Consider the following 56,258-nt stretch of genomic DNA (forward strand, 5'->3'; position numbering starts at 1 on the left):
ACATTGAGGGACTCGGAGTCCCTCAATGTGGCATTCACGGACCTGCGGGGGTGCGGGGGCCCGGCAGGCATCGTCTCGGCAGATGAGACGAGTCATCCAGGCAGTGGACGTGCCGCGAAGCGTGTGGCATGATGCCCACATGGCCACCATCGCCACGATTATTGCCGAGCGCGCCGGATAGGTGCTCCACGAGAGCATCCGGCGCGCAGCCTTCCGCATTCCTGCGGGAGGCTTTTTTGTTGCCCAAAAGGCACAGCGTTGTCCAAGAACAGTTTTCCCTGGCCTAGGAGCTGACCGTGAACCGCAAGGAGCCCGCCGATACTCCGCTCGGCGACGCGTTCCACCTCTACGACACGACCCTGCGCGACGGTGCCCAGCGCGAGGGGATCTCCTACTCCGTCACGGACAAACTGGCGGTGGCCCGGCTGCTCGACGAGCTCGGCGTCGGGTTCATCGAGGGTGGCTGGCCGGGCGCGCTGCCCAAGGACACCGAGTTCTTCGCCCGCGCCGCCGCCGGGGAGTTGCAGCTCAAGCACGCCGCGCTGGTGGCGTTCGGGTCGACCCGCAAGGCGGGGGCTACCGCCGACGCCGATCCGCAGGTCCGCGCGCTGCTCGACGCGCAGGCGCCGGTCGTGACGCTGGTGGCCAAATCGGATCTCCGCCACATCGAGCGCGCGCTGCGGGTCGACGTGGACGAAGCGTGCGCGATGGTGCGTGACACGGTTGCTTTCCTTGTCGGCGAAGGACGTCGAGTGTTCCTCGACGCCGAGCACTTCTTCGACGGCTACGCGTATTCTCCCGAAACTTCGCTGCGCGTGCTCGACGCGGCCGCGAGCGCGGGAGCCGACGTCCTCGTGCTGTGTGACACCAACGGTGGCCGGCTTCCGCTCGACCTCGCCGAAACTGTCCGTGAGGTCAAGGAAAAGACCGGGTTCCGGCTCGGAATCCATTGTCAGGACGACACTTCCTGCGCGGTGGCGAACTCCGTCGCCGCCGTGCAGGCCGGCGTGACGCACGTCCAGTGCACCGCCAACGGTTACGGGGAGCGGGCGGGTAACGCCGATCTGTTCGCCGTGACGGGAAACCTGGTGACCAAGCTCGGAATGGAGGTCCTCCCGACCGGAGGCGCCGCCGAGCTCACCCGCGTCTCCCATGCCCTTGCCGAAATCGCGAACATCGCCCCCGACACCCACCAGGCCTACGTCGGGGCGTCGGCCTTCGCCCACAAGGCGGGACTGCACGCGAGCGCGATCAAGGTGGATCCGTTGCTGTACAACCACATCGATCCAGCTTCTGTCGGCAATGACATGCGGGTACTGGTCACCGAGATGGCCGGCAGGGCCAGTCTCGAGCTCAAGGGACGTGAGCTCGGGGTCGACCTTGCCGGCCGGCCCGAAGCGCTCACCAGCGTGGTGCGGAAGGTCAAGCGGCTCGAATCGGAGGGCTGGTCCTTCGAAGCCGCCGACGCTTCGCTGGAACTGTTGCTGCGCAGGGAAGTCGACGGCCCCGAGCACGAGGTGCTCGACGAGCCGCCGTTCGAGCTGGAGTCCTACCGGGTGGTGCTCGACCACCGGCCCGACGGCGAGGTCGTCTCCGAGGCCACGGTGAAGGTGCACGTTCACGACCAGCGGGTGATCGCCACCGCGGAGGGCAACGGGCCGGTCCATGCGCTGGATGCCGCGCTGCGCAAGGCTTTGACGCCGCATCTGTCCTGGTTGGACAGTGTGGAACTGGCCGACTACAAGGTGCGCATTCTGCCGGGGCACCCCGGTACCGACGCTGTGACGCGAGTACTCGTCGAGACCACCGACGGCGAACGGGAATGGACCACGGTCGGCGTGCACGGCAACATCGTCGAGGCGAGCTGGCTCGCACTGTGCGACGCGCTGGTGCACAAGAGCCTGCGGTCATGAGGTACCCGAAAGAGTACGAGCAGCCGCCGGCCGACGATGACGATTGAGCGACTGGTCGCCCAACTGGATTCGGTGGGAGCGATGCCGGCGGCATGGCGCGAGGCTTTCCTGGCCGTGCCTCGGCATCGTTTCCTGCCACCACGATTCTGGGTGGACGACGACCAAGGCGAGCCGCGGCCGATCAGCCGCGACGACGATCCGGATCTCTGGCTGGAGTCGGCCTACCTCAACGTGCCGGTGCTCACCCAGTTCGATGACGGCCGGACCGTATGGCCTGCCGTCGACGGTGCGGTGTGCACGAGTTCGGCAAGCCAGCCCGACCTGGTACTGAGCATGCTGGCCGCCCTTGACGTGCACGATGGTCAGCGGGTGCTGGAGATCGGCACCGGTACCGGGTACAACGCCGCCATCATGGCGGCGCGGCTCGGTGCCGGGAATGTGGTCACCGTCGAGATCGACGCGGAACTCGCCGATCGAGCGCGGAATGCGTTGGCCGACAACGGCTTTCCGGTGACCGTGGTCACGGGTGATGGCGCGGAGGGCTACCGCGCGGGAGCGCCCTACGACCGGGTGCTCGCCACCGCGGCCGTGCGGGTCGGTGAGCTGCCTGCGGCCTGGCTGGAGCAAACCAAACCCGGCGGTGTCATCGTCGCGCCGATGCGCACCGATTTCAGCGGCAGCCTGCCTCTGGTGCGCTTCGCCGTCGATGAACACGGCATCGCCACCGGAAGCCCGGTCGGCAGGGTGGGATTCATGGCAGTGCGCGCTCAGCGGACCCCGGACTGGACCGTCGACGATCTTGATCCGGATGATCCCGCCGCCGAGGCTTCCACCACCACCTTGAAGCCGTGGCGGGTCGCCGAGAGCCACGACGTCCGGTGGGCCGTCGGAGTGCGAGTCCCGAACTGCGTCTGGGAACACCGTCCACCAGTGGGAGAAGGCGGCGATCATCTCCTGTGGTTACGAGATCCGACCGGCGAATCCTGGGCCGTTGCCCGCTACAGCGATGCTCCCGGACCCCGCCTCATCCGTCAGTACGGTCCCCGGCGCCTGTGGGACGAGGTGGAGGCGGCGTTCCGCGCGTGGGCCGCGGAAGGAAAGCCGCCGGTGGATGCGTGGCGGGTCGTCGTCACTCCGGAGACCGCTGAGCGATGACGCGCAGGAACGAGCCGAACGCGGCGGCGGAGAACGCCAGCGCGCCGCCCTCGGGATCCTTCGAGTCCCGGGCCGCCACCCCGCCCGGCACGAACGCCACCTCGACGCACGTGCCGTTGTTGTTGCTGTAGCTGCTCTTGACCCACCGCGTGGCAGGCGGCAGGAAGGCGATCTCAACGCAAGCGCCGTTGTTGGAGCTGTAGCTGCTCTTGACCCACTGGACGGTGGCGAGGTCTGGGGCGGACACGGCTGGCCTCCGGGCTAACTCCCGTCGATCATGGACCTGATCAACGTGACGGATTTGGTCGGTGCGGACGCGACCGACCGCAGGTTCTCGACCGCCATTTTATACGTCCGCAGGTGATCCTGGTCCTGCACGTAGACAGCACCTTCCAAGTGCTCGCTGTAGGCGATTGACTGTGCCTGGGCGAAGTCGAACACGACGAACTGCCCAGTGGTCGCGACATGCTGGCCATCCTCGGGCGAGAGCACCTGAATCGTGACATTCGGCAGTTTTGCGAGCTTGAGCAGGTGCCGGTACTGGGCTTGGCGGATCTCCTTGGTGCCGATGTTGAACCGTAGGGCCGCCTCGCCGATCACCGCGTGCAGTTCGAGCGGGTCGTCCTCGGTGAGCCGTTTGGCGCGGGCCAGTCGGAAGGACACGAACCGCTCGCTATGGTCTCGACGGACGAAGCCAGCCGACTCGGTGAGGGCTTGAGCGTAGTCCTCGGTCTGCAGGAGGCCGGGCAACACCATGGGCTCGAACACGAACTCGGCGTCGGCCAGGCCTTCCAACCCGACGAAGGTTTTCACCCAGTCCGGCACGACATTTGACCAGGGCGCCCACCAGGACTTGCCCTCGGTGCTGCCCGCGAGCGAGGTCAGCCGGTCGATGTCGCGCTGCGCGACGCCGTAGGAGCCCAGCAGCCTCGCCACGTCATCGGGGTACTGCTGGTACCGGCCGGTCTCCATGTGCCCGACCTTGGCCCGCGTGATGCCGGACGCGTCCGACGCCTCGGCGATGGTCATGCTGGTCTGCCTGCGGAAGTGCGCCAGCTCCACGCCGACCAGCCAGCGCAGTGCCGAAGGATCGTTCCTGGTTGCCATGGCGCCCATCCTCTCTCGCTTCGCGAGGTTCGGGTGTCGCCCAATGGTGTGATTGTCATCGCTAGACATCTCGCATAGATTTCAGCTAGCCGAACTCGGGAGGGCGAAGTGGACGTCAATGAACTGATGCTGACCGTTTTGGACGACGAGGCCAGGGAGTCCGCGCCTCGCCTGTTCGCTCTCTACGGCGTGTACCGGGAGCGGCTGGGCGAGGATGACGACGGCGCGTTCCTCGCCTTCGGCATGGAGTTCGCCGAGCCGCGCAAAGCGATCATGTGGGAGCCGGGGATGACCTGGCATTCGGATTCGGCGGCCAGCATCCTCAAGCGGTACCGCAAGACCGCCGAGGCCCGGCTGGTCTGGCTCAACGAACCGGAATGTCGCGCGATGAACGACTACGAGCTGGCGGGCGGCTGAACCGGATCGCGGACCTCGGCGGGCCGGGTGGTTACGTATACGTAGACTGGCCTCGTGCGTCTAGCTCGTATTGCCCACCCCGCCGGAGTCGCGTTCGCCTCGATCGAGGGGGACGGTGACGACGCCCAGGTCCTCGAGATCGCCGAGCACCCGTTCGGCCAGCCGAACTTCACCGGCAAGCGCTGGCCGCTGGCCGACGTGCGGCTGCTCGCGCCGATCCTGCCCTCGAAGGTGATCGCGGTCGGCCGCAACTACGCCAAGCACGCGGCCGAGTTGGGCAACGAGTTGCCCGCCGCGCCGATGCTGTTCATCAAGCCGTCGACCACCGTGATCGGCCCGCACGCGCCGATCCGCCGGCCCGCCGACGTCGGCAGGGTCGACTTCGAGGGCGAGCTGGCCGTGGTCATCGGCCAGCCGGTGAAGAACGTCAAGGCAGCGCAGGCCAAGAGCGTGATCCTCGGCTACACGATCGCCAACGACGTCAGCGCGCGTGACCTGCAGAAGTCCGACGGCCAGTGGGGCCGTGCCAAGGGCTTCGACACGTTCTGCCCGCTGGGCCCGTGGATCGAGACCGCGCTCGACCCCGAGGACCTCTCGCTGAAGGCCGAAGTGGACGGTGAGCTCAAGCAGGACGGGCGCACCTCCGACCTGGTGCACAAGATCCCCGACCTGATCGAGTTCGTCTCCGGTGTCATGACACTGCTGCCCGGCGACATCATCCTGACCGGCACTCCCGAGGGGGTCGGCCCGATCGTCGACGGACAGCAGGTCTCGATCACCATCGAGGGCATCGGCACGCTGACCAACCCCGTGGCCGGCGCCTAGTCCTTCGCCACGGGCTCCATGGCCCGGCGGGCGAACGCCGGTGCGTGCTCGGGCCGGAAGCCGAGTCCGAGCAGGAGCGCCGGGACGACGGTGAGCTTCGGGAACCGGCTGAACAGCTTGATCATCGCCGCGGGCGGGCCGTTGCGCTCGCCCGCCATCACCGGGCGCATGACGGCCCGGTGCAGAAGCCGCTGCAACCCCTGTACCAGCGCGGTCGGCAGCAGCCTGCGAGCACGGACCTTCGCCAGGTCGGCGCCGGCGGGCCTGCCGCGGCGCAGCGGCTCGGCGAGCAGGGCCGCCGTCGCGACCGCGTCCTGCACGGCGAGGTTGATCCCGACGCCGCCGACCGGCGACATCGCGTGCGCCGCGTCGCCGATGCAGAGCAACCCGTCGACGTGCCATTTGCGCAGCCGGTTCAGCCGGACGTCGAGGAACTTGATGTCGTCGGTCGTCTTCAGCTCGTGCACGCGGTCGGCGAACTCGGGGACGACCTGGACGACGTTCTCCCGGAACCACTCGATCCCGTGATCGCGCAGGTCCTCGCCCTTCGGGCCCAGATAGGCGACCTGGAAGTAGCCGGGGCGGGGCAGTGGGACGGCGAACCGGCGGTTGTGCATCCTCGGCATCAGCATTCCGGCGGCTTCGTCGTCGTGCCGGGAGACCCGGAACCACCAGGCGTCGAACGGGTTGTCGTACTCCACCGGCACCAGCCCCGCCTCGCGCCGGGCGAGTGACCAGCGGCCGTCCGCGGCGACCACCAGGTCGGCGCGCAGTTCGCCCGTCTCCCCGGCACTGGTCCGGTAGGCGATCCCGGCGACCCGGCCGCCTTCGCGGACCAGACCGGTCATCTCGGTGCTCATCCGCAGGGTGAACGTCGGTTCCTTGGTCGCGGCGTCGGCGAGCAGGTCGAGGAAGTCCCACTGCGGGACCATCGCGATGTAGGGGTGGGGCACCTTGAGACGGCTCAGGTCGGCGAGTTTCATGATCCCGCCGTCAGCCGTCGGAAAACCGGCCGAGTCGAGTTCGCTGTGCGGGATCGCGTGGAACTTCTCGCCGAGGCCCAGTTCGTCGAGCAGGGTCAGTGTCGAGGGGTGCACGGTGTCGCCCCGGAAGTCCCGCAGGAAATCGGCGTGCTTCTCCAGCACGGTCACCTCGACCCCCGCCCTGGCCAGCAGCAACCCCAGCACCATGCCCGCGGGACCGCCCCCGACGACGACGCACCCGGTGCGCTCGGTCATCTCGATCATCCCCTTATTCATCACTTGTTGAATAAGCTCAGAATGCACCCGGCACGCGGATGCGTCAAGCGTGCCGACGACGGATACGCTGATCGGGCTATGACTGAGACGACTTCTGTGGTTCGCGCGCGTTTCTGCCCTTCGCCGACCGGCACCCCGCACGTCGGGCTGATCCGGACTGCACTGTTCAACTGGGCCTTCGCCCGGCACAACGGCGGCAAACTGGTCTTCCGGATCGAGGACACCGACGCCGCGCGTGATTCGCAGGAGTCCTACGAGCAACTGCTCGACGCGCTGCGCTGGCTCGGCCTCGACTGGGACGAGGGGCCGGAAGCCGGCGGCGATTACGGGCCGTACCGGCAGAGCGAGCGGCGCGAGATCTACGCCGACATCGCCGCGCGCCTGCTCGCCGCGGGCGAGCTGTACGAGGCGTTCTCGACCAACGAGGAGGTCGAGGCGCGGCACAAGGCCGCCGGCCGGGACCCGAAGCTCGGTTACGACAACTTCGACCGCGACCTCACCGAGGAGCAGCGGGCCGCCTACCGCGCCGAGGGCCGCGTGCCGGTGCTGCGGCTGCGCATGCCCGACGCCGACCTCGGCTGGACCGACCTCGTCCGCGGTGACATCAGCTTCCCGGCGGGCTCGGTGCCCGACCCGGTTCTGGTGCGTGCCAACGGCGACCCGCTGTACACGCTGACGAATCCGGTCGACGACGCGCTCATGCGGATCACGCACGTCCTGCGTGGCGAGGACCTCCTGCCCTCGACCCCGCGTCAGCTCGCGCTGTACGCCGCGCTGCGCCGCATCGGCGTCGCCGAGTTCACCCCCGAGTTCGGGCATCTGCCTTCCGTGCTGGGGGACGGCAACAAGAAACTGTCCAAACGGGACCCCCAGTCGAACCTCTTCCTCTACCGGGAGCGGGGTTTCCTCCGCGAGGGCCTGCTCAACTACCTCGCGCTGCTCGGCTGGTCCATCGCGGACGACCGCGACATCTTCAGCGTCGACGAGCTGGTGGCGGCCTTCGAGATCGGCAAGGTCAGCTCCAACCCCGCGCGCTTCGACCTCAAGAAGGCCGAAGCCATCAACGCCACCCACGTGCGTGCCTTGCCTTCCGGCGAGTTCGTGACCCGCGTGATTCCGTACCTCATCGCCGACGGTGTCCTGCCGGGTGAGCCGGGTGAGGAACAGCTCGCGCGGCTCACCACGATCGCGCCGCTTGTCCAGGAACGGGTCACGGTTCTTTCGGACGCTTCCTCTATGGTGCGGTTCCTGTTCGTCGACGACGCGGAGTTCGTGCCCGAAGAGGACGCGGCGGCCAAGAACCTCGGTGAGGCAGCGAAACCGGTACTGAGTGCCGCGATCGCCGCGCTCGAAGCCTTGCCGTCGTGGGAGACCGGCGGTATCGAGCAGGCACTCAAAGACGCCCTTGTGGACGGTCTGGGTCTCAAGCCCCGCAAGGCTTTCGCGCCGGTGCGCGTCGCGATCACCGGACGCACGGTGTCCCCGCCGCTGTACGAATCGATGGAACTGCTCGGCCGCGACGTCTCGCTCGGCAGGCTGCGCCGCGCGCTGGACGGGTAACCGATCGGGGACGATCCACCCACCGGGAGTAGAACGACGGGGCCGGATCAGTGGAGGCGCAATCACCTCTTTGGCCGCGTCGCGCGCGCGGTAAAAGCCCTAGCCTCACGGGGTGGATTTCGCCTTGGCACCCCGGACCCCGTTGCCAACCGCTCCGCCCGCCACCGGGCAGGAACCGTGGGTACCGCCCGAACTACGGCTGGTGTGCCTCGACATCGACGACACCTTGATCGACTGCACCGCGGCGATCCGGCGCACCCTCGGCCTGCTCACCGGTCGTGGCGACCTGTGGCCGCTGTGGGACCTCATCACCGAGGAACACGTCGCGCTCGTCGTGGCCGGCCAGATCGACTACCCGACCATGCACCACCGGCGCACCGAGTGCTTCCTCGCCGAACTCGGCATCATCGCCGACGCCGATCAGGTGAACTCGTTCGAACGTCGCCGTCGCGAACTGCTGGCCGATTCCTGGGCGCTCTTCGACGACGTCATGCCGTGCCTGGAATGGCTGCGCGCCGCCGGGCTGCGGCTGGCGGCCGTGACGAACGCCTCGGGCGCGCACCAGCGAAGAAAGATCTCCGACCTCGGCCTCGCCCCGTTTTTCGATCACGTCGCCATCGCCGGCGAACTCGGCGTCGCCAAACCCCATCCTGTGATGTTCCACTCGGTTTGCCTCGAACTGGACTGCGATCCCGCCCGTGCCGTCCATGTGGGAGACAAACTGGACACCGACGCCATCGGCGCGTACAACGCGGGCCTCGGCGCGGTCTGGCTCGACCGCGACGGCGTCGGCGAGCGCGCGCCCGAGGGTGTACACACCGTCACGACCCTCGGCCAACTCCCTGAGCTGCTGGTTTCCGAGTACGCCACCGTCGGCGTGCCCGCGCAGCGCAGCGGTGGGACCCCCGCGTTCACACTCCGGGACCGCGTGCTCTAGTATTTCTCCTCGTGCGGTGCTGAGCCACGCAAGACCGGATCAGTACCTCACTGGGGTATGGTGTAATTGGCAGCACGACTGGTTCTGGTCCAGTTAGTCTAGGTTCGAGTCCTGGTACCCCAGCTGCAAGAGAGACCCCCTCTCAAGCCGGGAAATCGGCTCTGATAGATTCTCTCTCGCAAGAAAAACAGAAAACTCCCCGGTCATACGGGGAAAAGTTCCTAAGCCCCCGTCGTCTAGCGGCCTAGGACGCCGGCCTCTCACGCCGGTAGCGTGGGTTCGAATCCCATCGGGGGTACGCGAGCGAAGCGAGCCCGTGTCTGCTGAAAAGCACAGACGCGGGCTCGCTCGCGTTGTGTCTACCCGGGGGCCCAGCCCCCGGACCCCCAGGGTGCGGTAGGTGGCAGACCCAGCGTGGTCCTGTCCGGTTGCCGTGCTGGTTCTCGAGTTGAGTGGCTTCGAAACAGTTCCCCGCAGCAGCGGCGGGGGAGCGGAGGCCGGGTTGGCGGTCAGGTAGGGGAGCGCGTCGAGCAGTTCGAGGTCGGCGGGTTTCGGCCTGTCCGGCTCGGTGGCGTCTTGGGCGGCGAGCTGGGCGAGAGCGCTCTGGGTCTTGTTCTTCTGGCCTTCGAGGTCGTTGTAGGTCTGCCGGAGCGCTTTCGCGAACGGGTCGTCCGGATCGCCTGCCTGGGCTTGCCGCATCACGGCGTCCTGGCGCTTTGCCACGTCGGCCAGTTGTCGCTGGAAGCGTTCTCGTTCGGTTTGGCGCTCGCGGGCGGCGTGGTCGTCGAAGCCGGCGAGGTCGTTGGCGAGGATCGTGTGGCGGTGGGCTCCGAACACTCGGTCGGCGTAGAAGCGGGCGACGGCGTCGAGCAGGTCGTCTTCGCGGATGCGGATCGCGGTGGGGAGGCCGGCGTGCGGGTCGGGGCCGCCGCGGTTGTTCTTGCGGGGCCAGCAGAGGTAGTAGAAGAGCCGGTTGTGCTTGGTGTCGCCGATCATCCGGCGTCCACAGCTGTGGATTACTCGTCCTCGGAACAGGAACGTCCTTCGGGTTTGGGGGTGTTTGTGCAGCTGGTTGCCATCGCGCGTGGCGCGCTGTGCGTTGATGGCGTCGAACATCCACTTGGGGATGAGCGGTTCGTGGATGGGTTGCGGGGACCAGACCCACTTGATCGGCTCGTTCACCTTGCCGCGCTTGGAGGTCGTGGCGCGCCGGTTGAAGACCTGGTAGCCGGTGTATTTGGGGTTGCTGAGGATGTGGTAGACGGCGCTTCTGCTCCAGGTGCCGCGGGTGCGTGCCTTGCTGGGGGCTTCGGGTGGTGGGTAGCGCTGGAGGTCGGCGTTGAGACGGTCGGCGATGACGCCGCAGCCGAGCCCCTCGTAGTAGCGCCACAACGCCATCTGGGTGACGGTCTCGCCGCGGATCCCGTCGGGCTCCAGCCGAGACTTGGTTCTGCCCTTCTCGGCCTTCATCGGGTTCGGATGGTGACGTGGGCCGCGGCGGCGATGTCGGCGACGCTGATGTCGGTGTCGGCGTGGTCGTCGACGAACGAGATCGCCTGGCGCAGAGTGGCCGGGTGGGAGTCGCGGCGGTCCTCGATGGTCGGCTCGGTCAGCGCGGTGTTGGGGAAGGTGTGGAGCAGCATGGCGGCCAGCGGCCGGGCGGCGTTGCTGGCCACGAGTGGTTGCCGCCTGGCTTCGGGCCGGTCGCGCAGGCTGGTGGCGAGGTAGTCGGCGGTGGCGCCCAGGTGCTGTGCGGCGGCCGGGGTCACGGGAAGCCGGTCAGTGAACCGGATCGGCTCCAGGCGGAGTGTCTCGGCGGAAGCGGCCCCTGGGCCGGGACAGTGAACGGCAGAGCGACGCTTTGGACCGCGCCACGGCCCACTCGCACCCGGTAGGAGGCGTCGTTCTCGTGCCGGGAGAAGAGGCACAGCTCGCCGGGCCCGAACCGGGGGTGAGTGCCTGCGGACCAGTAATCCACGATCACGGTGCGGGAACGGACGAAGGACAGTATCGGCACCGATTCCAGGGTGTAGTCGATTTCGGTGCCGCTGTGCGTGGCGTTCTCCAGAGAGAACGTGTCGGTGGCCATCCGGAGGTTGCGGAACGAAAAAGGGCCCGCATAGCCGGTGATACACACAGTGCCGTAGGAAGCGGTCAAATACTCGCTCGCCTGGTCCCGATCGCTGGTCTCGAACACCCGTTGCGGCGGCGATGCGGGAGCGGTCATCGTCAGAACTCCTTGACGCGACAAAGAGAAACCGGCGACGTGTGATCCGGGCGTCGCACCAGTACGGCGAGCAGTCTCCACCCGCCCACGCGATACCGATACGTCCAGCGAACACATCCACGCGGCCGGAGTAACGAACCGGCTCACACTGCTTCGACGGAGCCAGCAGGTACCAACACAACCCCAGCGCGACAGAAGAGCACATCCGACGACGAAGCCGCGATCGAGGACCGCTACGCGGGGTAGCAGGCAGGTCTCCCCGAACCGAACCAGGACGCGGCCTCAACCCGCGCTGGTGACCAGCCAAGATCGACAACCAAGATCAGCGCCGGGTCGGCCAGCAGGCCACAAGCACGCCGACACCAGAAGAAAATGAAAAGTCAGTGAGACAGGTGACACGAAAAGTCTCTGAGACGCACATCGAATCCGCAGGTTGGCGCAAGATCAAACGAAAACCTCGAGGCGAACCTACAGCTGTCCGTACAGCATCCACACGAACCTGCGGTTCATCGGCAACGCCGTCGGTTTGCCGACCACGGTTTTCTTCCTGGCGCCGCTGATCCGGACGTGGCTTATCGGCCCGATCGGCACCGTCCTGGCCGTTCCGCCCACCCTGCTCGCCACGCCTTGATCAGCGCATCGACCATCCAGACCGCATCCCCGTCTCGCCGGGAATGTTCAGGTCACCCAAGACCGTGAATAGTTACACGAATTTGTGTACGGCGAGTGCGCGTATGTCGGTGAGCAGTCAGGATGGTGGCAGATCTCCCGCCTGGTGAAAGGACCGACAACGATGGAACGTGTATCAGATTCCTTGGCCGACCTGGCGAAACGCGCCAAAGCCGCCGAGGATGCGGCTGATGCGGCAGCTACGGAAACCCGGGAAAAGCTGGCCGCACGCGTGGAAAAGGCGCGCGCCGAGGCCGACGGAGACGCCGAGAAGCTGCGTGCGAACGCCAACGCCGCCGAGCAGGACCTCGCGGACTATTGGCAGCAGATCCAGACCGGATGGAAAGACCACGTCCGCAAAACCCGGGCCACATTGCAGGAAAAGCACCTCAAACACGACGCGGCCAGGGCGGCACGGCAGGCCGACCGTGCGGAGGCCAACGCGGCCGACGCCATCGCTTTCGCCATCGGGGCCATCCAGGAGGCCGAGTACGCCGTCCTGGACGCCGCGTTGGCCCGCGCCGACGCCGAAGACGCGAAGGCCGCGACATGACCACGGCAACGGGCGGCCTGGGCCCGGGCTCCCGCGGTGGGGCGGACATGAGCGCGCACAGTGAACCGGCATGGGAAGGCCCGATCCAGCGCTTGGCCCGCGGAGCCTGGCAGGCGGTGCTGGGCGCCGGCGCGGCGGCCCTCGTCCTCGGCGCCCTGGTACTCCTATGGCCCGGAGTGACCATCGGGGTCGCCGCCGTGGTGTTCGGCATCTACCTGGTGCTCAGTGGGATCGCCCAGATCGCGGCCGCGTTCGGGGCCTTCGCCTCCGGCCCGATGCGAGTCATGTCGTTCATCAGCGGCGCGCTCTCCCTGATGCTCGGTGTGCTCTGCTTCCGGGACTCGCTGATGAACTCGGTGCTGCTGCTCACCCTGTGGATCGGGATCGGCTGGCTGTTCCGCGGCATCACCCAAACCGTGGCGGCGGCCTCGGATCCGGCGATGCAGGCGAGGGGCTGGCAGGTGTTCCTCGGGATTATCACCGGGTTGGCTGGCGTGGTTTTCCTGGTGTCACCCTTCTCCTCGATCGTGGTGCTGACCGTGGCCGGCGGCTGCTGGCTGCTGGCCCTCGGCGTCGTGGAGATTGTCGCCGCGTTCCGGTTGCGACGCCAGGCCAAGCGGTTACCCGGCCAAGCACAAACCCACTCGGGGTGAGCCTCAGTCCGTTTTCCGCCGGCGGTGCAGCCGGCGGACGGTATCGCGCCGGTTGGTGACCACCGCGCTGGCCAGGTTGGCGGCGAAGGTGACGAACAGCCCGATCGACAGCAACGCATAGGCGATGGTGAAAACCTTGGCCAGCGCGGTGGTCGGCGCGAGATCCCCATAGCCGATGGTGAGCCCGGTACAGATGGCGAAGTAGAAACTGTCCAGCGGGGACCAGCCTTCGGCAACCGTGTAGAAGACGGTCGCACTGATGAGCAGAGTCACCAGACTGACGATTACTCCTCGGGACGCGTGGTCCCGCCAGCTCGCGCGAAGCGCCGCCACAAGCCGGGTAACCATGATCGCGATCCCGAACACGGCGTAAGGCTATGAGCTGCCTTACCGCTTTGGCGCCGCGAGAGTGCCGAATTCACCCAACCCAGGGAGCAGGACAACCCACGGCACAGCGTGGTCAGAGCCAGCCGAGCTGGTCGGCGATACGTACCGCGTCCGTGGCATTGCGCGCGGAGAGTTTGCCGATCACCCGGGTGATGTGATTGCGCACGGTTCCCTCGGCGAGGAACAGTTGTTTCGCGATTTCCGGCGGTGGCGTGCCCACCGCGGCGAGTTGGAGAATACTGCGTTCGCGCGGAGTCAGGGGATTCTCGCCGATACCGAGTGCGGCGGAGACCAGGTCCGGGGACACCACGCGTTTCCCGGCGTGCACCTGCCGGATCCCGGCGACCAGTTCGCCGCCGGACACCCCCTTCGGCAGAAAACCGTCCACGCCCGCGGACAGGGCTTCGCGCACGGTACCCGGCTTGTCCAGCGAGGTGAGCAGCAGGATCCGGACGTCGGAAGGCTGGCGTCGTAGTTCGGTGGCCACGGCGATCCCGTTGATGTCCGGCAGGCCGATGTCGAGGATCACCACGTCCGGTTTCCTGGTGGTGACCAGCGGGACGACGTTCCCGCCGCAGTCGGTCGCACCGATGACCTCGATGTCCTGTTCCAGTTCGAGCAGCGACACCAGCGCATCACGGAGGACACGTTGGTCCTCGGCCAGCAGCACCCGGATCGTCACGCGTTCTCCCCCTGTCGGGCGGGCCGGAGGTCGTTGGCGATATCGCTCGGTCGCACCGGCTGGGCGGGTATCTCGACCTGTAGCGTGAACCTTCCCCGTGACCGATTGACCGTCACGGAGCCGCCGGCTTCCTCGACTCGATCGGTGATGCAGCGTGGCGTGGAGCCGATCCGCTCCTGGCCGCGCTGTGCCACGCCGTCGTTCGCCATGGTGAGGGTGTACACCTCGTCGGCTTCGTTCAGCGTGATGACGCATTCGGTGGCCGTGCTGTGTTTCAGCACGTTGGTGGTGGCCTCGCGGAGCACCCAGCCCAATACCTCCGCCGTGTCGCCGTCGGGCTCGTCCCCGATGCGGAGCAGGCAATGGATCCCGGATGCTTCGAGGAGCTCGGTGGCGCCGTACAGTTCGCGGTCGAAGCTGGTTTCCAGCACGCCGTGGGCGATCCGCCGGACGTCGTCGAGGGATTCCCGGGCGGTGTCGTTGACCGCCCGCATCTCGGTCCGGGCCTTGGCATCGTCCACTCCGGACACCCGTTCGGCCAGCTCGCTGCGCAACATAATGGCGACAAGGCTATGGCCGAGACGGTCATGGAGCTGCTGGGACATTCTGGAACGTTCGCGAGCTACACTCAATCGGGTGATCTCCGCGCGTGCCCGCAGCAGGTCCACGGAGAGCAATGCCATGTTGACCATACATCGCATCGCCAAGCCAACGACAAAATACTGTGCGGTGGAGTCCCAGTTAATCCATACCGTGCGCAGGATATTCGGCTGGTGATGCACTCCTGGTATCAATGGGCCCACGACATAGGTAGCGTAAAATAGATAAGCCACGTAAACGCCGCCGTGGAGCCACCATGCCAGCGCTCCTGGGATCATGATGAGCGTAAGCCAGGAGAACGTTGATTCAACGGGCGCGATTTGCGGTGGCACTATCAGACACGTAGTAACCATCAGCGTGATCTGCGCAAGTGCAAGCACGATCATCGAACGGCGGGGTGCGTTCTGGATCCGGTAAGTCAACCCTAGGACCAGGACAAGAATCTGAGGCGCCAGCCAGGGTACTGAGCGTAGCGCCGCTCCTGTGCCGTAATCAAGCTTTAACCTATCGAAGAGGGTTATGCCCACGTACACGAATGCGATCGACACAATGCCGAGCACGGCGAATCTTGTTGTTCTGCCCGCCGACCAGACTACCTTTATCTGGCCAGCTGTAGCGTCCCAGAATCTCTTGTGCGGTTTCATCCGTTCCCCGATCGGCTTACCCGCCGCCCCGGCCACAGTGGACGGATGTCGGCATGGTACGCACACCTCCGCTGAAGCGCGATGGTGTCTCCGGTGGTGGCACCCTTCCGGGGGACGTTGTCAGGGTTGGATGGTGGACGCGTCGGTCGGGAACAGCCAGCCGTCGATGGCGGGGAAGGCCAGATACCACAGCGCCAGGCCGAGCCCGGCCAGTATCGCCAGGCAGAGAGCTGCTTTCACGGCGATCGGGCCGGGGAGCAGCCGCCACAGGAACGAGCACAGCGTCATGGTCGGTTCACTTCCCGTTGGATGTGGTGAGGCCTCGGTGCGGCTCCCCCGATTCGAGCCACACCGAGGCACTTCTTCCTGCGCCAGCAGCCCGGAAAGCTGGGGGCAACGGGCTGCCGATCCGCGCAACCGGTGAAAGTCGACCGCGATGCCGCTTCCTGGTGCGCTGAGTTCATGATGCCCGGTAGCCGGCACCGGGGAAACTACAGCATTCAATTGTTTCTCCGGGAACGGTCACACTGGCGACCCATGAATATTTACACGGGTGCCGCTTCTTCCGCGGTGGTCGTGAAGGGCGTCATCGGCGCATTGTGTAATGTTTCACCAGATCTCGGCAGGTCGTGGATAGCGTATCTTACCGTCGTTAGCATCCTTGATGTCCGTCAGCGCCGAGGTGGCGCCGGAATTCCTCTCACGGGTATTGGTGATGGCACTCATGAAGAACAACATCCTGATGATCGCCGGGACCAGGCCGGAGGCGGTCAAACTGGCGCCAGTCGCGCTGGCCATGGCGGGGCACGCGTCGATGACTCCGCAGATCGTCGCCAGCGGGCAGCATCCGGCCATGGTCGGGCAGGCACTGGAACCGTTCGACCTGCCCGTCGACCGGCAACTGTCCTTCGCCCGTGGCGACGGCGGGCTGGCTTCGGTCACCGGTGGCATGCTCGGCGCGCTCGACGGCGCGATCAGCGAATTCGCGCCGTCCGCGGTAGTCGTGCAGGGCGATACGGCGACGACCCTCGCCGGTGCCCTTGCGGCTTTCTGGCGGGGAGTACCGGTCGTGCACGTCGAGGCCGGGCTCAGGACGGGAAATCTGCGTGCGCCTTTCCCAGAAGAGGCGAATCGGGTCCTGGTTTCCAGAATCGCGTCGCTGCATCTGGCGCCGACCGAGGCTGCCGCGCGGGCCTTGCTGGCCGAGGGGGCTCCCTCGGAGCGGGTGGTGGTGACCGGGAATACGGTCGTCGACGCCCTGCATCACATCGCCGCGAAGGAGCTGCCGATCGCCGACCCGGATCTGCGCGAGGGCGTCCGGGATGCCCGGCGGTTGATGCTGGTGACCATGCACCGGCGCGAATCGTGGGGCGATGGTATCGATCGGGTGCTCACCGCCGTGCGAAAGATCGTCGCCGCTCATCTCGAGCTGTGGGTGGTGTTGCCCGCGCATCCCAATCCGGCCGTGCGCGCCCAGATCGAGGCCGCCCTGCGCGATACGCCCCGGGTCACGATCACCGGCCCGCTGGCCTATTCCGACCTGGTCTGGGTGATGCGGCGCTCCGCGCTCATCGTCACCGACTCGGGCGGTATCCAGGAGGAGGCGCCGAGTTTCGCCGTACCGGTGTTGGTGACCAGGGAAGTCACCGAACGCCGGGAAGCCGTCGAGTCCGGCAGCGCGTGGCTGGTCGGCACGGACGACGCCCGGATCGTCGAGATGGCCGAACGGCTGCTGGCGAACAAGATGGAGCTGGCCGCCCGGAATCCTTATGGCGCCGGTGATGCCGGGTGCCGTACCGTCCGCGCGATCGAGAGTTTCCTAGGCCTGCCCGCGGCGGAAATGGCCGCGTAGCGATGGTACGAAACACCGCCACCGTGAGCCGCGGGCGGGAGTGGACGCTTCGGGTGGTCCGCAGCATGGGCGAGATCTGCGTGACGCTCGGCATCGTCGGGTTGCTTTTCGTCGCCTACAAGACCTGGGGCCAGCTCGGCGAACTGCATGACGCTCAGTCCAAACTGGACCATTCACTGGAGCAGCAGTGGAGTGGCCCGGCGACACCGTCGGCGCCGCCCGACCCGACGGTGGACCGGCCTGCCGCTCCAGGGTCGGCGGCGCACCCAGAACGACCGACGGCGGAAGGACAACCGCTGGTCCGGCTTGCGATTCCCCGTCTCGGCCTGCGCTGGGTGGTGACGGAGGGCACGACCCAGCAGGCGCTGCGATCCGGCCCCGGCCATTATCGGGGTACCCAGATGCCCGGCGAAATCGGGAATTTCGCGGTCGCCGGACATCGTATTCCCGGCGTGTTCTGGAATCTCGACGAACTCGTCGCCGGTGACGTGATCGAGGTGGAAGGTCCGCGGGTGCGGTACACCTATCAGGTCACGGGCACGCGCATCGTGGCCCCGAGCGCTTCGGCGGAACTCGCGCCGGTACCGGGGCAGCCCGGTGCCCAGCCGACCGAGTCCCGCCTGGTCCTGACCACCTGCAACCCGAAGTGGGACAACTATCAGCGCCTGATCGTGGAAGCCCGGCTGCGGCCGGAAGCCCCGAAGGGCTGAGCGGTCATCCGCCCGTTCCCGGCCGGACCGGCGTCGGCCTGGGGCATGTGAAGAATTACACCAACGGGACCGTGTAATTGTCACGCGAAGTCTCAACAGATTCCTCACCGGCCCTTCGGAACCACTTGTCCGGCCGGTTGGGTATTCATAGTCTCGAATCACAAGGAACTCGCTCGAGTTCGACTCCGAATGAAAGTTGATTCCATGACGAAGGCAATTCGGAAGCGCAGGGGGCTGCGCCCCCTCGCTCGCGCCGCGGTGCTCACGACGCTCAGTGTCGCGATGGTGGGCGGCGTTGCCTCCCAGGCCATGGCGGCGTCGGATCCGCAGTACATGAAAGAACTGGAAAAGACGACTGATTCATCGCCTCGCGTGCACATCTACGCGGATCTGTATAAGAATGCGGTTGTGCCAGGTCAGCGAGCCACAGTGGCCGCCGACTTTGACCCGTGGAACATCTGGAACACGTTCCAGTCCAGTGTGGCCGGGAAGGACGACTTCTCTATCACGCAGGATCTCGTTAAGTTTCTCGCCTGGCAGACGTCGAGTATCCGTCTCAACGATGTTCCCTGTGATCAATACGGTGCAGGGAAGCCGGGGTTCAAGGTGGCGGACTCGAAGAACGGCTTCAACGTCGATCCTGTTGACGCACTCGGTCTTGTTGATCAGACCCGGGCGATCGTGGGAACTGTGTTCAACGGGGTCGGCCTTAACAAAGTTGGGGATTTCCTTCACTCGAGGGTTCGCGCAGTCTGCACGTTCACCGTTCCTGTGGACGTTCGTGGCGACATCACGGTGCGTGCCAGTGTGGAGCAGAGGAACTTTCTCGGCCTTTTCACCCAAGTAAGTGAGGGTCGGGCTTTCCTGCCCGTCGAGGCGCCGCAGCCACCGGCCAAGCCGACCATCTCGGGTGTCAGCAACGGGAGTCTCGAAGTTCCGGCGGGCGGAGAGGTGACGGGGACCGGGACGCCCGGCACGACCGTGCGGTTGAAGGTGCCGAACCACGGCGATGTCATCGAAGAGACCAAGACGCCAGTTGACGCCCAGGGATATTGGAGGGTCAAGCTGCCTGCGCGGTTCGTGGCGGGTACCCCCTATCTGATCCAGGCGGTGTCCCAGTTCCCTGACCGCCCGGAAAGGTCGGAGTCGGAGCCGACGATCCTCAACGTCAAGCCGAACACCCCGGACGTGCGGCAGCCGGTGATCACCTCGCCGCAGGGCGGCACGGTGAAACCGGGCGAGGAGCTGACGGTGACCGGGAGCGACGGCAGTGTGGTGACCCCGGTCGACCAGAACGGCAAGCCGGTCGGGCCGCCGGTGGAGATCAAGGACGGCCAGGCGAAGGTCAAGCTGAACGCCGATCTGCCGGACGGCGCCAATGTCAGGATCGAGGCGAAGGCCAAGGACGGTAGCGGCGAGCCGGTCTACTCGGACCCGAAGAAGGTCCAGACTCCGGTGACCAAGCCGACGGTGGACAAACCGTCTGGTGCGGTGCAGCCGGGGGGCGAGGTGACCGGTACTGCCCCGGCGGGAAGCTCGGTGCAGCTGAAGGACAAGGATGGCAAGCCGATCGGCCAGCCGGTGACCGTCGGCCCGGACGGCAGGTGGAAGGCCACGCTGCCGGCGGGTCTGGCCGAGGGGCCGCATGAGGTGACTGCCGAGGCGACGCCGTCCGGTGGCCAGCCCGTCCAGTCGGACCCGCAGACCATCGAGGTCAAGAAGCCGGATGATTCGGCTGGCGTGCCGAGCAAGCCGGTGATCGAGACGCCGGAGCCGAACGCCGAGGTCGGTCCCGGCGCTGAGGTCAGTGGCACCGCTCCGGGTGCGGAGAAGATCCAGTTGAAGGGCTCCGACGGCAATCCGATCGGGGGGCCGGTGACCGTCGGCCCGGACGGCAGGTGGAAGGCCACGCTGCCCAAGGATCTGACCGTGGGCCAGCACGAAGTGACCGCGGAGGCGTCCAACGCGAAGGGGACGACCCAGTCCGACAAGGTTCCGTTCACCATCAAGCCGGGCAACGAGAACGACCTGAAGGACGTCTGGCAGTCCAGCCTGACCCTCGGCAAGGACAACCGGAACGTGGTGACTGTGACGTTCAATGCCGAGGGCACACCGGTCGACCTCGGGTCGAAGGCGATCGTCTTCAACGCGCCGGCAGGTATCAAGTTCACCGGTGTCGCAACGGTGCAATGGGACAACGGCGAGGCGGCCAACTTGAAGGTGGAGCAGAGCCCGGACGGGAAGACGCTGACCATTGTCGACTCGGCCAAGCTTCGCACCACCGACAAGAACAAGGCGACGCATTTCACGCTGGTCTTCCAGGTCGAGAATCCGCCCGCGAACCCGGATCTGAAACTGGATTGGAATGTCAAGGTCGGCGAGCGCACTTTCCCGCTCAGCGGTGGAGTCACCAATCGCGATTAACGCGATTCGGTAAACCGTAATGTGCAACCGGGCTGGGGTCGTCGGCGGCGGCCCCAGCCCGGCCAGGGAAACCGTTCACCGGAAACGGAGAGGACGATATGTACCTCGTTACCAGTGCCCTCTGGGTATTCATGGCCTACGTGGGTATGGCCTATTACGTCGTCCTCTTCGGACTCGGGACGCTCCAGTTACGTCGAGCCGGGCTTTCCCTGCGTACCCAGGAAACCGCGGCCAGGGAACCAGGTGGCAGCCGCGGTTACCGGATCTACTACGTGATCGCCGCGCTGAACGAGGAACAGGTCATCGGGCGCACCGTGGACCGGCTGGTCCGTGGCACGACGGGGCAGGTGATCGTGGTCGACGACGGCTCGGCGGACGACACCAGCGAACAAGCCAGGCTGGCCGGTGGCGACCGGATCACCGTGCTGCGTCGCGAACTGCCCAACGCCCGCCGCGGAAAGGGCGAGGCGCTCAACCATGCGCTGCGCCATATCGTCGCCGACACTCGCGCCGACGGGGCGGATCCCCGCTCGGTACTGGTCTGCGTGATGGACGCCGATGGTGAACTCTCGCCCGGTGCGGAGACGTTGTTCGCCGAACAGTTCACCGATCCGGCCGTCGGCGGCGTGCAGCTGGCCGTGCGAATCCGGAACAACGCGAAAGTCATCACCAGGGTTCAGGATGTGGAATTCTGGTTGATCTCGGCGCTGAGCCAGTTCGGCCGGATGCGTACCGGCACCGTCAGCCTTGGCGGCAACGGGCAGTGCACGCGGTTGTCCGCCCTGCTCGACGTCGGCGAGGCGCCGTGGTCGCGGTCGATCACCGAGGACCTTGACCTCAGCATCAGCTTCAACGTGCTCGGCTGGCGCACCACCTCGATCGCGCGGGCCTATGTGTCGCAGCAAGGAGTGACCAGGTTCGACACCCTGCTGCGGCAACGCACCCGCTGGATCCAGGGCACGATGCAGGCCACCGCCCGGATCCCGGAGATCTGGCGCTCGCGTGCGCTGGGCAACGCCGGTGCGCTCGAACTGTGCTACTACACGTTGCTGCCCTGGATCCTGATCCTGCCCGCCGCGGTCGTGCAGCAGTACCTGCTCGTCATGGCGATCACCGACGGCGGCATCGTGCTCGGCACGGTCGCGCGCGGTGGGCTGTCCGGTTTCGGCTACGGCCTGCTGTGGTATTTGACCTCATTCCTGCCCAATCTGGTGATGGGATTCCTTTACCACAGACGGACTCGACAGGTCTCCCTCGGTTACGCGCTGTTCCTCGGGCACCTGCTCATCATCTGGAACTACATTGCCTACGTTTCCGCGTTCCGGGCACTGGGCCGAATCATCATCGGCCGCCGGAACTGGGCCAAAACGGCCCGTGTCGACGAGCGGGAAGGAGGTGAACCATGTACGGAAACTTCGTTCCCGGTACCGGCCTCGCGGTGACCGGCTGGAGCCTGGGGATTTTCATCATCGGTGCGCTGGCACTCGTCGTGATCGGGCTGCTGCTGTGGAGGATGGGAAAGCGAAAGGCGAAGCGCGAAAATTGACGCGCCACCGCCCGTCCCTGCGGATTCCCTCCGTTGGCTACTCCGGTCCGGCGGAGGGAATCAATCCTGGTTGACAATACCGGAAGATCGGTTGGTCAAAGGTGTTTCTCCTGGTGTGTGCCACGGTCGTGGTGATCGTTGGCGCGTCGGCGACGACGCTGTCGTTGGACCTTCGCCGAGGGTTGGATATCGTACTGGGACTGGTCGTACTCGGTACCGCACAGGTGGCCTTGCTGGTACTGCTCGCCGGTGGGCTGCTCGGTAGCCTGTCCGCGGGATCGCTGCTCGCCCTCGCCGCGGGTATCAGCGCGGCGCAGTGCGCGGTCGGCCTGGTCTGGTTCCGGGCCGCTGCCATCCGGTCCTGCCGAACCGTAAAAGGGACCGTGGCGGGGCTGTTCAAGGGCAGGGCGAATGTCCTCATTGTCCTGGCCGCCGTCCTGGTTGCCGGCCAATACGTCTGGCGTACCGTGCTCGGCCTGAGCTTCCCGATGGTCGACTACGACACGCTCGCGTACCACTTGCTTGGCCCCGATTCCTGGCTACAGCAGGGCCGGATCGGGCACACCCCGCAGAACCTCTTCGCCGATGTCTACCCGGACGGTCAGGGGCTGATCGTGGCCTGGGTCGGCGCCTTCCTCGGCACCACGAAATATGCCTGGATGGCCCACTTTCCCTTCATCGCCATGGGATTCCTGGCCACCGCCGGACTGGCCCGCCAGCTCGGTGCGGGCCGTGGCCTCGCCTGTTTCGCGGGGCTGGTCTTCCTGGCGGCGCCCTCGGCGTTCCTGGAGGTACCGACCGGCATGGTCGATATCGCGGCCGCCGCGACCGCCGTGGCGGCGATCTACCTGACCCTGTCGATGTCCAGGGTCGCTGTGGAAACCGGTGCGGGCACTGCCCAGTTCGCGCGCCATTTGGCCGTGGCCGGGTGGGCGCTCGGGCTGGCGGTCTCGGTGAAGTCGTCGAACCTGCTGACGGTTGTCCTGGTGGGCGTACTCGTGTTCGTGGCCCATCGGCGCATCCGGCGGGAGTCCGCGGCGGTGCAGGGGGAACACCGGGCGGAAACCGATGTCCTCGCCCGGCTCCGGCCGCTCGCGGTCAGCGGCGCGTTACTGGGCCTGCCGATGGCGTGTCTGGGCGCGTACTGGTACATCCGCACCTGGCTGGCCTACGACAATCCGTTCTATCCGGTGAGCATGCTGGGCTTCGCCGGGCGCGGCCCGGCGGACGAGGTGCTCCGGCTCAGTGCCTCGACGAACATGCCCGAACCGTTGCGCGATCAGCCCTTCGGCTGGCTGGGACAGACGTTTCGCTCCTGGTGGGACGATCTGAGCCTCCGGGACTACGACTACGCGCCCACCATCGGCGGTTTCGGCATGGTCTGGTTGCCGATCATCGTCCCGCTCGCGGCGCTGGGCTGCTACGTGCTGTTCCGCCGGGGCCGCAGGGTGGAATGCGTGGCGCTGGTCGGTTTCGCCGTGCTGTGGCTGGCGATGTCGCCGGCCGCCTGGTACGGCCGGTTGAACCTGATCGTGGTCGCGATCGGCGCGGCACTGGCCATGGTCGGGCTGACGGCGATCTCGTCGCGGTGGGTCCGCAATGGACTCCTGGCCGCGGCGGTGGCCGCGATGGCGGTGACGATGTGGTGGGCGACCAATCCCTCCTACTACCAGGTGCGCAACGCCGACGGGTCCTATCACCTGCTCACCGCGGCCGAAGTCGCCCGGCATATATGGCTCGGCAATACCGACGAGGTACCTGTTGAGCCGGTCAGCGAGTACCGCGGTCTGGACGCGGCGGTGCCGGAGGGTGGCACGATCGCGGTCAGCTCGACCACCGGGGACCAGCCGTTCACCCACCCGCTGCTGGGAGATCGCGGTCAGCGACGCCTTGTCGTGCTGGACAATCCGCGCACGGTGGAGGATCTGCGTGCCCAGATGCACGCCAGCGGCGCCAGCTACGTACTGGTGGGCGGGACGTACCCGCAGCCCGAGTTCGCGGCGGCGATCAACAACGACCGCACCCACTTCCGGCTGGTGCGGGTCGAGGGTGGACTGCAGGGCGCCTCGCTCTACCAGCTCGGCGATTTCCCTGGCTTGTGCCCCTCGGGCGTACCAGAGGTTTCGGCAACGATGGGGAAAGCCTGGACGGTGGATGTCGGGGTCAAGACCCGCTGCGGCAATCCCGTGGTCGATGACACGGTCACCCTGTTCTATCGGGAATCCGGGAAACCCGATCAAGCCGTTTCCGTCACACAGTTGAACGACGATGGCACGGCCCGATTCGTCGTCCCCGAGGAAATGCGGAAGGCCGGCGGTGTCCTGTTCACACGTACCCAAGGAATATTCGGAACCTATTACCGGGCGGCGTCAGGATATGTACCGATCGGCTGATGAGGACACCATCCGGTGGCCGGAGCAGCACACCAGTGTCCACATGGGACGCGAGGCCTGGCGAGCCGCGATCGCCGGCCCCGGCACCCGGACCCTGCTGGTGCTGGACGCGAGTTTCGCGGCGGCCAGGTTCCCGCTCGTGGAAAGCATGCGCAAGGCGCTGGGACTGCCCGCCGGGCAGATCCAGGTGATCCAGCCACCCGCGACGGTGGAAGGGGTCGAATCGCTCGCCGCGGTGCTGGCGGCCACTTCCGCCGACCGGGTGGTGGCGATTGGTGGCAGCGGCATCCTCGACACCACCAAACTCGCCTGCCGGCAGTACGCCGACCCGCGGACCCTGCCGACCATCCGGGCCCGCGGCGCCCGGCACGGCCTGGTCGAACTGCAGGCCGGGGCAGGCGGGCAACCACAACGGATCCTCATCCCGACGACCATCGGATCGGCCGCGGAACTGCGCCCGTACGCGATGGTCCGGTTACGCGGGCACCGGCGTCTCGTGCACGGGCCGCACCTGACGCCGGAAGTCGCGGTGCTGGACAGCATGTTCACCGCGTCCCTTCCCTGGCAGATCCTGATCGAGGGGATTTCCGCGGCCCTGTTGCGTTTCGTCGACCCCTACACCGACGGCACGGTCCGGGACACCTTGGGCGAAACCGCGACGAGAGCCACTGTGCGCGTGTTGGTGAAGTGCGGTATTCGTGCGCTCGACGGCGACTGCGGACCGGCCGACCAGTTGGTTGCCGCGCGCGCGAACGCCGCGCGGGAAGCAGGCCTGGTGTTTCGCCGGGATTCGCTGTATATCGACAAATGCCGGGTGGTCGCCAGTGAACTGGCAACCCACCTCGGTGTGCACCCGGTGGCCGCGGTGGCGGCGCTGCTGCCGGCCTGGTGGCGACGTATCGAAGACGGGGACGACCGGTTCGGCGATCGGGCGTGTCTGCACAAGGCCTGGCACTGGATTCGCTCGGCGAGCCGCGGCCGCTGGTCCGTCGACCCGGTCACCGGAATCGCCGGACTGACCCGCGACTGGGGACTCAACGGGCAACTCGGCGGCAAGGACAACACCGCCGCGATCGTCGCCGCACGCACCCTGCGTTTCTGGGGTGGCAAGGGATCCCCGTTCACCGGGATCACCGCCGACGACCTCGGGGAACTGATCAGCGAGTCCCTGAGTGTCAGGTCCAAGGCGGGCCGAGCCGGACACGCCCGGTAAGAGGCCACGAGGAGATTCGGCCGGTCAGCCGCTCCTGGCCGATGTCGCCGCGAGCGTGACGGTAAGCCGGAACCGGCTGGTGGTGACGTCCGTGGCGCAGGTTCCGCCGACTCGCTGAACCCGTTCGGCGATACCGGTCAGCCCACGACCCGGCGCCCCGTCACCGCGTCCGGTGACCCCGTCGTTCTCGATCAGGAACTCGAACCGGTCACCGGTACGCATCAGCTCAAGCGTGCAGATCGTCGGCTCACTGTGCCGCAGGATATTGGTCACCGATTCCCGCAGCACCCAGGCCAGGACGTCGGCGGCGGGCCCTTCGGGATACTCGCCGATCCGCAACCGGCAGGCCGCGCCGCGCGATTCCAGCAACTCGACCGCAGCGGTCAGTTCGGCATCCAGATCCGCCACCAGCGTCCCGTGCGCGATACCGCGCATTTCCTGCAATGCCCGGCGTGCCACCAGATGCGCGGCCTGGCTTTCCCGTTCCGAGCGCCCCGGGGCCGCGGTCACCAGCCGTCCCGCCAGTTCGGTACGCATCATGATCGACACGAGATCCTGTCCGAGCCGGTCGTGCAGATCCTGGGATATGCGGTCCCGTTCCTGGGTCACGGTCAGCCAGGCGATCTCGGCCTTGGCTTTGGCCAGTTGCGCCGCCTGCACCGTAAGCCACGCCATCGAACGCATCGCGAACCCGCCGACGACATAGACGATGACGAAGTACACCACGGTCGTCGTTTCCGGGCTGGCCGCGGCGGGTAAAGGCCATAGCCGCGGCACCGCGGAGATGACGAGCCCGACCCCGAAGTAGGCGGCCCAGCACCACAGACTGGTGACCAGGACCAGCGGCAGGAGCCCGACCATGGCGATGCTCGCGGCCGGAAGCAGGTGATGATGGAACACGATCGTGGCCACGCACGCGAGCGCCGCGCTCGCCAGCACTAGCGGCCAGGTTCGGCGTAGCGTCATCCCGGTCACCCGCAGCATCAGCCCGTACAGGCAGATCAGCAACTGCAGCACGATCAGCGCGGTGTAGCCGACGGCCGCGAGGAGATGCCCGGGATCCTCGGTGATCTTCATGGCGCCGGGGACGATGACCACGGCCACGACGAAGGAGACGATGCCCGCGACGGCGAGCGGGAACGAGCGCCCGCCCGTGCGGGCGATCCGCCAGGAACGACGCGTCGCGGGGACCGCACGCGGGAAGCGACTCACCCCGTGTCCCCCTCCCATGCTGCACGACGAGCCGCGCACCAAGGGCACGCGGCGGGCTGGCAATGACCGTGCGGGAAGCGGACTCCCTGGTCAGGGGCTGCTCCCGCTGAGCGGGATGTTAACCCGCCGGACCAGCCGAGATGATCCGCTACCACCTGTCCGGGTGATCCACTACCGCGTCGGAGTTCGGTAGGCGTCGCCGTTACGGCACGGCACGCAACTGTTCCCGACGATGATCTGTTTCGTCGTCTGCGAACAAGTGTAAATGCTCATAGAGTATTCGTGATATTTCACGAGATCGAACGATGAGGCCTTCAAGTTTTCCCGCCTGAGCCTCGCGGATAAGATGGCCGCTGTACGCCGGTTCGAATGTCAAATACCTCTCTGGGGGAAACATGAACAGGAGTTCCGGGGTTTCCGCGAGGCGCTCGAACACGGAAGCCGGTGAGGACATTCGCGTTGTCTTACTCGATGCGGTGCCGATCTTTCGTGAGGCGTTGGCGGAACGTATCGGCAGGTCCTGTGGCATGATGCTGCATCGGGTCACGCGCAGGGTGGCCGCGGCAGCGCATCTTTGCGAACAGGGTGGATTTGATGTGCTGATCATGGACAGCCTGCTCGATCCACGCGGCCATCTTGTGCGGTTCGCCGCTACCTCGGGTCGGCGCCTGGCGATACTTTCGCTTGTTCGTGAGCCGTTGATCGGGGAATTCTACCTGCGGACCGCTCTTCGGGCCGGAGCGCATGGACTGATCCGGCGAGCCGCACAACAGGATCAGCTGTGGGAAGCGGTGGCCAAGGTGTTCCACGAACGGTACTACCTGGATCCCGGTCTCGGTTTTCTCCTGAGTGAACAGGATCCGACACGGGATCGTCGCGCCTTCGGCGGGTTGTCCAGGAGAGAGTTCGAGGTACTTCAGCAGGTGGCCGACGGCTTGACCACCGTGGAGATGGCGACGAAGTTGTGCATCTCCACGGAGACGGTTCGCTCGCATGTCAAAAGCATCTGCCGGAAGCTGGGTGTTCACGACCGCACGCATGCCGTCGCGGAAGGCTTCCATCGAGGTCTGCTCACTCCCGACATGATCGTCCGGCGGAACGCTGCCTGAGCGATTCCGCGTGACCGTCAAGGGCTCGCCTCTACCCGGCCGTCGGCGATCGCCTGGACGAGGGCCTGATGGTCCCGTTCGGACTGGTCGGCATAGGCCAGCGCGAAGTCCGCGATTGCCCGGTCGAAGACATCGCCGGAACCGAGATAGGCGGCGATGGCCACGCGGTCACCGGTTCGGGCGTGCGCACGAGCCAGGGTCCAGCCGCACAGCTCCGCGTAGCGCTGCAACTCCGCCGGCCTCAGCCTGGCGATGTCCACCGAACCCTTCATGTCCCGAAGTTGCCGCCAGTAGTAGTGCAGGCCGTCCTCGGCGGTCAGCCAGCCGAGGAAGATGTCGCTGGCCGACTGCATCAGCCGCTGTCCCGTCACCACCCGCTTGCCGTGCTGCCGCGGATGCCTGCCACGCAGGTGCTTCTCCAGTACCGAGGCTTCGGCCTGCTTGACCTGTAGCAGCAAGGGATCGCCGAGATCGCGTCCGATCAGCAGCACGATGTAGCACCGGGTGCCGACGCTGCCGACGCCGACGACCTTGCGGGCGACGTCGATGGGCTGGAACCGGTCCAGCAACCGTTGACGGTCTTCCTGAAGCGTGCCGCGGTAGGCGTGGAACAGATCCAATGTGGACGGCAGGACGTCCTCGTCCGGCGGATGCTCGACCAGGGGCGGATCGTCGACGATCCGGCGGGTGTCGCCCAGGCGCACCGTGAGCTTCTCGAAGGCCTGGAGGTTGTCGCGACGGCGAGCGGCCTTGACGACTCGCTTGGCCCGCTTGCGCTGGGAGCTTTCGGTGAGCAGGGGCCGAAGGTCTTCGGCGCTGGCCCTCGCGTACCACACGTCGAGGTCTCCGCGCTGGGCGAAATCGCGCATGGCCCGCCGGTAGGCCGTCGCCGCGGCCAGCGCCGCGGACCGGCCCACCGCGTCGTCCCACTCGTTGCTGCGCGCCGCCACCACCACGCTGGCCGCCAGCCGCTTGACGTCCCATTCCCATGGCCCGGCCAGGGTCTCGTCGAAGTCGTTCACGTCGAACAGCAGGGATCGCTCGGGAGAGGCGTACAGGCCGAAGTTGAGCAGGTGAGCGTCTCCGCAGGCCTGCACGGAGATCCCGGAGATCGGTGTGCCTGCCAGATCGGCGGCCATTCCCGCCGCGGCTCCCCGGAGGTAGGCGAACACCGACTCGGCCATGCGCCCGTGCCGGATCGGCACCAGTTCCGCGACCCGGGTCGCCGCCTGCTCCCGCAGCACGGCGACCGGATCGGCGCGGTCTCTCGGAACCTCCCACTCGGCGTGGGCGGTTCTGGGCGCCGTCTTACGGGCGGCGCGGCCCGACGCGGCCCGCTCCGCGACGGTGGGGTGGTTCATGCGACCGTCCATAGTGGTCGCAGTATTGAATGCCGGGTGACGTTTCGCAACCGGGGTCGGCGCCTGGAAATTCCGCGAAATGATGGAGTTGGCAAGCAGCTGCGCACCGTGAGCGCAACGGCCAACTCTGCCGCTGCCATGAATCGCCTCTCCGTAGCCGACGCGGCGCGCGCCTCCTGGCTGATGAGTCGTGGCAGCGCGTGACCTGGTTACGCGTGCCGGAACGGGCGCAGGACGCGGCCCGGCCACGTCCCACCAGAGCTGACTGACCGGGGCTCGGCCCGGCACGCCGGTAGGAGCAAGACGTCGTGGCCGCTGTGCATCGAACAGGCTGTTCGCGGTGCATGTCTGGGGTGAACAGGTCAAGCGTCGGCCTGGACGGGGAATGGACATGGACGATGGATTCGTGCGCAGCGATCTCAGCGCAGCGCTGCGCGCTGTGCAGCTGACAATGAACGACGGTGCGTTCGGCTCGGCGTATGACCATGCGCTCGACCTGACGTCGGCGAAATCTGCTGTTGCCGACGTTTCCGCTGGTCAATCGGTGTGGGGCAGGCTGGTGCGAAATGCCGACTTTTTCCGCACCATGGCCGCCAGGCCATGATGGGAAACAGCGCGCCGCAGGCGCTCGATATTCACTACCTGCTCGCGAGTTCCGCGCTGTGGTGGGTGACCACGGCGGTGGTCGCGCTCACGATCGCGATTATTGTCCTCCACCGACACTTCCGTTCCCGCCACCTCCGCTCCAAAGTCGGATACGACCTCCTCCCGACGACGAGCTTCGACCCGTCCCTGCAGGGCGTCCTGGGGTTCGCGCATCAGCTTGGCCGGGTGCGTCCGGTGCACGGCTGGGTGCCGAAGGCGGCGGTCGGTGTCCGGATTCGCTTTAGCACAGATGATCTTACGGGAAGATGATCATGAGTGTGGAAGGTCGAGCGTCGATTACTGGCGTGATCAACAAGCTGGTGTACCCGACGTCGAAATCCGCCGGAACTCCACCTCCGAGGGAGAAACCACCGCCCGGCACCGAGGTGAAATGTCCTCTGTGGATGGTCGGGACGCAGGGAGAAGCTTCCTTCCCCGTCAGGACGCGGGTGCAGGCGAGCCTGAGGAGGGAAGCCGATGAGCAGGCTGCGGGATCTTCTGGCACAGCAAGGTACATCCGAACTGGGCGCCCAGGAGAACTCTCTTTCACCATCGATCGGCACGGCCGAGGAGGGCGGTGTGGCCGCGTGTGGTCGCACCGTGCGGGACGCTGTCGACTTGCATGTGGCGCGGGCGGAGCTGGTGCTGGCGCGCCCGCCACGGTTTGCGTTGAAGGCGTTGCCGGTGCGCCCGGACGATCCGCTGCAGTCGCTGGCCAACGCCCTCGGCGACGTGCGCCCGGATCTCGGCGAGAAGGTCGATGTGTGCCTGGACCTGATTCCGTTGACTCCGGCGAAGATCCGCCACCTCGCCCGTCAGGCGGCCCAGCACGCCGGTGGTGATTCCGGGGTTCTCCGGGCGGTCGGCAGTGGTGTCGCCGAGGCGGCCGGGGAGGTTCTAGGGGAGTTCCTGCCGAACGCGCGCGGCGCCGGTCGCGGAGCACCACGGCCAACTGCTCGAGGGGCCGCGTCGTCGGCGAGGGCGGCGGTGAACAAGTTCGCGACCGACGAGCCGGTGTTCGCCGTGCAGGTCTTGATCCGGTGCCAGTCGGAGATTCCCGGCCGCGCGCAGGCACATCTGCGCAGTGTGATCGGCGCGTTCGACGTCTACCGCGGCGAGAATTACTGGCGGGCCCGCGGGCCGCGGATCCTGGGCTGGCACGTCGGCGCCGACACCCCGATCATCCGCCGGTTGTTCGACCGGCGGTTCCGCACCGGCCTGGCGAAAGCCCGGTCGTAGGTCCGTCCATGGTGGAGCTGTTCGGGCAGCACGCGCTGGATGTCGTCGAGACCGGACGCGCCTTCCTGGACACCGCGCGCCGCCACGGCCACGACTGCGGGCCTTTGGCGTGGACGCCGGAGGTCGCGCACCGCTACCGCGATCAACGCGTGCACGGCGGTGCCAACCGCGACGTGCTCGTCGCCGACGCCGTCCTGCACTACACCCTCGTAGAGCCCTCCGGGAGGCGCTCGCAGCGCACCTTCTTTATCGAACTGGACCGCGCCACGATGCCGGTGGCCCGGCTTGCCGCCAAGCTGCGCAACTACGTCCGCTACCACGACTACGTCCCCCAGTACCCGGGCGCGACCGGGCGTCCGGCGTGGCAGGAACGCTATCCGCGATTCCCGCGCGTGCTGTTGGTGCTCTCTGGCGCCGCCGAGCATGTCCTCGAGCAGCGGCTCGTCGACCTGCGGGCCCACGCCCAGGCCGATTCCGCGATGGCACTGGCCGGCGACCGCGTCCGCATGCTCGCGACCAGCCTGCACCGGCTTCGCACCGGCGGCCCGCTGGCGCCGATCGCGGTTTCACTGCTGGGCACCGACACCACCCCGATCTCGCCGTTCACCCGGCTGACAACAGGCACATCATGACCGCCGCCCGCGTCGAGGAGTCGGCACCTGCGGTGGTGGAGCAACTGGGAAGGTCACCCCGGTTGCGGCAGCGTCGCTTCACGTTGCTGCCGCTGCGTGGTGACGGGAGCCCGTTCACCGACGTGCAGGGCCGGATGCCGGGGAGAGCGCCGCGCCGGCGGAGCTGGCGGACCTCATCTCCTCGATCGCGACGGTCGGGGTGTTGCAGCCGGTTCTCGTCGAGGAGATCACGGCAGAGGATGGGAAGCCGCCGTCGATGCGTCTGGCGGCGGGGGAGCGGCGGCTGCGGGCCAGCCGGTGGGGCGCGGTCCATCTGCCGGACAACCCGCACTTCGCGGCACTGCGCGCCGTCGTGTGCCCGGGGCCGTTGTCGGATGAGGAACGGCGGATCTGGCAGCTGGTGGAGAACCTGGCCCGGGAGAGTCTGCGACCCGGCGAGCTGGTGGCTGCACTCGTGCTCGACCGGTGCGCGGTGCTGCTCGGGAAACTCGTCGCAAGCGGGCACGCCGTTCCGGCCGAGGTGTATGCGATCGATGATCCGATCGCGCGGTTTCAGGCGATGGAACGCATCCGCGGCACCGACCGCTCCTGCGCCGCCCCGTGGTCGGAAGTGCTGTCACGGCTGGCCCAGCGCGGACCAAGGATCGCTGACGGGGACACCACCACGAGAACCTACGGAACAGCAACACTTGGCTGTGTGATCACAGGCTGTTTCTGCCGTTGCGTCAGACCGAGTTGTCGGCTGGTTCAGCGGGGATCGTGGTGCAGGGTGTGGTGGGGTGGGTGGCCGTAGGTGGTGCGGTAGCGGTGGGCGAAGCGGCCAGGATGGAAGAAGCCCCAGCGGGCGGCGATCTCGGTGACCGTGACTCCGCTGCCGGGGTCGGCGTCCAGCAAGCCTTGGTGTGCCTGCTGGAGGCGGGCTTGGCGAAGGTAGCCCATCGGGGTGGTGCCGCGGTGTTTCCGGAAGGCGTATTGCAGTGCGCGGATGGTGACGTGGGCGGCGGCGGCGATGTCGGCGGCGGTGATGTCCTCGTGCGCGTGGTCGTCGATGAACGCGATCGCGCGGCGCAGGGTCGCGGGGTGGGCGTCGTGGTGGTCTTCGATGGTGGGCTCAGCGCAGGCGGTGTTGGGGAAGGCGCCCAGCAGCGAGGCGGCCAGCAGCCGCCCGGCCGCGCCGGCGACCAACGGTTGGCCCATGACCTCGGGCTGGTCGCGCAGACCGGCGGTGAGGTAGTCGATGGTCGTCCTCATGTGGCGGCCGAAGGCGGGACTGTGCGGGCGCAGGCTGGTGAAGCGGACCGGCGTGTCCCGCCGGGTGTCGGCGGTGGCGGCGACCTGGCTCAATGTGGCGAAGGGGAGGATAGTGGTTTGGACGGCGCCCTCGCGCCACTGCGCCCAGTAGGCACTGCCGTCCTCGGTCTTGTTGTGCACGAACACGTCGCCGGGACCGAACCTGTGCTCGGCGCCCTCGCAGTGCAGGTCCAGCGTCGTGCCGCAGTGGCTGATCAGCAGCGTCGACGGCAGTGGCGACACCGTCAGCGCCATCGTGTCGGGCTGCGCGGCGATATTGACCGAGAACGCGTCGGTTGCCATCCGGGTGTGCCGGTAGAAGTAGCCGACCTTGCGGCCGGTCAGCTGAATGCCGATGCCGTACAGGCCCGTCAAGAACTCGCCCGCCTGGTCGTAATCGGTGGTCTCGAACGCCAGACGCTGGTGTGACGCGGAAACGGCGGCCATCGCCACCACTCCTCAACCTCGCGGGACTGTGAGGGCCGTGCCCGGACCATAACCTCCCACACGATCCCGGCCGCCACAACACCGACCGTGTCAACCCAAGTAACGCTGACACAGTCACTGTCGGTCAGGATTAGCGAGCCTGCGCGATCGTAGATCCCGCCACCGGCTGCCTGGAAAGCGACCTCGGCCGGCAGCGCGGAGTTCCCGGGCACCGTGGAGTGGTTCCGTACCGCGGTGCCTTCTTCGTTGTCGATCCCTCCTCCGGCTGGTCCCTGCTGGCAGGTCGCGCTCGCCCTGCGCCTCCGCACGACATTGGCACCCATCGCTATGCCAGTAGCCGCCCGAGGACCAGGGCGAATGGGCCAGACTCTTGGCTGGTCGCCGTCGGGGCCAGCACACCCGGAGTGGAACTGCCGTCACACCCGCGGAAGACGCTGGTAAATGTGTACACAAAGCGCTGTCCGACTCCGAAGTTCCAGACAGTGAACTTTCCGGTAAGTCCCTCGACGGTGACAGCGTACGAGGAGTCCTCAAAAACCCCCAAGGGAGCCTCGCCAGTGAGGTTCCCATTGCTGTTGAAATGAAACGCGTAGCCCGCACCCGCATAGTGTTTGCCAACGTAGTCCTCGGGCACCGTGCCGCATTGCTGCTGTGCGCCATGCTCCTGTTGGTATGCGCTGGCCGGTGGCGCAGCGCATACCACCCCCGCCACCATCATCGACATAACTCCGACGAGCACCCTGTTCATCGCCGCGACCTCCTGCGCGTGGCCGGGAGCCACGCCCTTCTTGTTCGCTCCGATCCAGCGTCACTCCGCTGCCGCGCCATGACCAGTCGCGGCGAACACGATGCCCCGGACGGGGACGTGCTCCCACCCGACCGTGAGACACCCTGCCGCCGCGACGCGGAGCAGGACACACCCGACCCCGAATCAACACCGACATGCTCCGAGACCGCTGCGAGGCCTGCTGCACGTCGCCGGATCCCCGCACACCGACGCAGTCCGACCCAGTCACGCGTTGATCGAATGGGTATTCAGACAGGCACTAATCGTGTCGTTTAAGCGCGGAAAGTGAGTGTGGCCGAGTGCATGGCCGCGCGTCACAGCTGCCGACCGAGGCCAAGCCCGCGCTATTCGCGGGATGCCGACATAGTGCCCGAGCCGCGACGCTACCAGGTTCGGTGACGAAAGTGTCGACCGCTTGCCATGGCTGCTTGGCGACACTCGAATGAGTGTATTTTGTGGCACCGATATGGCAGACCGCCCAAAATATGTGTACCCGAAGTGGTTAAGCCACTCACGTGTCAGGGAAGCTTCGATGCGATCACGCCTGCTCGCCCTCACTTGCGCTGCCGCCCTCTCGGGCTTTTCACCTTCACGCTGACGTCCCTGCCCCGGCTCCCCTGCCTGCCAAAGCGACCTGGTACGGCGCCCCTGCAGTTACACAACGGCTTTCATCATCTCGCGGATATCGGAGAGTTGTTCGGCCGGTTTGTTCGGGCGAAAGGATCATCGGAGGTTCGTGTGCTTCGGGGCGGTCGTGGCCGTGGCGAGGTTGTCGAGGAATGTGGTGATCTCGTCGAGGGCGTGCCGTCCTTCGGGTAGGAGGGCGCTGAAGAGTTGAAAGACGTGTACTTGGTGTTGCCACAGCTGGAGTTGTACGGGGACGCCGGCGGCGCCGAGTGTGGTGGCCAGTCGCCGGTTCCCTTCTCGGAGGGGTTCGCGCGCGCCCAGTTGCAGCAGTGTGGGTGGTAGTCCGGTCAGGTCGGCCTCCAGGGGGCGCAGGCTCGGGGGCAGGTTGGTTCCGGCGCCCAGCATCCGGGCCGAGCGGGCAGCGAAAGGGAGGGAGAAGAACGCGTCGCGGGGCGCGCGTCGGGGGTGCCGGTAGTCGAGGTCGTACCACCCCGACAGGCTGATCAGCGCGGTCGGCATCGCCAGGCCGGCGTCTCGTGCCGCGACGAGCGTGCCCACGGCCAGGTTGCTTCCCGCGGAATCACCGGACACGACCAGGGGAAGTGCCGGGTTACGGTGCCGGGCCCATTGGTACACGGCGAGGCAGTCGCCGGTCATCGCGTCCGCGTTGTGCTGTGGTGGATGGCGGTAGTCGAACAGGATCACCTCGGCGTCGGCGGCTCGGGACAGCCGGTAGGCGAATTCGCGATACACCGCGGCCGAGCCGAACACGAAGCCGCCGCCGTGCATATGCAGGATCGTGCGCTTCGGCGCGACAACCGTGGATGCTCGCGCGATCCGGGCGGGCACACCCGCGGCGTCGACGGCCTCCCAGCTCCGGTCGGTGTCCGGCCCGTGTGCGCGCAGTGCCGGTCGCAGCAGGGTCACGAGCGCGGGGTCGATGGCGCCGAGCGCTTGGGGAGTGTGCGGCCACACGTTGCCTAGGGGCCGTCCGGTGGTGCGCAGGAGTCCCGCCAGGGCGTAGGACTGCCAGCTGGTGCGCGCGTGCTCGGTGATCCGGGGAGGTATCGGTGTGGGGGGCGGTTCTTTCTCGGGGGAGTCCGCCATGGTCTGCTCCTTTGCAGCGGCAGGGTCAGCCGGTGTAGCCGAAGATCTTGGCCGCGAGGTCTGACATGACTTCGCTCGCGCCGCCGCCGATTCCGGTGATGCGGGAGTCGCGATAGTGGCGTTCGACTTCGCTCTCGCGCATGTAGCCCATGCCGCCGTGCAGTTGCACGGCTTCGTCGACGATGTACTTGCACGCCTCGACCGCGGCGTTCTTGGCCAGGCAAACCTCACCGAAGACCTGTTCCCCGGCGGCGTAGCGGGTCGCGATGTGGCGGGTGTAGGTGCGGGCGAGTTCGACACGCTGGCGCATTTCGACCAGCTTGTGTTGCACCACTTGGCGTTTGATCAGCGGTTTGCCGAACGTATTGCGCTGGCGGGTGTAGTCGACGGCGAGCTCCAGGCAGCGTGCCGCGATGCCGTAGGCGTGCAGGGCGACACCGATGCGTTCGGCAGCGAACTGCTGCATGAGCTGCGGGAACCCGCCGTTCTCGGGCCCGACGAGATTGCGGACGGGCACCCGGCAGTCGGTGAACGACAGTTCCGCGGTGTCCGAACACCACCAGCCCATCTTCTCCAGCTTGCGCGAGACCGTGAAGCCCGGTGTGTCGGTGTCGATCACGAGCAGGCTGACCCCGCCGAACCCTTCACCGCCGGTGCGGACGGCGGTGGTGACGTAGTCGGCGCGGGTGCCCGAGGTGATGAAGATCTTGGAGCCGTTGACGATGTAGTGGTCGCCGTCGCGTACCGCGGTGGTGCGCAGTGCCGCCACATCGGATCCGGCGTCGGGCTCGGTGACGCCCAGGGAGCCGATCTTGTCCCCGGCGGCGGTGGGCCGCACGTAGCGGTCGATGAGGTACTCGTCGCCGGAGGCCACGATGTGCGGGGTTGCGATGCCGAGGGTGAACAGCGCCGAATGCGCCCCCGAGGAACCACCGGCTTCGAACCAGGCTTCGGTGGCGACCACGCCGTCGAGGACGTCGCCGCCCTGTCCGCCCACGGCTTCGGGGATGGCGATGCCGAGCAGGCCCGCGTCGGCGGCCTTCCGGTGCACGTCGCGCGGGATGCTGCCGGCGCGTTCCCACTCGGGCAGGTGGGGGTAGATCTCCGTGTCGACGAACCGATGCACGGTGTCGCGCAGCAGGGTGCGTTCGGGAGTGTCGAATTCGTGCATGGGGCGTCCTATCGTCCGCGCCAGACCGGCGCGCGCTTCTCGGCGAAGGCCCGCACGCCTTCGCCCGCGTCCTCGGAGAACAGTGCGGTGGAGGCGATCTCGTTCTGCCTGGCGAAGGCGTCGGCCGTGGTCCAGTCGGTGGTTTCGTCGATGATCTGTTTGCTCGCGGTCAGGCTCAGCGGCGCGTTGACCGCGATCTCGGCGGCCAGTTCCAGGGCCGCGTCGAGCGCCCGGCCGGGCTCGGCGAGCACGTTGACCAGACCGAATTCCGCCAGCCGGGTGGCGGGCATCGGGTTGCCGGTGAGCGCCAGCTGCATGGCGATATTGCGGGGCAGTCGTTCCCGCAGCCGGTATACGCCGCCGCCCGCCGCGACCAGCCCACGTTTGGGCTCGGGGATACCGAACTGCGCATCGCTCGCCGCCACGATGAGGTCCGCGGTGAGCGCGATCTCGCAGCCTCCGGCCAGCGCTGGGCCCTCCACCGCGGCGATCAGCGGTTTGCGCGGGGGCTTGCCGGTGATGCCGAGGGGCCCGCGGTGTTCGGTCATCGGCACTTCTCCGCGGGCGGCGGCCTTGAGATCCATTCCGGCGCTGAAGAATCCACCGGCTCCGGTGATGACGGCGACCTGGGCGTGAGGATCGGCCTCGAAGGCGTCGAGGGCGCGCTCGATCGCGGTGGCCATGGCGAGGTTCACGGCGTTGCGGACCTCGGGCCGGTTCAAGGTGATGACGGTGACCGGCGCCCGGCGCTCCACGATGACCGGGGCCGGTGGCGGTGCGGGGAGGGCGACGGGTTCGGTTGCGCTGAGGGCTATCTCGGTGCCGGACACCGTCACCGGCAAGCCCACGGCGTCCCCATCCACCAGTTCGCCGACGATATCCGGCTCTTCGGTGCGCACCAGCACGCGAGCTCCGTCGGGGGTGAGGAGGCTGAGGATCGCCGCCTCGGGCTGGTTGTCGCGGCCGAACGGGACGGTGTATGCCTCGACGATCGCCGGTCCGTCGTGGCCCACCCGTACTGGCCGGGACGGCGGGTGCTCGATGATCGGCCGGAGATGCGCGTACGGTCGCGCCGGGGGCATCGCGGAATACACGCCTATCGCGTGTTTGGTCACATACCAGCCCAGTGATGTCGTCAGACCATAGGTTTCGGGCTGCTCGCGCAATCGTCGCACCATCGTGGCCACCGCGTGGCTGCCGTAGTTGTTGCCCGGACCGCCGCCGAAGGTCAGTCCGCCGGTGAGGGTCAGCGGGCGTTGCGGGTCATCGACGGGCAAGCCGAGTTCCCGGGCCGCGATCTGCACCGCCGACGGGAAGCAGGCGTAGAGGTCGGCGTGGGCGACGTCGTCGATGGTGATGCCGGTGTGCTCGAGCACGGAGGAACCGAGCGTGCGGATGGCGGGGGATGCCGTCAGTTCCGCGCGCTCGGTGGCGAACCACTCGTCGTGCCCGGACGCGCCGGCGTGGACGAAGACCCATTTCTCCTGCGGGATACCGGCTTCGGTGGCCGCGGCGGCACTGCACAGGATGAGTCCGCTGGCCATGTCCACCTGCAGATTCGCGCACAGCAGTTTGGTGTAGGGCGCCGAGACCAGGCGGTTGCCGGCGGTGGCGGTGAGCAGTTCCTCCGCGTCGAATTCCCGGGGCTGCCATGCGTTCGGATTCGCCGCGGCCACGGCGGAGAAGCGTGACCACAGCTCACCCACCGCGCGGGCGTGTTCCCGCACGCCACGACCGAGCCGATGCCGGTTCGCCGATTCCAGCAGGGCATACAGATAGATCGGCGCGCCCAGGCCCACCGCGGTTTCCGCGTCGTTGTTGCCGGGCCGGTCCACACCGACCACACGCGTGGGCGAGACCTGCGGCCCCTGCTCCGGCCAGCGCACCTCGGTGCCCGCGCGCTGCGCCGCCGCCAAAGTCGCGCCGGCCTCGGCGCCGGTCAGCAGGACGACCCGGTATTCGCCGTCGGTGATGGCTTGCGCCGCCTCGTTGATCAGGAGCTGGCCGCCGTCGCCGCCGAACGGTGTGGACTGCACCGTGCCGGCCGGGCTGGCGCCCACGGCCGTGGCCACCAGCGCCCCGAGGTCACGGTATTGCCAAGAGGTGCACGCCACTGCGAATACCGCGTCGGCACGAGCCAGCAGCGCCTCTCCCGCGGCGGCATCGGCGGCGGCCTCGCGCAGCGCCCGCACCGCCAGTGTCGCGGGGTCACGGGCGGGATCCGGTTGCCGTGCCACCACCTGCCCGGCCCCGACCAGCACCGGCGTGTTCGGGGGAATCATCTGCCCGGAAGCGTTGTGCAGCACGGGTTTTCCCGTGGTTCGGCGGCCGGTCGACGGCGCGGCCGCGGCGAGTGCGGCGGGCAGGCGTTCGAGCGATTCCCGCAACGCGTCGTTCAGGCTGCGCACCAGCGAGGCACCCAGCGGGCCCTCCACGGGCTGGCCCGACAGACCGGCGTCGAAACTGACCAGCGCACCCTCGCCGCCGGCCCGGACCGACAGCCAGAATCCCATCGCGGTCCCCATCGGACCGTCGCCCCGTAATTCCAGCGCGGTGTCGTCGACGGCGGCGACGGTCCAGGTGACGTCGGCGGGAATGCCCATGAACCTCGCCTGCTGCACGAAGGTCAGGCCCGGGTGCGCGCCGGCCGGCGGATCACCACGGAATCCGGCGTGCAGGGTCAGCCACTCGGCGAACCGGCCCGGATCGGTCAGATACGCGCCGACCACCTCCGGTGGTACCTCGACTGTGGTGTCGGCATGCGCGTGACGATCGAACTGCGCGAGACCCGGTGGTGGAAGGTATTCGGCCGGATCCGGCGTGGGCGACGGTTTCCCGGGTGCGCGGCCCACCAGTCCGCTGACAACGTCTCGCAGGATGCGGGGATCGCGGCGTGCGGCTGCGGCCAGTTGCTGCGCGGTCCGCAGGTGCGCGCGCAGCGTCCGCAGCGGTTTCGGGGGACGCCCCATGCCCATATCACCCTCTCCCGTACGTGAGACTGTGATGACCTCAATAGTCTCATGCGACTATTAGACGGATAGTGATCTCACGTGTCAAGATGACCGGGTGACCAGACCGGGAGCATCGCTACAGAGCCTGCTGAGCAGGGCGGTCGGCCATGTCCTGGTCGGAGACACCCGCACCGACGAGGCCGAGGACCGCGTGCTCGACGCGGCGTTGCGCGTACTGGCCCGCCGCGGCACCCGCGCGGCCACCATGGACGACATCGCCGCCGAATCGAAGGTCAGCCGCGCCACCCTGTTCCGCCGCTACGCGGGCAAGGACCAGCTCTTCGAACGCGCACTGGCCCGTGAGGTCAACCGGTTGCTCACGGACCTGGCCGACCGGTTCACCATCGTCACCGACCCCGTGGATCAGGTCGTGCTGGCGTTCGGCGCAGGCACGCGGCTGACCGAGCACATCCTGTTTCACAACGCCGACCACGCCCACCGCGCGGACCTGATCCACGCCCTGACCCAGGGCGACCCATCCCCGATCATGCTGGCGCACAAAGCCATTCGCACCAATATCGCCAAAGCCCAAGCCTCCGGCACCATCCCGCCCGGAGATCCGGACACACAGGCGGACGCCTTGATACACCTGATGATCGGCTACCTCCTCACCCCCAGCCTGGTCGCCGACCTCACCGACCCCGCCGCGCGCGACCACCTCGCCCGCACCGCCGTCGCGCCAATACTCGCGGGACATCACGGCTAGCGGACCAGCTTATCGCGCTGGTGATTGGAAAACGCCGCGTTCCCGAATGACCGGTAAACGGCCAAAGGAATGCGCGACTCTGGCAGCACTACCGCCGGCTCTGGTCTCGTTTGGCCTCCGCTATGGCCGTCATGACCGGCCGTGGCGTGTACGACGCCGGGGTTCGCTCCCATGCCCGCTACGTCAACCCGGCGGGGATGCCGACCGGCCTACCTGCAGCTGATCGCGGACAAGGGCGTTGCCTCCGCCTGCCCGAGGTCGACCTCACCCGGCACGGGATCAAGTTGGTTGAGAACGTCCTCACCTCGGCAATACAGGACGTTCGATTGCCGTCCCCCATGATCGGTCCACACGGTGGATATCTGGAACACGTTTCCTCGGTGGATCACCGGCTGTTCGTGGTCCACACGAGCGAGGTCCCCTGGACTTGCATCAGGGGTGGCCGTTGCGGCGCATGCCTGAAGTGCGACAGGCCTGCCGCCTCGACTCGCGAAGGACAGGTCGTCGAGGAAGCGGGTGTCCCATGCAACCTGTCACAGCTGTAGTGGACCAACCGTGTCTCGGCACTGTCGAATGGGTGACCTGTCATCTCGAAGCGCACGGCCAGCTCCTCGTGCGCGGCACCACCGTCGCCGAGATCGTGACTCGGGCCCTGACCGCCTTCCCGCTCGGCTTTCCGCCCGCCGAGCACGCCGGTGTGCGGCTGCAGGTCATTCATCCCGGCTGGTGGCGCGTCACCCCGTGTCGCTGCCGGTGGACCTTCGCCAGCTCCAATCACCCCACCTGGCACTACTATCCCGCCCGGTCCACCGACCCAGGGGCCTGGCACGGCGCCGAAGTACGAATTCGTTTCGCGCAAGGAGCGGACAGCCTTTCCCGCTGAGCAGCCATCGACACCGACTGCTCTTGCCAGACGTGGTAGCACGGCTGCTTCTGTACTCAGAAAAAATGAGTACAGAAGCTGGAGGGGAACGCTGATGACCGTATCGATGATCAGCAGGACCGATCGTGCGCGCGGAGCGCTTCTCGGTGTCGCGGCGGGCGACGCGCTGGGCGCGACGGTTGAGTTCTGCCGCCCGGCTGAGATCGCCTCGCGCTACGGGCGGCACGCCGACATCGTCGGCGGTGGTTCGTTTCGGTGGCGTCCCGGGCAAGGAACCGACGATTCCGACCTGACCGCCGCAGTCGCCCGCGCGTACGCCGAGGGCTACAGCCTCTGCCGGGTCGGCGAGCACTTCCTGGCGTGGCGCGATAGGAAGCCTCGGGATATCGGCGGTACTACGGCGGCCGCTTTGGCCACGCTGGCCAACACCGGCGACCCGGTCCAGAGTGGACTGTCCGTCTTGGACCGGATCGATGCGGCCCATGCGGCGGGAAACGGATCGCTCATGCGGGCTATGCCCACCGCGTTGGCACGCGAAGACATGGGGACACGACGTCGGGAAGCCGCCGAGATCTCCGCTGTCACCCACGCCGCTGACCCACGGTTCCATGACGAGTACAGAAGGCTACGAAAGTGACCGACATTGATCATGGCGTGTGATCGATATGTGCGGTCAGAATCTCGCGGACATAATCAGACGCCGATGTTGGCGACACTGACGGAGTATTTCGGACTGTTGCTTACGTGGTTGAGGTTCCTGTTGTCGGGTCACGGGGGCGGGCGATGTCCAGCGGAGCTGGCATGGGCTTTGCCTGCTTGAATCGCGTTCTCGCCTCGGGACGTCGGGTCAGAGGAGGTAGGCGGTGATCGTGGCGACGACGAAGATCCCCCAGGCGATGGTGACCCACCGAAAGGGGGAGCGGCTCTTGCCGAGTGCACTGCCGGAGCCAATAGCGCCGACGAGCAGCCCGGCCACCAGCCCCACTCCAGGTAGGCTGGCGACGAAGCCTGGGCCCAGGGCCATGCAGGGTGCGCTGCGGCCTGAGCCGCTGCGGCAGTCGACCATCGTCAGGTAGAACAGCGATGGCAGCGCCACTGCGGTCCCGATGACCAACAGGGTCACCAACGCGATGACCGCTCCGTTGCCTGCTCGGTTCGATGGAGAATCGGGATCGGGCGCGCTCATGGTTCCGCTCTCCCGTGTTCACGATCCGGGGGAGGGAGCGGGGCGACCGCGCCGGTGTGCCTCGGCGGTCAGGTGGCATCCGGTGGACACCGAGATGTCGGTGTTCTTGGCGGTGCCGAAGTAGAGAAGTGCTTCATCGGGCAGGCCGTCGTTTTTGTGGTAGACGACATCGTGTTCGCCGGGCTTGTCGACGCGGACCGTGGGTGTGGTCTGGAAGCCGTATTTCGCGGCGATTTCACCGAGCAGGGTTTGGGCGCGGGCCCACTGGTTGTCGGGCAGGTTTCCGGGTGAGAGCCAGCGGGGCAGGGTGCGGCTTTCGCCGTCGGCGTTGAGGCCGGGGTAGTCGTTGAGGCATGCGGCTCCGCTGAGTTCACTGCGCTGTTCCCAGGTGCGGCCGAACTCGGTGGTCAGCCGGTCCCGGATGGCGGTGAGCATCTCGGTGTAGGTGGCCTGGGCCTGGTCGATGTCGGGGCGTTGCATCAGCTTGGTGTAGGTGTCGGGCACGGTGGGTCCTTCCGCGCTGCACCCGCCGGTCAGCAGCGTCACGACGGTCAGGCCGACAAGCGTCCAGCGGGATCGGTGAGTACGGGTGGGATTCATGGTGAAGATCATCGACCGCCTTGCTGTGCGTACTGATACCCGGGGCGGTCCTCAAGGGCGAGCTGCCCGGGTGTGTTGGCGACAATGGCGGCGATGTTGTGCTGGCTGGTGGTGCCGGGCCGCAGGTACTGGTCCACGCTGGCGTGGCCGGTGGAGGTGTCCAGCGGCTGCCCGCCGGGCAGGTCAGTGCGGTGGGTGGAGAGGTGATGCATGCCGGGCAGATCGCTGGGGTTGCCACCGAACCGGCCCAGCCCGGCGACCGGGTCGCCATCGTTTGTGAGCAGATAGGACTGTCCGGGCGGGACTTTCAGATCGGCGACATTGTCGGTACCGATACCCGGAGACCCTGCGAAGATCGCCGCGTCGACCCCGGTGTCGTGGCGTAGCGCGAGCCCGGTGGTGGTGGACCCGTAGGAGTGTCCCAGCGCGACCAGCCGGGCCGGGTCGTCGCCCCGCGATGCATCCAGGCCCTGCAGGAACGGAGCTAGCGCGCCCGCTCCCTTGTCGGCCTTTCCTTGCCCGGCCACGTCGAGTCCCTGGGGCGCGTCGTATCCCATCCATGTCACCGCCGCTGACCGCTCGCCATTCCCGTAGCGATCGGACAGCCGGTCGGCTTCCAGCCGGGTTTCGTCCATCCGCCGGTCGTAGTCGAGAAGGTCGCCGTTGACGGTGGATCCGAAGCCGCCGGTGAAGGTGACGATGTTGCGCGCGGTGTCCACGTTCCCGGTCGCGACCGCGGCCTTGACTCGCTCACCGCTGCCGTCCAGCACGAGCAGCTGTCGGCTGCCCGGCTTCTGCAGCGTCTCATCGACCCGGTTCAGCTCGGAGAGCTTGCCGTTGATCTTGTCTCGCTGCTTCTCCAGGTCGTGGTACTCGTTCATCTGGCGCGGGTCGGACTCTTTCATGCCGTCGAGCTTGCGCTGGATCTCGTCGCGCTGGCGCTGCAGGTCGCCGCGCTGTTGGTCGAGCACGACCCGGTTGGCCTTGTCCCGGACCTCGCCGGGTAGCCCGTCGCGGCGGCCGAGGTCGGCGGCGTTCTGCGGGAGGTGTTTGAGCACCTGCTCACGCTGGCGCGGCGACAGCGCTGCCCACCAGCCGGCGTTCGCCGACGGGCTGGCATCCGGTGGTGGTGGCGCGAGTACCGACAACGCGCCCAGCACGTCGCCGGAGTTGCCCGCGGCTGCCAAGGAGGTGTGCTCGTTGTCGTTCGACGTGGCATCGATGGTGTGCCCGGCGAGGATGCGGTCCAGGACCGCGCAGAAGTCGTCATCGATATCGGCGGCCTGCCGGAGGACTTGCTGAACACGGTCCGTCAACTCGGCGGCGATGCGTTTGCGTTCCGCGGCGATCGCCTGCTTCTGCTCTTCCGGGGTGTCCGGCGGCGGACCGCTATCGATGACCGCGCCATCACCGCCGAGGGTGAAGTGGTGGGCTCGGGCGAGTCCTTCGACTTCCTTGACGCCGTTCTGCACCCCGGTGATCGCGTCGCTGACGTCTCCGGCGCTGCGCCGGAGTGAGGCGACTTCGGCGGCGTGTTCTTCGAGGCCGTCGATGATGCCGTTGACCTTGTTCGCCGCTGCACTGGCGGCGTCGCCGTGCCAGCCGTACGGGGTGTTGATGTCGCGCAGATCATCGGAGCAGGCGACGAGTTTGTTGTAGGCGGTGTTGATCGCGCCGACCGCCTCCTGCAACGGGCCGGGGTTCCAGCGGGTGACGTCCGACCAGGTGACCATCGGCTCAGACCGCCTTCACCTGGCCGGTCGGCCGCGGGGTCGTCGTGATGTCGCTCGCCGCGGCGGACTCCTGCCCGGCATAGCGGTCGGCGGCCTTGGCCATGTCGGCGGCGTGCCCGTCGAGCGTGGACTCGAACCCGCGTTCGCGATCGTCCCAGGCCCGCTTGACCTCGGCCAGCTTGCCGACTGCGCGCGCCCCGGGGATCCCGGCGTCCCCGCCCGGGACCGCGGCCCCGCAGGCAGCGCCTCGGAGGCCGGCCGCGACGCGTCCGGCGGCCTGCCCGGTGTGTCTGATCTTGTCGATCACGACCTGATACCCCGTCACGCGTCCTCCCTCGTAGCGTGTCGATCACTCACGGCGACACTACGGCACGACGGAGGCCCTGTTCAACGACCACAGGCCGCCGGGCGGGGCCGAGAAATGCAGGTCAGGGGCGATTACCCAGGGCGAGGTGAGTGGAACTACTCACGGCGCGCCGGTACCTTCGCCTGCCGAGGTCTGCGTGGTCGGCTCCGTGCGGTCGCCGCCGCGCAGCTTGGCGGCGACCGCGTCCATCTTCGCGGCCAGCCGCAGACCGGCGTCGCGGGGCAGAGCGCCCTCCTCGATCGCTGCTCGCAACTTCATGATCGCGTCCTCGAGTTTCTGCGCGGCCTCGGCCGCGCGCTCCTCGGCAATCTCGGCCGGACTCTTGTCGGTGGTCATCGGCAGGTCCCTTCTTCTGACGGGGGGCAGCGGTCCGCCAGCCAGCTGCGGCCAAAGGCGGCGAGCCGGGGCCGGCGCAGCCCGGGTGGTCGGCGGGAGAGCTGCACGGGCCCCGGTTGTCTCTCCCCGTTGGAGTTCGCGGACTCCAACTGCGAGTCGAGCAGCGGCGGGGCAAGATCTTTGGTCAATCGAATGAGCGGTTCGCGTCGTCTGCGGCGTGGTAGCAGGTCGGCGCGGTCGCATACGCTTGCTCAGCGAGGTTCACCAGCTTTTTGATCTCCTCAACGGCTTGCTGAAACGCAGCGCTGGAGCTGACGTGCGGTGTGACTCGTTCGAACGTCGTCGCCGCAGCTCTCGACGTCTCCAGTAGTTGTGCCGCCGAGAGCCACGCTTGCTCCGTGAACTGGACGGTGGCTTCGAGGTCCTTCTTCACCACCTGCCACGGGGAGGTCACTGCCACCCCCGAAACAGCCGCCGGAGCACGTAGGCGGCGAACTCGGTGCGTTGCGCTGGAGCGACGTGAGCCGCCAGTTCGGCCAGCCGGTCGATGGCCCGTTCCACAGGGTCGTTCTGCTTGGCCGCTCGCTCGCTCGCAGCCAGGCTCAGCGCCGCCTCCGCAGCACGGTGTCGCGCGGCGAGCTGGTCGACGAGCGCTGTGTCCTCGCAGAAGTCGCCGAGATACTTCGGCCTGCCGTACAAGGTGACGCGGTCACCGTCACGGGAGACCTCGGCGGCGTATACCGCACCAACGGTGTAGCTGCCCTGCGTCTTGAACACGCGATGGGCACCGCCGGGGTCGACCCACGCGTGCGCGCGTTTCCCCTGATCCACCCGCGATCCGGCGAAGACCCAGCGCTCGGTGGCTGTCCTGATCTCTGGGGTCTGCCGTTCGGAGCCGTCACTGTTTTCCATTGCGGTCCTTCACTTTCCGCCGTGGGACGATGCGGTATCGGACAAGTGGTCGAGTCGTTTCACAACAGGCCGGGCCTGGCGACGGTCGAGTTCCGGGTCGGTACGGCGGGTCCGAGAACGATGGCTAATGGCGAGCTTCAGTTATCCCGTGGGCGCTGCGAAGTGGTGGCTTTCTGCTGTGCGTTGGCCGGTTTTCTCCAGTTTGGTGAGTGCTTCGCTGATGTGGGTACGGGAGTTTCGCTCGCGGAGTGCACGCTGTGTCAGGCGGTCGGCGGAGTTCTCGTATCGGTCCACATAGGACGGTTCGGTGAGGTAGGTGTGGATGTGGTCTTGGCAGACAGCGACCGCCGGGGTGCTTTGGGGGAAGCGGAGCAGTGAGAACGGGCTGAGCAGGCTGGGCTGCCCGTGCGGGTCGGCGGGCATGATGCGCACCGCGACTCGGCCGGTGTCGATGAGGGTGAGCAGGTGGCGCAGTTGTTCGCGCAGGACGCCGGGGTCCACGACGCGGTGTGTGAGCGCTTCCTTCGAGAGCAGAATGGTGAGGGTAGCTGGGCTCTCCCCGCTGAGGGCGTCCTGGCGGACGAGGCGGAGCATGAGTTCCTGGCCGATTTCGTCGCTGGTGAGGATGCCGGAGTCCAGGACGGCGCGGGCGTAGTCGGGGGTCTGCACCAGATCCGGGAGGATTTTCGGTGCCCAGGCGAGGATCGTGGTGGCGGTGCGTTCGTATTCCAGCAGTGGTGCGGGGTATTCGCAGGGGCCGGGTTCGGCCCAGTTCGGGTCTTTCACGTGCCGGGCCAGGTTCCTCAGCCGCCGGTACTCGTCGCCGTTGACGACGAGGAATCCGAGCACGCGGGTGGTGAGTTCGACGGTGGGTGGGCGGATGGCCCGCTCGAGCACGGAGACGGTGGCGGGTTCGAGGCCCAGGGCGGCGGCCATCGCGCGGAGGCTGATGCCGCGGTGCTCGCGGGCGATGCGCAGCCCGGCGCCGAGTGCGATCGCGGCGGGCGTGGCGGCTCGGCCTCGTCGACGCGCCGCAATCCCTTGGTGTGTAAGGCAACCACGGCCACCGCGCTCGCAGATCGGGTCGATTCGTTCAGCGAACGTGGTCATTGAGCAGCGTGATGGCGACCGGTTGTCGACCATGTCGGTCACGTGTCGGGTATCGCCGCGTAGCGGTGCGCGAGGTGCCGGCATGCGTTGAGGAGTTCGGCTGGGTGCAGGTCCGTGAGGTCGGTGTCGAAGGTGGCGAGGATTCCGGCGATGCCGGCCCAGGACCAGGCGCCGAGGGTGAGGCGGCAGTGATCGGTGTCGAGGTGTTCGACCACGGAGCCGCCGGGTGCCCAGCGGGCCACGGTGCGGGCGGGCAGGTGGAGTTGTGCGCTGCCGGTGCACGGCCAGGGGGCGGGAGTGTCGCCACGGTCGTGGCTGCTCATGACGAAGTGGGCGAGATCGCCGCCGGGCAGGTCACGATGATTGAAGCGGGACGTTGTGGGGCGGGGGTGCAGCCGGTCCACACGGTGTACTCGCCACTGGTGGTCGTCGAGGTCGTAGGCGACGACGTACCACCGGCCCGCCCACACCACGAGGTGGTGCGGCTCGATGCGGTGGGCGGCGGCGAAGTCGTGGTCTTCGGGGGCGGGGCGCGTTCCGTCCGGGCGCAGGAGTTCGGTGACAAGGACACGACGGTGCCGTACGGCGGTGCCGACGGCGCTGAGCGCGGCGGGATCTATTGGTGCCGCGGGAAACTCCCAGTAGTTCTGCAGCCGGGTCAGCCGCAGGGACTCCATCGCGGCACGCAGCGTCTCGGGCATGGCCTGCTGCAAGGTGGCCAGTGCCCGCGCGGTGTCGTCCTGCAGGTCGAACACGGTGCTGGGCGCGGTCTGCAACGCGACGGCGATCGCGAGCGCCTGGTCGTGGTCGAACAGCAGCGGCACGGTGTGTCCGGAGCCGAGCCGGTAGCCGCCGTCGGGACCGCGAACGGTCGTGATCGGGTAGCCGAGCCCGCGCAGGGTGTCGAGGTCGCGGCGGACCGTGCGCTCGCTGACCCCGAGCCGGGCGGCGAGGTCGCGCAGCGGCCATCGCCGGCGCGATCCCAGCAGGGACAGCAGCCGCAACGCTCGATGTGAGGTGCTCGCCATCATCCCATCCTGGCATCGGTACTGGTCATTCGGTGTCCAGTACCGGTGGCACTGTCTGGCTCGGACAAGTGATCACTCGGCAGTGGAGGATGGATGAGCATGCGCGTGGTCGTGGTCGGGGGCGGGATCGGCGGGCTCGCGCTGGGTGCCGGGTTGCGCCGCAGCGGATACGAGACGGCGGTGTACGACCGTGACACCGATGTCGCCGCGACCGGCGGCTACCACATCACCCTCGACCAGCGGGCCCAGTCGGCGCTGGAGCGGTTGGTGGCGCCGGAGATCATGCGGCGGCTGCTGGCGTCGGGGTCGGCGCTGCGGCTGCGGGAGCGGGACGCGTTCTGGGACCGGCGCGGCCGCCTGCTCGGGCACGGCCCGGACCTGACCGGCAGCGCGAGCGTCGACGTCGATCGCATCACGCTGCGCACGCTGCTGGCCGAAGCCGTCGGTGAGGACCTGCGCCTCGGGCGGGAGGTGTCGGGTGTCGATCACGACGAGCACGGGACGCCGCGGGTGACGTTCGCCGACGGCACATCGGTCACCGCGGATCTGGTGGTCGGCGCCGACGGCACTCACTCGGTCGTCGCCCGGCACCTGGCGGCGGGCCCGACCAACCGCCCGGCCGGCATCATCGGATTCTCCGGGCGCACCCGGCGCGCCGACCTCGGCCCCGCTGAGCAGCAGCGCCTCGGGCCGCGCTCGGCGCTCGCGATCGGCCCGCGCGGCGCCGCGCTCTACATCGGGTTCCTCGACCCGGTCGGCAATGCCGCCCTCGACGCTCCCGAGCTGCGGATGTCGGTCACCACCGGCCCCACTTACATCTGGGGCGCGATGTTCCCCGAATCCGCCCAGACCGAATCCCTGCGCGACCTGCGCGGCGCCCAGCTGCAAACCGCGCTGCTCCGCCGGTTCCGCGACCGCGGGTGGGCCGATCACACGCTGGAGGTCATCGCCCGCGCCGATCCGGCCGGCGTGGCCGCGTTCCGGTTCAACGCCGCCTCGACCCGCGCCACCGATCTCGCGCCGTGGAAGGCCGGCCGGATCACCGCTCTCGGCGACGCCGTCCACGCCACACCACCCACTGCCGGCATGGGCGCCGGTGCGGCCATCCGTGACGCCGCCGACCTGCTCGACCAGCTCGGCACGACCATCGACGGCACCACGACGCTCGCCGACGCGATCGGGCGTTTCGAAGCCGGGATGCGCCGGCGCGGCGGCGAAGTCCTCACCCTGGCCATGAAGACCGTCCGCTGGATCCTGGCCACCGACACCACCCTCGGCGCCGCGGCCACCGCGGTGGCCACCCCGATCCTGGCCGTGGCCACCCGGTTACGGCGCTGAGGTCGCCGAGCCGCGTTCACCGATGCGCTGCCAGCACCGCTGCGAGGCCCTCTTGCAGATCTTCGACGAAATACTCGGGAACCTCCAGCGACGGGAAATGTCCCCCGGTTTCGGGTGACCGCCATCGGACGATCTGTCGGTACCGCTCCTGTGCCAAGGGGCGCGGGCACTTCTCGACGTCGCGGGGATACATGGTGAGTGCCGACGGGACGTCGACCCGGAGTTCGGGGTCCAGCGAGTTGTGGCTTTCGTAGTAAATTCGGGCCGCCGACGCGCCGGTCCGCGTCAGCCAATACAGGGTGACGTCGTCGAGAACTCTGTCCATGGAAATCGTCTCGAACGGGCTGTCTTCGGTGTCCGACCACTCGGCGAACTTGTCGAGGATCCAGGCGAGAAGCCCGGCCGGTGAATCGACGAGCGAGTAGCCGATGGTCTGCGGCCGGGTCGCCTGCTGCTTCGCGTACGCCGCGCGGTGGCGCCAGAAATCGCGGGTTTCCTCGGTCCACTCGCGCTCGACCGCCGTCAGCCCGTCCGTTGTCAACCCGGGTGGTGCCTCCGCGAACGTCGTGTGGATGCCGAGAACGTGCGCCGGGAACCTGCCGCCGAGAACCGTGGTGATGTTGCCTCCCCAGTCACCACCGTGGGCCGCGAACTTGTCATAGCCGAGCCTTCCCATCAGTTCCACCCACGCGGCCGCGATCTTTTCGGTTCCCCACCCGGTGGTGGCCGGCTTGTCGCTGTAACCAAAGCCCGGTAGCGACGGGACCACGACGTGGAACGCCGGCGCGTCCGCGTTTTTCGGATCTGCCAGCTCGTCCACTACGTCGATGAACCGGACAATGCTGTCCGGCCAGCCGTGCGTCAAGATCAGCGGAGTGGCATCCGGGCGTGCGGATCGGCGGTGCAGGAAGTGGATTCCCAGACCGTCAATGGTCGTGCGGAACTGGCCGATCTGGTTGAGGCGCTCTTCGAACGACCGCCAGTCGTACCCGGTGCGCCAGTAGTTCACGACATCGACGAGGTCGGCGAGAGGAACGCCCTGCTCCCATCGGCGAGGGCCGGGCGCGGCGCGATGGACCGTCTCGGCCTCTGGCAGCCGCGCCGCGGCCAGTCGCGCGCGCAGATCGTCGAGGTCGGCGTCGGTCGCGCGGGCTTCGAACGCTTGCACGTCGCTGGTTGAACGGGGCATGAGACCTCCTGACCATCGTGGAACCGGCTAAGGCGGTTCTAGCATGTCGTCAGGCCCGGGTGCAACCAGCTAAGGTGGTTCCATGCGTGCTGGGTTTCCTGACTTTCGCCTCGGTACCGTGCTGGCGACCAGCTTCACGGCGACTCTGACGGAGCGTCGCGGCGACGCTGTGGAGCGCATTCCCACGCCCCAGCGGCTCGTCGACTGGCTGGCGGTGAACGGCCTCGCCGTGGACTCCTGCACCACCGCCCAGCTCGACCTCGCCCGGGAACTGAGGGAGTCGATTCACGCCGCCGCGACAGCGGCCGCGATCCAGGACGCTCTCCCCGCGTCTGCTGTCCAGGTCATCAATGACCGCAGCGCTCAGGGCCGGGCCGCGGCGATCCTGACGCCCGAGGGTGAGCGGCGATGGCGGCTCAGCTCGGCTTCCTCCGTGGAAGACGCCCTCGGCGTCATCGCCGCCGACGCGATCAGCATTATCGCGGGGGAACGGGACGGAAAACTGGCCTTGTGCGCGTCACCAACCTGCCAAGCGGCCTTCTTCGACGTCAGCCAGAGTCGCACCCGCAAATGGTGTGACATGAATACGTGCGGGAATCGTCAGAAGAAAGCGCGCTTCACTGCCAACCAGCGAAAAAAATTCGGATCGGCGGAGTGAACGCCACCGCGGTGCCGCCGAGCCGGAAATCTCCGTCGCCCGCGTGAGTGACGTCGGTACGGCGACCGCCGGTGCCCGGCAGGACCGGTACATCCATAGGGGTGGGTATTCCCAGGAGAGGCGTGAATCGTCGCGCGGTACACCGACGCGATCGGCGTACACTGTCGGTGCGACGCCATACCTCCCGCGCGAACAACTGGATCGCTGTTTCCGACACTCTCCGGACCTAGGAGTGGCGCAATGGAAGGTCGCATTGAAGCTACCGGCCACGGCTGGACCGTGGGCATCGAGAGCAACATGATCATGTTCCGTCGCCTGCACGCGACGCACGAGCAAACCAGTATCCCGCTGCGAGATGTCGTCCGGGTGCGCACCCGGCCACCGCGGGCGTGGTTCAAGGGCGAATTCGACGTCCTCATTCACGAAATGGAACCGACGAGCGTCAAGTTCACCCGGCGCCAGGCACCCGACTTCGAGAAACTGTATTCGTCGGTTCAGGCCGCCCTGGCACACATCGACTAGCGATCGGCGGCACTGCCGTCACCCGGTCCGGGCGGGACGGACGGCGAGTACCTGGTTGACCCCGATCCGGTTCTGCTCGAAGGCGAGCGCGGAGGCGGCGAGGTAGAGCCGCCAGACCCTGGCCCGTCCCGGCGTGGCCAGGCCGGTCGCCTCGGTCCAGTGCGTTTCCAGGTTCCGTACCCAGGCACGCAGTGTCGGCCCGTAGTGTTCGCGCAGCGCTTCGACGTGCCGGATCTCGAAGCCGGTGTCCTCGATCAGCTTCACTGTCGTGCCGAGCGGCATCAGTTCCCCGTCGGGGAACACGTACCGGTCGATGAACTCGTCGAGGCGATAGGTGGTCTCGTCCGGCGTCGGGCGGCGGGAGATCTGGTGGTTCAGCAGCCGTCCCCCTGGCTCGAGCAGGCCGTACAACGCGTCGGTGTACTCGCGATATCGGGCCGAGCCCACGTGTTCGGCCATCCCGATCGAGCAGATCGCGTCGTACGGACCGTCGGTGATCTCCCGGTAGTCCTGGATCCGGATGTCCACCCGATCGGACAGCCCGGCCCGGTTGACGCGTTCGCGGGCCAGCGCGGCCTGTTCGGCGGAAATGGTGATGCCCACCGCGCGGGCGCCGAAGTGCCGGGCGGCGTGCAGGGCCATCGAACCCCAGCCGCAGCCGACGTCGAGCAGCCGATCGCCCTCGCGCAGGTCCAGCTTGCGGCAGACCAGATCGAGCTTGGCGGCCTGGGCCTCCTCCAGCGTGCCGAGGGGGCCGTCCTTGCCGTTCCAGTAGGCGCAGGAATACACCATGGACGGGCCGAGCAGCAGCGCGTAGAAGTCGTTGCCCACGTCGTAGTGGTGGCTGATCGCCGCGCGGTCACGCCCCACGCTGTGCCGTGCGCCGCGGCGCCGCCGGTTCTCCTCCGGCGGTGGCGCCGGGGGAAAACCGGGACCACCGGCCAGCACCACCATCTCGCGCAGCGCGGCCACGGCCTGCGGGTCCCGCACTGTCGCGAGCGCACGGCGCGCCTCGTGGTGCCACGACCGGGCGACCTCGTGCTCGTCGACGAATCCGGCCAGCCGCTCCAGTGCGTCGAAGAGGTCGCCGTCGACGTCGAGGTCGCCCGCGACCCACGCCCTGGCCAGGCCGAGTTTGCCCGGCCGCCACAGCAGGCGCCGCAGCGCACGCCGGTGACGGAACACGAGTGCGGGCGCGTCTCGGGGCCCGGCCTCGCTGCCGTCCCAGGCGCGTATCCGCACGGGTAGCGGTTCGCCGAGCACCGGCGTCATGGCCGCCGCCAGCCGGTCCGCCTTCCGCGCCATCGCACACCTCCCTGGGGAGCAGTGTGCGACGACGCGTATCCGCGGGCAACCGGGTACCCGTTCGTGGCCGGGCGCGCCGGACCGGTCAGCGGACGATGATGGCCGGGTCGCTGGTGCCGGGCCTGCCGTCTTCGACGTGCCCGGCGAAGCGGCGCAGGAACGCCTTGTCCGTGCTGGAAGTGACGGTGATGTCGTACCAGTGGTGGCTTTCGCCGAGGGGTTCGGTGTGGGACACGGTCTGTCCCGGTTTCACCGTGAAGGTCGCCTTCCGCCCGCGGTAGGCCTCGGTGAGGCTCAGGCGGCACTCGGCCGTGCCCGTGTTGGTCATGACGAGTTCCACGGCGTCGTTCGCGGGGCGGTGGCGGGCGGTGACCTCGGGGCCCGCGGTCGTGGTGTGGCCGGCGAAGCCGCGCAGGAAGCCGTTCGGACCGTGCACCGTGAGGTCGTATTTTCCTTGCTGCCCACCGGTGTGCCAGGTGTCGGCGATCGTCTTGCCCGCTTCGGTGGTGTAGGTCCACGGGCTGTCCTTCCGGTTGCCGGACCGGACGTGGAAGCACACGCCCGCCGGGCCACCGCCGAAGGTGAGGGTCAGACCGCCGATCGCGGGAGACACGGCCACGTCGGTCCAGGGCGCGTAGCGGAGCGGACGGGTGCGTTTCGCGCCGGGTTCCTGTTTGGGCAGCACGGGATGCGCGGGCGGGGTGGAGCGGTAGACGGGTTCCGCCGGCGGTTTGCCATGGGGCTCGTAGGCGGCGGTGCTCGGCAGCGCGGGCTTCGCGGGGCGCTGCAGAGTGAAGTCGAAGGCGGAGGTGAGGTCGCCGCAGACGGCGCGCCGCCACGGCGAGATGTTCGGTTCGCGCACACCGAAACGGGTTTCCATGAGACGGAGGATCGAGGTGTGGTCGAACACCTCGGAGCACACGAAGCCGCCGGTGCTCCATGGCGAGACGACGAGCATCGGGACACGCTGGCCGAGGCCGTAGGGGCCGGCGGGATTCCCGGGGCTGCCGGGGTACTGCTCGCCGGTGGTGGCGACGGTGGACAGGCCCTGGGCGGCCGATGACGGCGGGAAGGGCTGGGGGACGTGGTCGAAGAAGCCGTCGTTCTCGTCGTAGGTGATGAGCAGGACGGTTTTGCTCCACACCTCGGGATTGGACGTGAGTGCTTCGAGGACGCGGGAGATGTACCAGGCGCCGTAGTTCGGCGGCCAGTTCGGGTGTTCACAGAACGCTTCGGGCGCGGCGATCCAGGAGATCTTCGGGAGTTTCCCGGCCTTGACGTCGGCGGTGAGGACGTCGAAGTAGCCGTCGCCCTTCTTCGCGTTGGTGCCGGTGCGTGCCTTGTCGTAGAGCGGCTGACCGGGCTTGGCGTCGCGGTAGGAAGTGAAGTACAGCAAGGAGTTGTCGCCGTAGTTGCCGCGGTAGGGATCGTCGATCCAGCCCCACTTGCCCGCCTTGTCGAGGCCGTCCCCGATGTCCTGGTAGAACTTCCAGGAGATACCCGCCTTTTCGAGGCGCTCGGGGTAGGTCGTCCAGCCGTAGCCCGCCTCCTCGTTGCCGATGACGGGGCCGCCGCCCTTCCCGTCATTGCCGACGTAGCCGGTGTACATGTAGTACCGGTTCGGGTCGGTCGGCCCGTTCAGCGAGCAGTGGTAGGCGTCGCAGACGGTGAACGCGTCGGCGAGCGCGTAGTGGAACGGGATGTCCTCGCGCGTCAGGTAGGCCATGGTCCGCGCGGTCTTGGCCGGGATCCACTGGTCGGCCTTGCCCTGGTTCCAGGCGCGGTGCCCGCCGGTCCAGCCGTGGTCGAGACCCTCGATGCAGCGCATGCCCAGGCCGGAGTCGGCGGGATGGTAGGGCAGCACGTCCTTGCCGCCGTCGGACTGGTACCAGACCGGTTTGCCGCTGTCGAGCGTGATGGGCCGGGGATCGCCGAGGCCGCGGACGCCTTTCATCGAGCCGAAGTAGTGGTCGAAGGAGCGGTTCTCCTGCATCAGCACGACGATGTGCTCGACGTCGGCG

General features: G+C 67.6%; 55 protein-coding genes, 2 tRNA genes and 1 pseudogene (1 of these 58 running past the window's edge). 28 read left to right on the forward strand and 30 right to left on the reverse strand.

All coding sequences use genetic code 11. The annotated features are described in order from the left end of the window. The first annotated feature begins 296 nt into the window (after positions 1-296). On the forward strand, positions 297-1,913 hold the full coding sequence (gene cimA, locus ACFW0G_RS14885) for a citramalate synthase (RefSeq protein ID WP_378325732.1): 1,617 nt from the start codon (positions 297-299) through the stop codon (positions 1,911-1,913). A 36-nt stretch (positions 1,914-1,949) separates the two neighbouring features. After that, positions 1,950-3,068 carry a methyltransferase domain-containing protein gene (locus ACFW0G_RS14890; RefSeq protein ID WP_378325734.1) on the forward strand — a complete coding sequence of 373 codons (1,119 nt, stop codon included), beginning with the start codon at positions 1,950-1,952 and terminating at the stop codon, positions 3,066-3,068. Here ACFW0G_RS14890 and ACFW0G_RS14895 read toward each other — a convergent pair. Both ACFW0G_RS14895 and ACFW0G_RS14900 read right to left on the reverse strand, forming a co-directional pair. Further along, entirely contained in the window at positions 3,043-3,315 is a 273-nt protein-coding gene (locus ACFW0G_RS14895; RefSeq protein ID WP_378325736.1) for a DUF397 domain-containing protein, read from the reverse strand. The genes ACFW0G_RS14890 and ACFW0G_RS14895 overlap by 26 nt on opposite strands. 14 nt (positions 3,316-3,329) lie before the next feature. After that, complete coding sequence (locus ACFW0G_RS14900; protein WP_378325737.1) at positions 3,330-4,244, reverse strand: helix-turn-helix domain-containing protein; 915 nt, start codon at positions 4,242-4,244, stop codon at positions 3,330-3,332. Between the two features lie 39 nt (positions 4,245-4,283). Here ACFW0G_RS14900 and ACFW0G_RS14905 point away from each other — a divergent pair, with 39 nt between their 5' ends. Beyond that, the gene (locus ACFW0G_RS14905; RefSeq protein ID WP_378325738.1) at positions 4,284-4,592 is read left to right on the forward strand and encodes a hypothetical protein; all 309 of its coding nucleotides are present in this window, start codon (positions 4,284-4,286) and stop codon (positions 4,590-4,592) included. A 54-nt stretch (positions 4,593-4,646) separates the two neighbouring features. After that, positions 4,647-5,417 carry a fumarylacetoacetate hydrolase family protein gene (locus ACFW0G_RS14910; RefSeq protein ID WP_378325739.1) on the forward strand — a complete coding sequence of 257 codons (771 nt, stop codon included), beginning with the start codon at positions 4,647-4,649 and terminating at the stop codon, positions 5,415-5,417. Here the strand turns inward: ACFW0G_RS14910 and ACFW0G_RS14915 are convergent. Then, on the reverse strand, positions 5,414-6,655 hold the full coding sequence (locus ACFW0G_RS14915) for an FAD-dependent oxidoreductase (protein ID WP_378325740.1): 1,242 nt from the start codon (positions 6,653-6,655) through the stop codon (positions 5,414-5,416). The genes ACFW0G_RS14910 and ACFW0G_RS14915 overlap by 4 nt on opposite strands. 99 nt (positions 6,656-6,754) lie before the next feature. Between ACFW0G_RS14915 and gltX the strand changes: the two genes are divergently transcribed. The 4 genes from gltX to ACFW0G_RS14935 all read left to right on the forward strand — a co-directional run bounded on the left by gltX (position 6,755) and on the right by ACFW0G_RS14935 (position 9,471). Beyond that, on the forward strand, positions 6,755-8,236 hold the full coding sequence (gltX, locus tag ACFW0G_RS14920; protein ID WP_378325741.1) for a glutamate--tRNA ligase: 1,482 nt from the start codon (positions 6,755-6,757) through the stop codon (positions 8,234-8,236). Between the two features lie 202 nt (positions 8,237-8,438). Then, positions 8,439-9,173 (forward strand): HAD family hydrolase, encoded by a 735-nt coding sequence (locus tag ACFW0G_RS14925; protein WP_378325901.1) that lies wholly within the window; start codon positions 8,439-8,441, stop codon positions 9,171-9,173. Between the two features lie 51 nt (positions 9,174-9,224). Beyond that, positions 9,225-9,296: transfer RNA gene (locus tag ACFW0G_RS14930), tRNA-Gln, on the forward strand. A 102-nt stretch (positions 9,297-9,398) separates the two neighbouring features. Beyond that, a tRNA-Glu gene (locus tag ACFW0G_RS14935) sits at positions 9,399-9,471 on the forward strand. Positions 9,472-10,037: 566 nt separating this feature from the next. Here the strand turns inward: ACFW0G_RS14935 and ACFW0G_RS14940 are convergent. The 4 genes and pseudogenes from ACFW0G_RS14940 to ACFW0G_RS14955 form a co-directional block, all read right to left on the reverse strand. After that, positions 10,038-10,643, reverse strand: a pseudogene (locus tag ACFW0G_RS14940) (recombinase family protein); the annotation flags it as partial. Continuing rightward, entirely contained in the window at positions 10,640-10,942 is a 303-nt protein-coding gene (locus ACFW0G_RS14945; RefSeq protein WP_378325743.1) for a hypothetical protein, read from the reverse strand. The pseudogene ACFW0G_RS14940 and the gene ACFW0G_RS14945, both read right to left, overlap by 4 nt. After that, entirely contained in the window at positions 10,939-11,400 is a 462-nt protein-coding gene (locus ACFW0G_RS14950) for a hypothetical protein (RefSeq protein ID WP_378325745.1), read from the reverse strand. Before ACFW0G_RS14950 ends, ACFW0G_RS14945 begins: the two co-directional genes overlap by 4 nt. A 468-nt stretch (positions 11,401-11,868) precedes the next feature. Beyond that, on the reverse strand, positions 11,869-12,024 hold the full coding sequence (locus ACFW0G_RS14955; RefSeq protein WP_378325746.1) for a hypothetical protein: 156 nt from the start codon (positions 12,022-12,024) through the stop codon (positions 11,869-11,871). Positions 12,025-12,214: 190 nt separating this feature from the next. Here ACFW0G_RS14955 and ACFW0G_RS14960 point away from each other — a divergent pair, with 190 nt between their 5' ends. Together ACFW0G_RS14960 and ACFW0G_RS14965 are read left to right on the forward strand one after the other, a co-directional pair. Then, complete coding sequence (locus ACFW0G_RS14960; RefSeq protein WP_378325747.1) at positions 12,215-12,622, forward strand: hypothetical protein; 408 nt, start codon at positions 12,215-12,217, stop codon at positions 12,620-12,622. A 47-nt stretch (positions 12,623-12,669) separates the two neighbouring features. Then, positions 12,670-13,275: an HdeD family acid-resistance protein gene (locus ACFW0G_RS14965; RefSeq protein ID WP_378325748.1), complete on the forward strand. Its 606-nt coding sequence runs from the start codon at positions 12,670-12,672 to the stop codon at positions 13,273-13,275. A 3-nt stretch (positions 13,276-13,278) separates the two neighbouring features. On the opposite strand, the gene ACFW0G_RS14970 is transcribed toward ACFW0G_RS14965, so the two are convergent. The 4 genes from ACFW0G_RS14970 to ACFW0G_RS14985 all read right to left on the reverse strand — a co-directional run bounded on the left by ACFW0G_RS14970 (position 13,279) and on the right by ACFW0G_RS14985 (position 15,876). Then, a complete protein-coding gene (locus tag ACFW0G_RS14970) occupies positions 13,279-13,641 on the reverse strand; it encodes a potassium channel family protein (RefSeq protein ID WP_378325750.1) in 363 nt (120 codons plus the stop codon). Positions 13,642-13,735: 94 nt separating this feature from the next. Beyond that, complete coding sequence (locus ACFW0G_RS14975; RefSeq protein WP_378325751.1) at positions 13,736-14,344, reverse strand: DNA-binding response regulator; 609 nt, start codon at positions 14,342-14,344, stop codon at positions 13,736-13,738. Continuing rightward, positions 14,341-15,504, reverse strand: coding sequence for a sensor histidine kinase (locus ACFW0G_RS14980; RefSeq protein WP_378325753.1), 1,164 nt, complete (start codon positions 15,502-15,504; stop codon positions 14,341-14,343). The genes ACFW0G_RS14975 and ACFW0G_RS14980 overlap by 4 nt, the downstream gene beginning before the upstream one ends. Positions 15,505-15,708: 204 nt before the next feature. Continuing rightward, positions 15,709-15,876, reverse strand: coding sequence for a hypothetical protein (locus ACFW0G_RS14985; RefSeq protein WP_378325754.1), 168 nt, complete (start codon positions 15,874-15,876; stop codon positions 15,709-15,711). A gap of 376 nt (positions 15,877-16,252) precedes the next feature. Here ACFW0G_RS14985 and wecB point away from each other — a divergent pair, with 376 nt between their 5' ends. The 6 genes from wecB (at position 16,253) to ACFW0G_RS15015 (ending at position 25,726) form a co-directional block, all read left to right on the forward strand. Further along, on the forward strand, positions 16,253-17,440 hold the full coding sequence (gene wecB, locus ACFW0G_RS14990; RefSeq protein WP_378325755.1) for a non-hydrolyzing UDP-N-acetylglucosamine 2-epimerase: 1,188 nt from the start codon (positions 16,253-16,255) through the stop codon (positions 17,438-17,440). A gap of 23 nt (positions 17,441-17,463) precedes the next feature. Beyond that, positions 17,464-18,150: a class E sortase gene (locus ACFW0G_RS14995; protein ID WP_378325757.1), complete on the forward strand. Its 687-nt coding sequence runs from the start codon at positions 17,464-17,466 to the stop codon at positions 18,148-18,150. A 204-nt stretch (positions 18,151-18,354) separates the two neighbouring features. Beyond that, the gene (locus ACFW0G_RS15000; protein WP_378325758.1) at positions 18,355-20,574 is read left to right on the forward strand and encodes a hypothetical protein; all 2,220 of its coding nucleotides are present in this window, start codon (positions 18,355-18,357) and stop codon (positions 20,572-20,574) included. 131 nt (positions 20,575-20,705) lie between these two features. Continuing rightward, the gene (locus ACFW0G_RS15005) at positions 20,706-22,016 is read left to right on the forward strand and encodes a glycosyltransferase (RefSeq protein WP_378325759.1); all 1,311 of its coding nucleotides are present in this window, start codon (positions 20,706-20,708) and stop codon (positions 22,014-22,016) included. A 286-nt stretch (positions 22,017-22,302) separates the two neighbouring features. Then, complete coding sequence (locus ACFW0G_RS15010; protein ID WP_378325760.1) at positions 22,303-24,513, forward strand: hypothetical protein; 2,211 nt, start codon at positions 22,303-22,305, stop codon at positions 24,511-24,513. Between the two features lie 43 nt (positions 24,514-24,556). Beyond that, entirely contained in the window at positions 24,557-25,726 is a 1,170-nt protein-coding gene (locus ACFW0G_RS15015; RefSeq protein ID WP_378325761.1) for an iron-containing alcohol dehydrogenase, read from the forward strand. Positions 25,727-25,750: 24 nt separating this feature from the next. On the opposite strand, the gene ACFW0G_RS15020 is transcribed toward ACFW0G_RS15015, so the two are convergent. Beyond that, entirely contained in the window at positions 25,751-26,938 is a 1,188-nt protein-coding gene (locus ACFW0G_RS15020) for a sensor histidine kinase (RefSeq protein WP_378325763.1), read from the reverse strand. A 395-nt stretch (positions 26,939-27,333) separates the two neighbouring features. Here ACFW0G_RS15020 and ACFW0G_RS15025 point away from each other — a divergent pair, with 395 nt between their 5' ends. Next, complete coding sequence (locus ACFW0G_RS15025) at positions 27,334-28,047, forward strand: LuxR C-terminal-related transcriptional regulator (RefSeq protein ID WP_378325764.1); 714 nt, start codon at positions 27,334-27,336, stop codon at positions 28,045-28,047. Between the two features lie 17 nt (positions 28,048-28,064). Here ACFW0G_RS15025 and ACFW0G_RS15030 read toward each other — a convergent pair whose 3' ends face one another. Continuing rightward, positions 28,065-29,408 carry a DUF2252 domain-containing protein gene (locus ACFW0G_RS15030; protein ID WP_378325765.1) on the reverse strand — a complete coding sequence of 448 codons (1,344 nt, stop codon included), beginning with the start codon at positions 29,406-29,408 and terminating at the stop codon, positions 28,065-28,067. Between the two features lie 391 nt (positions 29,409-29,799). Between ACFW0G_RS15030 and ACFW0G_RS15035 the strand changes: the two genes are divergently transcribed. The 5 genes from ACFW0G_RS15035 (at position 29,800) to ACFW0G_RS15055 (ending at position 32,717) form a co-directional block, all read left to right on the forward strand. Next, positions 29,800-30,012: a hypothetical protein gene (locus ACFW0G_RS15035; RefSeq protein ID WP_378325766.1), complete on the forward strand. Its 213-nt coding sequence runs from the start codon at positions 29,800-29,802 to the stop codon at positions 30,010-30,012. Next, positions 30,009-30,323 carry a hypothetical protein gene (locus tag ACFW0G_RS15040; protein ID WP_378325767.1) on the forward strand — a complete coding sequence of 105 codons (315 nt, stop codon included), beginning with the start codon at positions 30,009-30,011 and terminating at the stop codon, positions 30,321-30,323. Before ACFW0G_RS15035 ends, ACFW0G_RS15040 begins: the two co-directional genes overlap by 4 nt. Positions 30,324-30,530: 207 nt before the next feature. Continuing rightward, a complete protein-coding gene (locus tag ACFW0G_RS15045) occupies positions 30,531-31,292 on the forward strand; it encodes a hypothetical protein (protein WP_378325768.1) in 762 nt (253 codons plus the stop codon). Between the two features lie 8 nt (positions 31,293-31,300). After that, complete coding sequence (locus ACFW0G_RS15050; RefSeq protein WP_378325769.1) at positions 31,301-31,924, forward strand: replication-relaxation family protein; 624 nt, start codon at positions 31,301-31,303, stop codon at positions 31,922-31,924. Between the two features lie 202 nt (positions 31,925-32,126). Beyond that, the gene (locus ACFW0G_RS15055) at positions 32,127-32,717 is read left to right on the forward strand and encodes a hypothetical protein (protein WP_378325770.1); all 591 of its coding nucleotides are present in this window, start codon (positions 32,127-32,129) and stop codon (positions 32,715-32,717) included. Here ACFW0G_RS15055 and ACFW0G_RS15060 read toward each other — a convergent pair. The 5 genes from ACFW0G_RS15060 to ACFW0G_RS15080 all read right to left on the reverse strand — a co-directional run bounded on the left by ACFW0G_RS15060 (position 32,672) and on the right by ACFW0G_RS15080 (position 40,322). Continuing rightward, positions 32,672-33,661 carry a helix-turn-helix domain-containing protein gene (locus tag ACFW0G_RS15060; RefSeq protein ID WP_378325771.1) on the reverse strand — a complete coding sequence of 330 codons (990 nt, stop codon included), beginning with the start codon at positions 33,659-33,661 and terminating at the stop codon, positions 32,672-32,674. The two genes, ACFW0G_RS15055 and ACFW0G_RS15060, sit on opposite strands and share 46 nt — an antisense overlap. Before the next feature lie 325 nt (positions 33,662-33,986). Then, the gene (locus tag ACFW0G_RS15065) at positions 33,987-34,409 is read right to left on the reverse strand and encodes a hypothetical protein (RefSeq protein WP_378325772.1); all 423 of its coding nucleotides are present in this window, start codon (positions 34,407-34,409) and stop codon (positions 33,987-33,989) included. A 762-nt stretch (positions 34,410-35,171) separates the two neighbouring features. Beyond that, entirely contained in the window at positions 35,172-36,182 is a 1,011-nt protein-coding gene (locus tag ACFW0G_RS15070; protein ID WP_378325774.1) for an alpha/beta hydrolase, read from the reverse strand. A gap of 25 nt (positions 36,183-36,207) precedes the next feature. Next, a complete protein-coding gene (locus tag ACFW0G_RS15075; protein WP_378325776.1) occupies positions 36,208-37,353 on the reverse strand; it encodes an acyl-CoA dehydrogenase family protein in 1,146 nt (381 codons plus the stop codon). A gap of 8 nt (positions 37,354-37,361) precedes the next feature. Then, a complete protein-coding gene (locus ACFW0G_RS15080; protein WP_378325778.1) occupies positions 37,362-40,322 on the reverse strand; it encodes a crotonase/enoyl-CoA hydratase family protein in 2,961 nt (986 codons plus the stop codon). A 97-nt stretch (positions 40,323-40,419) separates the two neighbouring features. Between ACFW0G_RS15080 and ACFW0G_RS15085 the strand changes: the two genes are divergently transcribed. The 3 genes from ACFW0G_RS15085 to ACFW0G_RS15095 all read left to right on the forward strand — a co-directional run bounded on the left by ACFW0G_RS15085 (position 40,420) and on the right by ACFW0G_RS15095 (position 42,590). Continuing rightward, complete coding sequence (locus ACFW0G_RS15085) at positions 40,420-41,070, forward strand: TetR/AcrR family transcriptional regulator (RefSeq protein ID WP_378325779.1); 651 nt, start codon at positions 40,420-40,422, stop codon at positions 41,068-41,070. A 577-nt stretch (positions 41,071-41,647) separates the two neighbouring features. Further along, a complete protein-coding gene (locus tag ACFW0G_RS15090) occupies positions 41,648-41,953 on the forward strand; it encodes a hypothetical protein (protein ID WP_378325780.1) in 306 nt (101 codons plus the stop codon). A 94-nt stretch (positions 41,954-42,047) separates the two neighbouring features. Next, on the forward strand, positions 42,048-42,590 hold the full coding sequence (locus ACFW0G_RS15095) for an ADP-ribosylglycohydrolase family protein (RefSeq protein WP_378325781.1): 543 nt from the start codon (positions 42,048-42,050) through the stop codon (positions 42,588-42,590). A 210-nt stretch (positions 42,591-42,800) separates the two neighbouring features. Here the strand turns inward: ACFW0G_RS15095 and ACFW0G_RS15100 are convergent, their stop codons facing one another. From ACFW0G_RS15100 to ACFW0G_RS15140, 9 genes are all read right to left on the reverse strand, one after another. After that, complete coding sequence (locus ACFW0G_RS15100) at positions 42,801-43,139, reverse strand: hypothetical protein (protein ID WP_378325782.1); 339 nt, start codon at positions 43,137-43,139, stop codon at positions 42,801-42,803. 18 nt (positions 43,140-43,157) lie between these two features. Next, complete coding sequence (locus ACFW0G_RS15105; protein ID WP_378325783.1) at positions 43,158-43,739, reverse strand: LppA family lipoprotein; 582 nt, start codon at positions 43,737-43,739, stop codon at positions 43,158-43,160. 8 nt (positions 43,740-43,747) lie between these two features. Further along, on the reverse strand, positions 43,748-45,472 hold the full coding sequence (locus tag ACFW0G_RS15110) for an alpha/beta hydrolase (protein ID WP_378325784.1): 1,725 nt from the start codon (positions 45,470-45,472) through the stop codon (positions 43,748-43,750). A gap of 4 nt (positions 45,473-45,476) precedes the next feature. Next, a complete protein-coding gene (locus tag ACFW0G_RS15115) occupies positions 45,477-45,797 on the reverse strand; it encodes a hypothetical protein (RefSeq protein ID WP_378325785.1) in 321 nt (106 codons plus the stop codon). Positions 45,798-45,938: 141 nt separating this feature from the next. Continuing rightward, positions 45,939-46,175, reverse strand: coding sequence for a hypothetical protein (locus tag ACFW0G_RS15120; protein ID WP_378325787.1), 237 nt, complete (start codon positions 46,173-46,175; stop codon positions 45,939-45,941). A gap of 184 nt (positions 46,176-46,359) precedes the next feature. Beyond that, on the reverse strand, positions 46,360-46,608 hold the full coding sequence (locus ACFW0G_RS15125) for a hypothetical protein (RefSeq protein ID WP_378325788.1): 249 nt from the start codon (positions 46,606-46,608) through the stop codon (positions 46,360-46,362). Between the two features lie 17 nt (positions 46,609-46,625). Further along, positions 46,626-47,087: a hypothetical protein gene (locus tag ACFW0G_RS15130; protein ID WP_378325789.1), complete on the reverse strand. Its 462-nt coding sequence runs from the start codon at positions 47,085-47,087 to the stop codon at positions 46,626-46,628. Between the two features lie 141 nt (positions 47,088-47,228). Then, positions 47,229-48,197 (reverse strand): helix-turn-helix domain-containing protein, encoded by a 969-nt coding sequence (locus ACFW0G_RS15135; protein ID WP_378325790.1) that lies wholly within the window; start codon positions 48,195-48,197, stop codon positions 47,229-47,231. Positions 48,198-48,235: 38 nt separating this feature from the next. Further along, entirely contained in the window at positions 48,236-49,225 is a 990-nt protein-coding gene (locus ACFW0G_RS15140) for a helix-turn-helix transcriptional regulator (protein ID WP_378325791.1), read from the reverse strand. A 93-nt stretch (positions 49,226-49,318) separates the two neighbouring features. Here ACFW0G_RS15140 and ACFW0G_RS15145 point away from each other — a divergent pair, with 93 nt between their 5' ends. Next, positions 49,319-50,563: an FAD-dependent oxidoreductase gene (locus ACFW0G_RS15145; protein WP_378325792.1), complete on the forward strand. Its 1,245-nt coding sequence runs from the start codon at positions 49,319-49,321 to the stop codon at positions 50,561-50,563. A gap of 16 nt (positions 50,564-50,579) precedes the next feature. Here ACFW0G_RS15145 and ACFW0G_RS15150 read toward each other — a convergent pair whose 3' ends face one another. Beyond that, positions 50,580-51,752 (reverse strand): epoxide hydrolase, encoded by a 1,173-nt coding sequence (locus ACFW0G_RS15150; protein ID WP_378325793.1) that lies wholly within the window; start codon positions 51,750-51,752, stop codon positions 50,580-50,582. Positions 51,753-51,834: 82 nt separating this feature from the next. On the opposite strand from ACFW0G_RS15150, the gene ACFW0G_RS15155 reads away from it, so the two are divergent. Both ACFW0G_RS15155 and ACFW0G_RS15160 read left to right on the forward strand, forming a co-directional pair. Beyond that, entirely contained in the window at positions 51,835-52,410 is a 576-nt protein-coding gene (locus tag ACFW0G_RS15155) for a CGNR zinc finger domain-containing protein (protein WP_378325794.1), read from the forward strand. 240 nt (positions 52,411-52,650) lie between these two features. Continuing rightward, a complete protein-coding gene (locus ACFW0G_RS15160; RefSeq protein WP_378325796.1) occupies positions 52,651-52,932 on the forward strand; it encodes a hypothetical protein in 282 nt (93 codons plus the stop codon). Positions 52,933-52,950: 18 nt separating this feature from the next. Here the strand turns inward: ACFW0G_RS15160 and ACFW0G_RS15165 are convergent, their stop codons facing one another. Together ACFW0G_RS15165 and ACFW0G_RS15170 are read right to left on the reverse strand one after the other, a co-directional pair. Then, positions 52,951-54,237, reverse strand: coding sequence for a class I SAM-dependent methyltransferase (locus ACFW0G_RS15165; protein ID WP_378325797.1), 1,287 nt, complete (start codon positions 54,235-54,237; stop codon positions 52,951-52,953). An 85-nt stretch (positions 54,238-54,322) separates the two neighbouring features. After that, positions 54,323-56,258 carry the 3' portion of a phosphocholine-specific phospholipase C gene (locus ACFW0G_RS15170; protein ID WP_378325798.1) on the reverse strand. It continues 122 nt past the right edge of the window, so only the last 1,936 of its 2,058 coding nucleotides appear in the window; the start codon falls outside the window, past its right edge — the gene reads right to left on this strand; the stop codon is at positions 54,323-54,325.

Origin of the sequence: Amycolatopsis sp. NPDC058986, from assembly GCF_042741125.1 — a bacterium.
Taxonomy (GTDB): domain Bacteria; phylum Actinomycetota; class Actinomycetes; order Mycobacteriales; family Pseudonocardiaceae; genus Amycolatopsis.

Bases quoted from the DNA above. Each gene is read 5' to 3' on its own strand.
- ACFW0G_RS14900 (WP_378325737.1), bottom strand. From the start codon at position 4,244: ATGTCTAGCGATGACAATCACACCATTGGGCGACACCCGAACCTCGCG.
- ACFW0G_RS14985 (WP_378325754.1), bottom strand. From the start codon at position 15,876: ATGACGCTGTGCTCGTTCCTGTGGCGGCTGCTCCCCGGCCCGATCGCC.
- ACFW0G_RS15130 (WP_378325789.1), bottom strand. From the start codon at position 47,087: ATGGAAAACAGTGACGGCTCCGAACGGCAGACCCCAGAGATCAGGACA.
- ACFW0G_RS15070 (WP_378325774.1), bottom strand. From the start codon at position 36,182: ATGGCGGACTCCCCCGAGAAAGAACCGCCCCCCACACCGATACCTCCC.
- ACFW0G_RS15080 (WP_378325778.1), bottom strand. From the start codon at position 40,322: ATGGGGCGTCCCCCGAAACCGCTGCGGACGCTGCGCGCGCACCTGCGG.
- ACFW0G_RS15065 (WP_378325772.1), bottom strand. From the start codon at position 34,409: ATGAACAGGGTGCTCGTCGGAGTTATGTCGATGATGGTGGCGGGGGTG.
- ACFW0G_RS15160 (WP_378325796.1), top strand. From the start codon at position 52,651: ATGGAAGGTCGCATTGAAGCTACCGGCCACGGCTGGACCGTGGGCATC.
- ACFW0G_RS14950 (WP_378325745.1), bottom strand. From the start codon at position 11,400: ATGACCGCTCCCGCATCGCCGCCGCAACGGGTGTTCGAGACCAGCGAT.
- ACFW0G_RS15000 (WP_378325758.1), top strand. From the start codon at position 18,355: ATGACGAAGGCAATTCGGAAGCGCAGGGGGCTGCGCCCCCTCGCTCGC.
- ACFW0G_RS15050 (WP_378325769.1), top strand. From the start codon at position 31,301: ATGGTGGAGCTGTTCGGGCAGCACGCGCTGGATGTCGTCGAGACCGGA.
- ACFW0G_RS15155 (WP_378325794.1), top strand. From the start codon at position 51,835: ATGCGTGCTGGGTTTCCTGACTTTCGCCTCGGTACCGTGCTGGCGACC.
- ACFW0G_RS15015 (WP_378325761.1), top strand. From the start codon at position 24,557: ATGGGACGCGAGGCCTGGCGAGCCGCGATCGCCGGCCCCGGCACCCGG.
- ACFW0G_RS15140 (WP_378325791.1), bottom strand. From the start codon at position 49,225: ATGGCGAGCACCTCACATCGAGCGTTGCGGCTGCTGTCCCTGCTGGGA.
- ACFW0G_RS15060 (WP_378325771.1), bottom strand. From the start codon at position 33,661: ATGGCCGCCGTTTCCGCGTCACACCAGCGTCTGGCGTTCGAGACCACC.
- ACFW0G_RS14890 (WP_378325734.1), top strand. From the start codon at position 1,950: ATGACGATTGAGCGACTGGTCGCCCAACTGGATTCGGTGGGAGCGATG.
- ACFW0G_RS14965 (WP_378325748.1), top strand. From the start codon at position 12,670: ATGAGCGCGCACAGTGAACCGGCATGGGAAGGCCCGATCCAGCGCTTG.
- ACFW0G_RS15135 (WP_378325790.1), bottom strand. From the start codon at position 48,197: ATGACCACGTTCGCTGAACGAATCGACCCGATCTGCGAGCGCGGTGGC.
- ACFW0G_RS15100 (WP_378325782.1), bottom strand. From the start codon at position 43,139: ATGAGCGCGCCCGATCCCGATTCTCCATCGAACCGAGCAGGCAACGGA.
- ACFW0G_RS15145 (WP_378325792.1), top strand. From the start codon at position 49,319: ATGAGCATGCGCGTGGTCGTGGTCGGGGGCGGGATCGGCGGGCTCGCG.
- ACFW0G_RS15110 (WP_378325784.1), bottom strand. From the start codon at position 45,472: ATGGTCACCTGGTCGGACGTCACCCGCTGGAACCCCGGCCCGTTGCAG.
- ACFW0G_RS15025 (WP_378325764.1), top strand. From the start codon at position 27,334: ATGAACAGGAGTTCCGGGGTTTCCGCGAGGCGCTCGAACACGGAAGCC.
- ACFW0G_RS15120 (WP_378325787.1), bottom strand. From the start codon at position 46,175: ATGACCACCGACAAGAGTCCGGCCGAGATTGCCGAGGAGCGCGCGGCC.
- ACFW0G_RS15045 (WP_378325768.1), top strand. From the start codon at position 30,531: ATGAGCAGGCTGCGGGATCTTCTGGCACAGCAAGGTACATCCGAACTG.
- ACFW0G_RS14915 (WP_378325740.1), bottom strand. From the start codon at position 6,655: ATGACCGAGCGCACCGGGTGCGTCGTCGTCGGGGGCGGTCCCGCGGGC.
- ACFW0G_RS15095 (WP_378325781.1), top strand. From the start codon at position 42,048: ATGACCGTATCGATGATCAGCAGGACCGATCGTGCGCGCGGAGCGCTT.
- ACFW0G_RS15040 (WP_378325767.1), top strand. From the start codon at position 30,009: ATGATGGGAAACAGCGCGCCGCAGGCGCTCGATATTCACTACCTGCTC.
- ACFW0G_RS15075 (WP_378325776.1), bottom strand. From the start codon at position 37,353: ATGCACGAATTCGACACTCCCGAACGCACCCTGCTGCGCGACACCGTG.
- ACFW0G_RS15150 (WP_378325793.1), bottom strand. From the start codon at position 51,752: ATGCCCCGTTCAACCAGCGACGTGCAAGCGTTCGAAGCCCGCGCGACC.
- wecB (WP_378325755.1), top strand. From the start codon at position 16,253: ATGTCCGTCAGCGCCGAGGTGGCGCCGGAATTCCTCTCACGGGTATTG.
- ACFW0G_RS15165 (WP_378325797.1), bottom strand. From the start codon at position 54,237: ATGGCGCGGAAGGCGGACCGGCTGGCGGCGGCCATGACGCCGGTGCTC.
- ACFW0G_RS15105 (WP_378325783.1), bottom strand. From the start codon at position 43,739: ATGAATCCCACCCGTACTCACCGATCCCGCTGGACGCTTGTCGGCCTG.
- ACFW0G_RS15030 (WP_378325765.1), bottom strand. From the start codon at position 29,408: ATGAACCACCCCACCGTCGCGGAGCGGGCCGCGTCGGGCCGCGCCGCC.
- gltX (WP_378325741.1), top strand. From the start codon at position 6,755: ATGACTGAGACGACTTCTGTGGTTCGCGCGCGTTTCTGCCCTTCGCCG.
- ACFW0G_RS15035 (WP_378325766.1), top strand. From the start codon at position 29,800: ATGGACGATGGATTCGTGCGCAGCGATCTCAGCGCAGCGCTGCGCGCT.
- ACFW0G_RS15005 (WP_378325759.1), top strand. From the start codon at position 20,706: ATGGCCTACGTGGGTATGGCCTATTACGTCGTCCTCTTCGGACTCGGG.